This window comes from Mesorhizobium sp. WSM4817 (assembly GCF_055811135.1).
Genome location: NZ_JBVVQQ010000017.1, coordinates 56,595 through 112,710, shown reverse-complemented (window position 1 = coordinate 112,710; position 56,116 = coordinate 56,595). Strand labels below are relative to the sequence as shown.

49 protein-coding genes (2 of these 49 only partly in view) are annotated in these 56,116 nt (G+C 62.5%); 24 read left to right on the top strand and 25 right to left on the bottom strand.

Going from position 1 to position 56,116, the window contains the following annotated elements:
* Positions 1–471, bottom strand: the 5' portion of a protein-coding gene (locus AC0L2K_RS22455) for a DUF4893 domain-containing protein (protein WP_473532355.1). Its footprint begins 102 nt before the window's first position; only the first 471 of its 573 coding nucleotides appear in the window; its start codon is at positions 469–471; its stop codon lies off the left edge, out of view.
* Between the two features lie 241 nt (positions 472–712).
* On the opposite strand from AC0L2K_RS22455, the gene AC0L2K_RS22450 reads away from it, so the two are divergent.
* The gene (locus AC0L2K_RS22450; protein WP_473532354.1) at positions 713–1,519 is read left to right on the top strand and encodes an NAD-dependent epimerase/dehydratase family protein; all 807 of its coding nucleotides are present in this window, start codon (positions 713–715) and stop codon (positions 1,517–1,519) included.
* Positions 1,520–1,526: 7 nt separating this feature from the next.
* On the opposite strand, the gene AC0L2K_RS22445 is transcribed toward AC0L2K_RS22450, so the two are convergent.
* Entirely contained in the window at positions 1,527–2,156 is a 630-nt protein-coding gene (locus tag AC0L2K_RS22445) for a DUF1638 domain-containing protein (protein WP_023798936.1), read from the bottom strand.
* Positions 2,157–2,220: 64 nt separating this feature from the next.
* Between AC0L2K_RS22445 and AC0L2K_RS22440 the strand changes: the two genes are divergently transcribed.
* Positions 2,221–2,361, top strand: coding sequence for an entericidin A/B family lipoprotein (locus AC0L2K_RS22440; RefSeq protein ID WP_023798937.1), 141 nt, complete (start codon positions 2,221–2,223; stop codon positions 2,359–2,361).
* Between the two features lie 283 nt (positions 2,362–2,644).
* Entirely contained in the window at positions 2,645–2,854 is a 210-nt protein-coding gene (locus AC0L2K_RS22435; RefSeq protein ID WP_023798938.1) for a hypothetical protein, read from the top strand.
* Positions 2,855–2,979: 125 nt separating this feature from the next.
* Here AC0L2K_RS22435 and AC0L2K_RS22430 read toward each other — a convergent pair whose 3' ends face one another.
* The gene (locus tag AC0L2K_RS22430; RefSeq protein ID WP_095494578.1) at positions 2,980–3,678 is read right to left on the bottom strand and encodes a corrinoid protein; all 699 of its coding nucleotides are present in this window, start codon (positions 3,676–3,678) and stop codon (positions 2,980–2,982) included.
* A gap of 271 nt (positions 3,679–3,949) precedes the next feature.
* On the opposite strand from AC0L2K_RS22430, the gene AC0L2K_RS22425 reads away from it, so the two are divergent.
* From AC0L2K_RS22425 to AC0L2K_RS22410, 4 genes are all read left to right on the top strand, one after another.
* Positions 3,950–5,524, top strand: a complete 1,575-nt coding sequence (locus tag AC0L2K_RS22425; RefSeq protein WP_023798939.1) for a trimethylamine methyltransferase family protein — start codon at positions 3,950–3,952, stop codon at positions 5,522–5,524.
* 107 nt (positions 5,525–5,631) lie between these two features.
* Positions 5,632–6,303 carry a hypothetical protein gene (locus AC0L2K_RS22420; protein ID WP_473532353.1) on the top strand — a complete coding sequence of 224 codons (672 nt, stop codon included), beginning with the start codon at positions 5,632–5,634 and terminating at the stop codon, positions 6,301–6,303.
* Positions 6,304–6,418: 115 nt separating this feature from the next.
* On the top strand, positions 6,419–6,979 hold the full coding sequence (locus tag AC0L2K_RS22415; RefSeq protein WP_287058539.1) for an RNA polymerase sigma factor: 561 nt from the start codon (positions 6,419–6,421) through the stop codon (positions 6,977–6,979).
* Between the two features lie 2 nt (positions 6,980–6,981).
* A complete protein-coding gene (locus AC0L2K_RS22410; protein ID WP_473532352.1) occupies positions 6,982–9,117 on the top strand; it encodes a YfbK domain-containing protein in 2,136 nt (711 codons plus the stop codon).
* A gap of 108 nt (positions 9,118–9,225) precedes the next feature.
* Here AC0L2K_RS22410 and bmt read toward each other — a convergent pair whose 3' ends face one another.
* Both bmt and AC0L2K_RS22400 read right to left on the bottom strand, forming a co-directional pair.
* Positions 9,226–10,242 carry a betaine--homocysteine S-methyltransferase gene (bmt, locus tag AC0L2K_RS22405; protein WP_473532351.1) on the bottom strand — a complete coding sequence of 339 codons (1,017 nt, stop codon included), beginning with the start codon at positions 10,240–10,242 and terminating at the stop codon, positions 9,226–9,228.
* Between the two features lie 89 nt (positions 10,243–10,331).
* A complete protein-coding gene (locus tag AC0L2K_RS22400) occupies positions 10,332–11,174 on the bottom strand; it encodes a helix-turn-helix domain-containing protein (RefSeq protein ID WP_473532350.1) in 843 nt (280 codons plus the stop codon).
* Between the two features lie 228 nt (positions 11,175–11,402).
* Between AC0L2K_RS22400 and AC0L2K_RS22395 the strand changes: the two genes are divergently transcribed.
* On the top strand, positions 11,403–12,407 hold the full coding sequence (locus tag AC0L2K_RS22395; RefSeq protein ID WP_473532349.1) for a fatty acid desaturase: 1,005 nt from the start codon (positions 11,403–11,405) through the stop codon (positions 12,405–12,407).
* An 85-nt stretch (positions 12,408–12,492) separates the two neighbouring features.
* Positions 12,493–13,293: a phosphate/phosphite/phosphonate ABC transporter substrate-binding protein gene (locus AC0L2K_RS22390; protein ID WP_473532367.1), complete on the top strand. Its 801-nt coding sequence runs from the start codon at positions 12,493–12,495 to the stop codon at positions 13,291–13,293.
* A gap of 4 nt (positions 13,294–13,297) precedes the next feature.
* Here the strand turns inward: AC0L2K_RS22390 and AC0L2K_RS22385 are convergent, their stop codons facing one another.
* From AC0L2K_RS22385 to AC0L2K_RS22375, 3 genes are all read right to left on the bottom strand, one after another.
* The gene (locus tag AC0L2K_RS22385; protein ID WP_473532348.1) at positions 13,298–14,665 is read right to left on the bottom strand and encodes a M24 family metallopeptidase; all 1,368 of its coding nucleotides are present in this window, start codon (positions 14,663–14,665) and stop codon (positions 13,298–13,300) included.
* Between the two features lie 70 nt (positions 14,666–14,735).
* Entirely contained in the window at positions 14,736–17,321 is a 2,586-nt protein-coding gene (locus AC0L2K_RS22380) for a GcvT family protein (RefSeq protein ID WP_473532347.1), read from the bottom strand.
* A 177-nt stretch (positions 17,322–17,498) separates the two neighbouring features.
* Positions 17,499–19,076 carry a trimethylamine methyltransferase family protein gene (locus AC0L2K_RS22375; RefSeq protein ID WP_473532346.1) on the bottom strand — a complete coding sequence of 526 codons (1,578 nt, stop codon included), beginning with the start codon at positions 19,074–19,076 and terminating at the stop codon, positions 17,499–17,501.
* Between the two features lie 228 nt (positions 19,077–19,304).
* Between AC0L2K_RS22375 and AC0L2K_RS22370 the strand changes: the two genes are divergently transcribed.
* Both AC0L2K_RS22370 and AC0L2K_RS22365 read left to right on the top strand, forming a co-directional pair.
* Complete coding sequence (locus AC0L2K_RS22370) at positions 19,305–21,173, top strand: phospholipase D-like domain-containing protein (protein ID WP_473532345.1); 1,869 nt, start codon at positions 19,305–19,307, stop codon at positions 21,171–21,173.
* Positions 21,174–21,297: 124 nt separating this feature from the next.
* Positions 21,298–22,458: an MFS transporter gene (locus tag AC0L2K_RS22365; protein WP_473532344.1), complete on the top strand. Its 1,161-nt coding sequence runs from the start codon at positions 21,298–21,300 to the stop codon at positions 22,456–22,458.
* Here AC0L2K_RS22365 and AC0L2K_RS22360 read toward each other — a convergent pair.
* Complete coding sequence (locus AC0L2K_RS22360; protein ID WP_128166861.1) at positions 22,455–23,012, bottom strand: hypothetical protein; 558 nt, start codon at positions 23,010–23,012, stop codon at positions 22,455–22,457. The two genes, AC0L2K_RS22365 and AC0L2K_RS22360, sit on opposite strands and share 4 nt — an antisense overlap.
* Before the next feature lie 141 nt (positions 23,013–23,153).
* Between AC0L2K_RS22360 and AC0L2K_RS22355 the strand changes: the two genes are divergently transcribed.
* From AC0L2K_RS22355 to AC0L2K_RS22345, 3 genes are read left to right on the top strand one after another with little or no spacing between them, the layout of a single operon-like run.
* The gene (locus tag AC0L2K_RS22355; RefSeq protein WP_473532343.1) at positions 23,154–25,223 is read left to right on the top strand and encodes a prolyl oligopeptidase family serine peptidase; all 2,070 of its coding nucleotides are present in this window, start codon (positions 23,154–23,156) and stop codon (positions 25,221–25,223) included.
* A 31-nt stretch (positions 25,224–25,254) separates the two neighbouring features.
* Entirely contained in the window at positions 25,255–25,377 is a 123-nt protein-coding gene (locus AC0L2K_RS22350) for a capsid protein (protein WP_091599613.1), read from the top strand.
* A gap of 52 nt (positions 25,378–25,429) precedes the next feature.
* Positions 25,430–26,809 carry an aspartate aminotransferase family protein gene (locus tag AC0L2K_RS22345; RefSeq protein ID WP_473532342.1) on the top strand — a complete coding sequence of 460 codons (1,380 nt, stop codon included), beginning with the start codon at positions 25,430–25,432 and terminating at the stop codon, positions 26,807–26,809.
* Between the two features lie 101 nt (positions 26,810–26,910).
* Here AC0L2K_RS22345 and AC0L2K_RS22340 read toward each other — a convergent pair whose 3' ends face one another.
* A complete protein-coding gene (locus tag AC0L2K_RS22340) occupies positions 26,911–28,935 on the bottom strand; it encodes an ABC transporter ATP-binding protein/permease (protein ID WP_473532366.1) in 2,025 nt (674 codons plus the stop codon).
* 347 nt (positions 28,936–29,282) lie between these two features.
* Here AC0L2K_RS22340 and AC0L2K_RS22335 point away from each other — a divergent pair, with 347 nt between their 5' ends.
* Positions 29,283–30,158 carry an SMP-30/gluconolactonase/LRE family protein gene (locus AC0L2K_RS22335; protein ID WP_473532341.1) on the top strand — a complete coding sequence of 292 codons (876 nt, stop codon included), beginning with the start codon at positions 29,283–29,285 and terminating at the stop codon, positions 30,156–30,158.
* Positions 30,159–30,570: 412 nt separating this feature from the next.
* Here AC0L2K_RS22335 and mmsB read toward each other — a convergent pair whose 3' ends face one another.
* Together mmsB and AC0L2K_RS22325 are read right to left on the bottom strand one after the other, a co-directional pair.
* The gene (gene mmsB, locus AC0L2K_RS22330) at positions 30,571–31,455 is read right to left on the bottom strand and encodes a 3-hydroxyisobutyrate dehydrogenase (RefSeq protein ID WP_473532340.1); all 885 of its coding nucleotides are present in this window, start codon (positions 31,453–31,455) and stop codon (positions 30,571–30,573) included.
* A gap of 267 nt (positions 31,456–31,722) precedes the next feature.
* A complete protein-coding gene (locus AC0L2K_RS22325) occupies positions 31,723–32,892 on the bottom strand; it encodes an isobutyryl-CoA dehydrogenase (RefSeq protein ID WP_473532339.1) in 1,170 nt (389 codons plus the stop codon).
* 151 nt (positions 32,893–33,043) lie between these two features.
* Between AC0L2K_RS22325 and AC0L2K_RS22320 the strand changes: the two genes are divergently transcribed.
* Both AC0L2K_RS22320 and AC0L2K_RS22315 read left to right on the top strand, forming a co-directional pair.
* Complete coding sequence (locus AC0L2K_RS22320; protein WP_473532338.1) at positions 33,044–33,658, top strand: dimethylsulfonioproprionate lyase family protein; 615 nt, start codon at positions 33,044–33,046, stop codon at positions 33,656–33,658.
* Positions 33,658–35,130 carry a cobyric acid synthase gene (locus AC0L2K_RS22315; RefSeq protein ID WP_473532337.1) on the top strand — a complete coding sequence of 491 codons (1,473 nt, stop codon included), beginning with the start codon at positions 33,658–33,660 and terminating at the stop codon, positions 35,128–35,130. Before AC0L2K_RS22320 ends, AC0L2K_RS22315 begins: the two co-directional genes overlap by 1 nt.
* Here the strand turns inward: AC0L2K_RS22315 and AC0L2K_RS22310 are convergent.
* The 3 genes from AC0L2K_RS22310 to AC0L2K_RS22300 all read right to left on the bottom strand — a co-directional run bounded on the left by AC0L2K_RS22310 (position 35,127) and on the right by AC0L2K_RS22300 (position 36,737).
* Positions 35,127–35,549 carry a VOC family protein gene (locus AC0L2K_RS22310; protein ID WP_473532336.1) on the bottom strand — a complete coding sequence of 141 codons (423 nt, stop codon included), beginning with the start codon at positions 35,547–35,549 and terminating at the stop codon, positions 35,127–35,129. The genes AC0L2K_RS22315 and AC0L2K_RS22310 overlap by 4 nt on opposite strands.
* Before the next feature lie 84 nt (positions 35,550–35,633).
* Positions 35,634–36,467 (bottom strand): helix-turn-helix domain-containing protein, encoded by an 834-nt coding sequence (locus AC0L2K_RS22305; protein ID WP_128166845.1) that lies wholly within the window; start codon positions 36,465–36,467, stop codon positions 35,634–35,636.
* A 99-nt stretch (positions 36,468–36,566) separates the two neighbouring features.
* Positions 36,567–36,737: a hypothetical protein gene (locus AC0L2K_RS22300; protein WP_023798964.1), complete on the bottom strand. Its 171-nt coding sequence runs from the start codon at positions 36,735–36,737 to the stop codon at positions 36,567–36,569.
* A 414-nt stretch (positions 36,738–37,151) separates the two neighbouring features.
* On the opposite strand from AC0L2K_RS22300, the gene AC0L2K_RS22295 reads away from it, so the two are divergent.
* Positions 37,152–37,583 (top strand): TerB family tellurite resistance protein, encoded by a 432-nt coding sequence (locus AC0L2K_RS22295; RefSeq protein WP_023802995.1) that lies wholly within the window; start codon positions 37,152–37,154, stop codon positions 37,581–37,583.
* A gap of 22 nt (positions 37,584–37,605) precedes the next feature.
* Here the strand turns inward: AC0L2K_RS22295 and AC0L2K_RS22290 are convergent, their stop codons facing one another.
* The 5 genes from AC0L2K_RS22290 to AC0L2K_RS22270 all read right to left on the bottom strand — a co-directional run bounded on the left by AC0L2K_RS22290 (position 37,606) and on the right by AC0L2K_RS22270 (position 44,208).
* A complete protein-coding gene (locus AC0L2K_RS22290) occupies positions 37,606–39,246 on the bottom strand; it encodes an ABC transporter ATP-binding protein (protein ID WP_473532335.1) in 1,641 nt (546 codons plus the stop codon).
* Positions 39,243–40,112 carry an ABC transporter permease gene (locus tag AC0L2K_RS22285; protein ID WP_128166841.1) on the bottom strand — a complete coding sequence of 290 codons (870 nt, stop codon included), beginning with the start codon at positions 40,110–40,112 and terminating at the stop codon, positions 39,243–39,245. Before AC0L2K_RS22285 ends, AC0L2K_RS22290 begins: the two co-directional genes overlap by 4 nt.
* Entirely contained in the window at positions 40,109–41,056 is a 948-nt protein-coding gene (locus AC0L2K_RS22280; protein WP_128176797.1) for an ABC transporter permease, read from the bottom strand. The genes AC0L2K_RS22285 and AC0L2K_RS22280 overlap by 4 nt, the downstream gene beginning before the upstream one ends.
* 262 nt (positions 41,057–41,318) lie before the next feature.
* Positions 41,319–42,797, bottom strand: coding sequence for an ABC transporter substrate-binding protein (locus AC0L2K_RS22275; protein ID WP_473532334.1), 1,479 nt, complete (start codon positions 42,795–42,797; stop codon positions 41,319–41,321).
* A 130-nt stretch (positions 42,798–42,927) separates the two neighbouring features.
* Positions 42,928–44,208 (bottom strand): acetylornithine deacetylase/succinyl-diaminopimelate desuccinylase family protein, encoded by a 1,281-nt coding sequence (locus AC0L2K_RS22270; protein ID WP_473532333.1) that lies wholly within the window; start codon positions 44,206–44,208, stop codon positions 42,928–42,930.
* A gap of 229 nt (positions 44,209–44,437) precedes the next feature.
* On the opposite strand from AC0L2K_RS22270, the gene AC0L2K_RS22265 reads away from it, so the two are divergent.
* Positions 44,438–44,866 carry a L,D-transpeptidase gene (locus AC0L2K_RS22265; RefSeq protein WP_023802989.1) on the top strand — a complete coding sequence of 143 codons (429 nt, stop codon included), beginning with the start codon at positions 44,438–44,440 and terminating at the stop codon, positions 44,864–44,866.
* Here AC0L2K_RS22265 and AC0L2K_RS22260 read toward each other — a convergent pair.
* Together AC0L2K_RS22260 and AC0L2K_RS22255 are read right to left on the bottom strand one after the other, a co-directional pair.
* Complete coding sequence (locus AC0L2K_RS22260; RefSeq protein ID WP_031256579.1) at positions 44,863–45,528, bottom strand: hypothetical protein; 666 nt, start codon at positions 45,526–45,528, stop codon at positions 44,863–44,865. The genes AC0L2K_RS22265 and AC0L2K_RS22260 overlap by 4 nt on opposite strands.
* Positions 45,529–46,932 carry a selenium-binding protein SBP56-related protein gene (locus AC0L2K_RS22255; RefSeq protein ID WP_128176814.1) on the bottom strand — a complete coding sequence of 468 codons (1,404 nt, stop codon included), beginning with the start codon at positions 46,930–46,932 and terminating at the stop codon, positions 45,529–45,531.
* A gap of 246 nt (positions 46,933–47,178) precedes the next feature.
* On the opposite strand from AC0L2K_RS22255, the gene AC0L2K_RS22250 reads away from it, so the two are divergent.
* The 3 genes from AC0L2K_RS22250 to AC0L2K_RS22240 all read left to right on the top strand — a co-directional run bounded on the left by AC0L2K_RS22250 (position 47,179) and on the right by AC0L2K_RS22240 (position 51,375).
* Positions 47,179–48,261: a substrate-binding domain-containing protein gene (locus AC0L2K_RS22250; RefSeq protein ID WP_128182840.1), complete on the top strand. Its 1,083-nt coding sequence runs from the start codon at positions 47,179–47,181 to the stop codon at positions 48,259–48,261.
* Between the two features lie 83 nt (positions 48,262–48,344).
* Entirely contained in the window at positions 48,345–50,600 is a 2,256-nt protein-coding gene (locus AC0L2K_RS22245; protein ID WP_473532332.1) for an ABC transporter permease, read from the top strand.
* Entirely contained in the window at positions 50,593–51,375 is a 783-nt protein-coding gene (locus AC0L2K_RS22240) for an ATP-binding cassette domain-containing protein (RefSeq protein ID WP_473532331.1), read from the top strand. Before AC0L2K_RS22245 ends, AC0L2K_RS22240 begins: the two co-directional genes overlap by 8 nt.
* A gap of 447 nt (positions 51,376–51,822) precedes the next feature.
* Here the strand turns inward: AC0L2K_RS22240 and AC0L2K_RS22235 are convergent, their stop codons facing one another.
* The gene (locus tag AC0L2K_RS22235; RefSeq protein ID WP_473532330.1) at positions 51,823–53,028 is read right to left on the bottom strand and encodes an MFS transporter; all 1,206 of its coding nucleotides are present in this window, start codon (positions 53,026–53,028) and stop codon (positions 51,823–51,825) included.
* 96 nt (positions 53,029–53,124) lie between these two features.
* Here AC0L2K_RS22235 and AC0L2K_RS22230 point away from each other — a divergent pair, with 96 nt between their 5' ends.
* Positions 53,125–54,021, top strand: coding sequence for a LysR family transcriptional regulator (locus AC0L2K_RS22230; protein ID WP_473532329.1), 897 nt, complete (start codon positions 53,125–53,127; stop codon positions 54,019–54,021).
* Positions 54,022–54,202: 181 nt separating this feature from the next.
* On the opposite strand, the gene AC0L2K_RS22225 is transcribed toward AC0L2K_RS22230, so the two are convergent.
* The gene (locus tag AC0L2K_RS22225) at positions 54,203–54,805 is read right to left on the bottom strand and encodes an SDR family NAD(P)-dependent oxidoreductase (RefSeq protein ID WP_287229149.1); all 603 of its coding nucleotides are present in this window, start codon (positions 54,803–54,805) and stop codon (positions 54,203–54,205) included.
* A 120-nt stretch (positions 54,806–54,925) separates the two neighbouring features.
* Between AC0L2K_RS22225 and AC0L2K_RS22220 the strand changes: the two genes are divergently transcribed.
* Positions 54,926–55,549 carry a TetR/AcrR family transcriptional regulator gene (locus AC0L2K_RS22220; protein ID WP_236377152.1) on the top strand — a complete coding sequence of 208 codons (624 nt, stop codon included), beginning with the start codon at positions 54,926–54,928 and terminating at the stop codon, positions 55,547–55,549.
* Positions 55,550–55,678: 129 nt separating this feature from the next.
* On the opposite strand, the gene AC0L2K_RS22215 is transcribed toward AC0L2K_RS22220, so the two are convergent.
* Positions 55,679–56,116: the final stretch of a lipid A biosynthesis lauroyl acyltransferase gene (locus AC0L2K_RS22215; protein WP_473532328.1), read on the bottom strand. 558 nt of this gene lie beyond the right edge of the window; only the last 438 of its 996 coding nucleotides appear in the window; the start codon falls outside the window, past its right edge; the stop codon is at positions 55,679–55,681.

Below are 56,116 nucleotides of genomic sequence, written 5' to 3'. Positions count from 1 at the left end.
GTCGCCTTGCGGCCCGCCGCCATAGGGTTTTGCGGGATCGTTGTTGACAAAGAACGAGCCGAGATAGATCGCGCGCTTTTCGCCGTCGTCGAAGAAACGGCCCTTGGTGCGCTGCGAACCGGTGCGTTTTTCCAGCATCCAGCCCGAACCATCGTCGCTCACTTTGCACTTGAACCAGCCATAGATGACGAGCGGGCTCAGTCCGCCGGCCTTGATGGTGCGGCATTGCCAGTTGCCGGCCAGATCCTTGTCGGAAAACGCGACCAGCGGCTTTGCCAGCAAGGCGTCGAGCTGCTTGACCTCGGCGTCGTCGCCGGCCCTGGCTTCATCAAGGGCTGCCTTGCGCGTCTCGGCATATTTGTCGAGCCGCACCTTGTCGGCGGGCGTGATCAGCTTCTGCACCTCGCCATCGGCGAGCGCGGGCAGGGCGAAGCAGAAAAAGCCTGCGGCAATCAGGAGGCGAGCGATCATCGGTGCGTTTCCCGGTCGACGGCTGGAACAGCCTGTTTTCTCGTTTGGCATACAACTTACCGGTTCGCGGCGGCCTGTCATCCGTGCTTAACAGCGGTCAGCTTAAAACTCGTGGTTTTGCCGATGCGAATCTTGCTTACGGGGTCGTCAGGCTGGCTGGGCAGCGCGCTAGCGCCGCGCCTGCGGTGCCCTTGGCCATGACGTCATCGGGCTGGATCCGGTCCCGTCGGCGCAAACGCAAATGATCGGCTCGGTCGCCGACCGTGATCTGGTGATGCGGACGGTCGGGGAAAACCGCATCGAGGCGATCGTCCACAGCGGCGCGCTGCACAAGCCTGACATCGAACACCAACGCAATGAGGATTTCATCGAGACGAATGTGCGCGGCACCCTGAACCTGCTCGACGCGGCGGTGGTATCAGGCGTTCAGCGCTTCGTCTTCACGTCGACGACCTCGCTGATGATCTCGAAAGCCATACGCGCCGGCCTCACCGGCGGTGCGCGCAAGGCCGCCTGGCTGACGGAAGACATGTCGCCCGAGCCGCGCCACATCTACGGCGTAACCAAGCTCTCGGCCGAACATCTTTGCCGCCTCTATCACATCCAGTCCGGACTGCCGGTGATCGTGCTGCGCACCGCCCGGTTCTTTCCCGAGGCAGACGATATGGCGCATGCGATCGAGCAGTCGGACGCCAACACCAAGGCCAATGAGCTGTTGTTCCGCCGACTGACCGTGGAAGATGCCGCCGAGGCCCATGTCGCGGCGCTGGAGAAGGCTCCACAGCTAGGCTTCGACGTCTTCATCATCTCGGCGCCAACGCCGTTCCGGCCTGATGATTGCGAGGCATTGATCGCTGACGCGCCGCCAGTCGTGGCGCGTTATTTTCCGGAGTTTCCGGCGCTTTATGCGCGAAAAGGCTGGACGATGTTTTCCTCGATCGACCGTATCTACGACGCGTCGCGGGCGCGGGACAGGCTGGGCTTCGTCTGCAAGACGCGCTTTGCCGCTGTGCTTGCCGGGCTTGCAGTGGAAGAAGACCGCGCCTGATCGAACGTCAGCCGTGTGCCGCGGCGCTGGCCAGCTCCGTCGTCAGGTCGCCATAGCCGGTGGAACGGCGCTCATAGGCGAGGCCGAGCATTTTCGCGGCTTTCTCGGCGACCTTGTCGAGTTCCGGATCGTCGGTCTGGGCGATATAGACTAGCTTCTCGTAATTGCCGAAATAGTCCTTGATCAGCTCCGGATGCCTGTCGAGGCCGAGCGGCTTCATGAAGAAGGCATCGAACTGCCGGCACAGGAAATCGGTCATGTAGAACGACATCATGTCGTCGCCGGCGATTTTCGCATAGGCTTCCATGCCCTGGTAGAAGGCAAAGCAATGCGGACCGGCCATGCGCTCGACCCCATGCTTCTCGCAGACGCGGTCGAGCAGGCCGCCGGTGCCGCAATCGGCATAGCCGACGAAAATATTGGTGTAGCCGTCCGCCTTGGCCTTCTCGATTGCCTTGTCCATGGCCGGCGCGATGCGGTCCGGGTAGAAATGGAACTCCGCCGGCAGGCAGGTCAGGTCGAGATGGTCGAGCCCCAGCTGCTCCTTAACGGCCAGAACTTCGCGCGCAATCATCCCGCAGGCGATGACAAGCAGCCTGTCACCTTGATCGGGTTGTAGTTTTCGCGCAATGCTCATGGAACCAGTCTAACCGATTTTCGTTGCTGTCCCACGAACCTATCTGTTGAGGGAGATACCATTCATGAAACCGCTACGCATTGCGCCGATCGCCATCCTCGCTTGCGCCCTGGCTCTTTCGGCCTGCGCCAACACCGTCCGCGGCGTCGGCAGGGATGTCAAATCGACAGCCAACGCGGTTGAGGACACGGTCGAGAATCCCTGATCCGCAATCTCATCAACGCGAATCGCGATCAACATAGTTCAAGCGATGCGCGTTAAGTCATTGTAACATCTGGGAACGACAAAGTCGCGTTGCAAGGCTTGGCTCGGTTTATGGTCCATGCCGAATTCGCCGAAGTGAGGTCGAAGCGGCCGTGGTGTCCGCCTATTGCAATTGTTTCGTCAGGTGGGGGTTCGCTGGGGCAGGCACAAAAAGTTGACTTTTCGAATGCGGGACATGCCGGTAGTCTTTCCCTGTACCTCAACAACGAAGCTAGGAGCATAGAATGAAGACCGCTCTCTTGGTTGTCGCCGCTCTGGGCCTATCGGTATCCGGCGCCGCAGCGGAATGTGTCGGCCACAACAAAACGACGGCTTCCGTAGATCAGCAAACCAAAGCTGCAAGCGTAGATCAGCAAACCACAGTCGCAAGCGTCTCGAATACAACCGCCGACACGCCGATCCTGAAAAAGGAAGAGGCGAAAGAGTCAGAATAGGCGATTCAAGCCGCTACGCGGATCGCTGTTGCTTGTTGAAGTCTTGACCGGCGCTACGCGGCGCCTCGTCTGCAAGAGCATAAGTACGGGCTCCGTACTTATGCTCTTGTGTTCTCCTCGTCAGTTCAGGCCGAAGCGCGGACGTTGTGCTTGCGCTTCATAAAATCCTTGGCGGTCTCGACTGCCACGGCCGCGTCGCGGCAATAGGCGTCGGCGCCGACGGCTTTGCCGAATTCCTCGTTGAGCGGGGCGCCGCCGACCAGCACGACATAGTCGTCGCGGATGCCCTTTTCCTTCATCGTGTCGATGACGACCTTCATGTAGGGCATGGTCGTCGTCAGCAGCGCCGACATGCCGATGATGTCAGGCTGGTGCTGTTCGATGGCGTCGAGATACTTTTCCACCGCATTGTTGATGCCGAGGTCGATGACGTCGAAGCCGGCGCCCTCCATCATCATGCCGACAAGGTTCTTGCCGATGTCGTGGATGTCGCCCTTGACCGTGCCGATCACCATCTTGCCCTGCTTCGGCGCGCCGGTGGCGACAAGCAGCGGACGCAGGATGAACATGCCCGCCTTCATCGCGTTGGCCGACAACAGCACTTCCGGCACGAACAGGATGCCGTCGCGAAAATCCTCGCCGACGATGCGCATGCCTTCGACCAGCGCCTCGGTCAGCACCTTGTAAGGCGCCCAGCCGCGCTCGAGCAGGATGTTGGTGCCTTCCTCGATCTCTTCCTTCAGCCCGTCATAAAGGTCATCGTGCATCTGCTGCACGAGTTCGTCGTCGGAAAGCTCGGAAAGGATGATCTCGTCGTCGGCCATTTTTAATCCAGCTCCTTGCCGCACAGATGCAATTGCGGGGCCTCAAATATCACGTCAATACCTAACCCGCTACAGGCCAGCGTCCATAGCTGATTTGCGACTTCCCGCAAAAGGAAAGCGACTGCAGATCTATTGGAATTCTTGTCGATTTTGCGACAGGCGTTGGCGCTGGCGGGCCGTTTCGAATAGGGTGCATGACTACGATCCGGCCAGAAGCCGCGATATGCGGCAATAATAATTGTGCCAGAACAAAAGCCAGGGAAGAACGATCATGAGTGAGAACGCGCCGGTCGACCAGGAAGCGTCAAACGCGCGGCGCGGACGCGCTGCCAGTGGTGGTGCCGCTGCCCGACGGGCGGCGCGCTCGGGTGGCGGCCCCGGCACCCAGCTCACCTACATCAAGCGCAAGATCAACGTCTATGAGGTGCTGGACGAGGAAGGGCTGACGCTGATCGAGAAGAACACCGACACGGTGCTCGAAGAGATCGGCATCATCTTTCGCGACGACGCCGAGGCGCTGCAGCTGTGGAAAGAGGCCGGCGCCGACGTCAAAGGCGAGCGCGTGCACTTTCCCAAGGGGCTCTGCCGCTCACTTTTGAAGACGGCGCCGTCTGTCTATACCCAGCATGCCCGCAATGCCGAACGTTCGGTGCAGATCGGCGGCAACGCCACGGTCTTCGCACCGGTCTATGGCCCGCCCTTCGTGCGCGACCTCGACGGCGTCAGGCGCTATGCGACGATCGAGGATTTCCGGAATTTCGTGAAGCTCGCCTATATGGCGCCGTCGATCCACCATTCGGGCGGCACGGTGTGCGAGCCGGTCGACGTGCCGGTCAACAAGCGCCATCTCGACATGATCTACAGCCACATCAAATATTCGGACAAGCCGTTCATGGGCTCGGTCACCGCGCCGGAGCGCGCCGAAGACACGGTGGCAATGGCCAAGATCGTGTTCGGCGACGATTTCGTCGAGAACAACACGGTGCTGACCAGCCTGATCAACGCCAATTCGCCGATGGTGTTCGACGAGACCATGCTGGGGGCGCTGAAAGTCTATTCGCGCCACAACCAGGCCTGCATCGTCACGCCGTTCATCCTCGCCGGCGCGATGAGCCCGGTGACCGTCGCCGGCACGCTGACCCAGGTCCTGGCCGAAGTGCTGGCCGGCGCGTCGTTCACGCAGCTGATCCGACCGGGCGCACCGGTGCTGTTCGGCACCTTCGCCTCGTCGATCTCGATGCAGTCGGGCGCGCCGACCTTCGGCACGCCGGAGCCGTCACTGGTTTCCTATGGCGCGGCGCAGCTCGCGCGCCGGCTTGGTCTGCCGTTCCGCACCGGCGGCTCGCTCTGCGCCTCCAAAATCCCGGACGCGCAGGCGGCCTATGAGAGCGCCAACACGCTGAACTCGACGATCCTCGCCGGCACCAATTTCGTGCTGCATTCGGCCGGCTGGCTCGAGGGCGGGCTTGCTTCCTGCTACGAAAAATTCATGATGGACATCGACCAGCTCGGCATGACTCAGAAGTTCTCCGAAGGCGTCGACCTGTCGGAGAACGGCCAGGCGATGGATGCCATCCGCCAGGTCGGCCCGGGCAGCCACTATCTCGGCTGTGACCACACCCAGGCCAATTTCCAGACGGCATTCTACCGTTCCAGCATCGCCGACAACAATTCCTACGAGCAGTGGCTGGCCGAAGGCGAAAAGTCGGCACCACAGCGCGCCAACGAACTCGCTCGCCGCTGGCTGGAAAGCTACGAGGCGCCGCATCTCGATCAGGGCATCGACGATGGGCTGAAGGACTTCATCGCCAGCAAGAAGGCGTCGATGGCCGACGCCTTCACCTGAAAGGAGCCCGAGTCAGGCGGGGCTAAAGTCGCCAACATCATCCACAAGGAAGTCTGGCGGAGCGCCTTTTCCGAGCCGGACAGGAAGGGATGATCCTTGAGCGCAGCATGGTCGAAGATATAGCGGCGGCGCTTTCCGCCCACGGCCTCATCCTGCGCGGCGGCTTCAATTTTGCAGCCGGTGAGGAAACACCCTCCGGTCTCTCCGGCGCTGCCGCCAGATCCGTGTTGCTGGTGGGACAGGCGGGCGCTGCGCCGTGGCCGCATTTCCTGCGCTGGCGGGAAGGCCAATCGCAAACTATTGCCGATCCGATCGATGCATGGTCGCGCGAAGTGATCGGCACGGTGGCGAAGAAATTCGGCGCGCGTGCCGTGTCGCCGTCTGACAAGCCTTATCTGCCGTTCCAGCAATGGGCGATGCAGGCGGAGGGTCTGAGACCGTCACCGCTCGGCATCCTCATGCATCCGCAATACGGGCTGTGGCACGCCTATCGCGGCGCGCTGCTGTTCGAGCACGAGATTGCGTTTGGGGAAACTCGCGAAGTGGTTCACCTTTGCGATGCATGTGTCGACAAACCTTGCCTGAAATCCTGTCCGGTCGACGCGTATTCTGCAGATGGTTTTGTGCACAAAGACTGTCTGGCGCATGTGTGTGGGCACAACGGCGCGCCGTGCCGAACCGGCGGCTGTCTCGACCGCAATGCCTGTCCCTACGGCGCGGCCTATCGCTATCCGCCACAGGTTCAAGCCTTCCACATGGCCGCGTTCGCGGGCCTGTAGCATCGCGGAATGCCGAACGAAACTTGAACACCGTAATTGCGACCCCGACCGCCCTGCAAAAAATCTTTCCATCATCCCAAGGAATCGTCATTAGCCTTCGTCCAACAGGCAAATGATGGCGATGATGCTGGATGAAAGCGAAGCCTCCGACGCCGAGCTGATCGGTCGGGCGCAGGGCGGTGACAGGGGGGCTTTCGGCAAATTGCTCGAAAGGCACTATCACTTCGTCTATCGCGCCGCCTATCGCTGGTGCGGGAAAAAGGCCGACGCCGAGGATATCGCCCAGGAAGTCTGCGTCCGGCTCGGCCGGGCGATCCGCGACTATCATGGCAGCGGCGCCTTCACCACCTGGCTCTACACCATGACGCTGAATGCGGCACGCGACATGATGCGCAAGACCGTCCGCGAGGCGATCAAGACCGAAGCCTACGGGGCCTACGAGCTGATCGCGGGAGAGGCCTCGGCCGAGCCCGAAGATCCAGCCGAGGCGCTTTGGGCGGCGGTGCGGATGCTGCCGGACAAGCAGCGCGACGCGGTGCTGCTCGTCTATGGCGAAGGGCTGAGCCACGCACTCGCTTCCGAGGCGATGGGCATCTCGGAGACGACGGTTTCCTGGCACATCCATGAAGCGAAGAAACGGTTGAAGGCGCTCATGCTTTCAGCCGGGGAAGTGTGATCATGGTCGACGACAACCAACTCAACAGGCTGCGCAACATCGCAGCACCGGCACCCGGTACCGACGCGAAGGCGCGTGCCTTCGAGGCCGCCATGCGGGCTTACGACCTGGGCGAAAAAACTTCACCTGCCGCCCAAGGAACGGCGAAAGGGCTTCGTCTCACAGAGCGAGCACAAAAGCTCTGGAGCGAAATCATGCAAAAGAAACTCTTCGCTACCCCGGCCATTGCCGGGCTCGTCGCCCTGCCGATCGCCGGATACGCCACGATCTATATGCTGCAGGAGCAGCCGTTCTATTCCGGTGGGGACGAGAAGATCGCTGAAACGCTGGCCGATAAACCAGCGGCTAAAGCGCCGGCAAGGCCGCTCACCGTAGCCGAGGCCGACAAGCGGAAGAAAGCCGATGCCGACGCCGAAAACCGCGTCGCAGCCGAGGCGCTTGTCGCGCCGGCATCGCCGCCGAAGCCACAATCGGCTGCCGGCCTGGCGCAGCAGGACGCTCTGGCCCGCAATGTGGCGCCCGAGCCGGCACCTGCGCCGAAAGGTGAGTTCGCAAGGGATGGTGGAGCTGCGACGTCTGGCAGAGTGATGATGTCCATATCTCCTCCGAAAGCCGACGGAGCCACGCAGGCTGGCCGCATGCCAGGCGCCGAATCCAAGCTGATGGTACAGCCGCAGGCCATGCCGGCCGACCAGATGCTGCCGGAGCAAAACCGCGACCGCGTCGAGGATTTCAAGAGCAATCCGGTGCGTGCCGCGCTCGAAGACCCGGTCTCGACCTTTTCGATCGATGTCGACACGGCCTCCTATTCCTTCGTGCGGCGTTCGCTCAGGGAAGGTGTCGTGCCGCAGGCCGACACGGTCCGCGTCGAGGAGATGATCAACTACTTCCCCTATGACTGGAAAGGTCCGGACGTTGCCTCGACGCCGTTCAACTCGACCGTCAGCGTCATGCCGACGCCGTGGAACGAACACACCAGGCTGATGCATGTCGCCATCAAGGGTTTCGACGCCAAGCCGGCCGAGCAGCTCAAGGCCAATCTGGTCTTCCTGATCGACGTGTCGGGCTCGATGAACGAGCAGGACAAGTTGCCGCTCCTGCAGTCCGCCTTCCGGCTTCTGGTCAACAAATTGAAGCCCGACGACACCGTCTCGATCGTCACCTATGCGGGCGATGCCGGCACTGTCCTGGAGCCGACGAAGGTTTCGGAGAAGGACAAGATCCTCAATGCCATCGACACGTTGGCGCCCGGCGGCAGCACGGCCGGCGAGGCGGGTATCAGGCAAGCCTATCGGCTGGCGCAGAAATCCTTTGTCAACGACGGCATCAATCGCGTGATGCTGGCGACGGACGGCGACTTCAATGTCGGCCAAACCGACGATGACGATCTGAAGCGGTTGATCGAAAAGGAGCGCAAGACCGGGGTGTTCCTGTCGGTGTTCGGTTTCGGCCGCGGCAATCTGAACGATCAGATGATGCAGGCCATCGCCCAGAACGGCAACGGCACCGCCGCCTATATCGACACTTTGGCCGAGGCGGAGAAGGTGCTGGTCGAGGATGCGTCCTCGACGCTGTTCACCATCGCCAAGGACGTGAAGATCCAGGTCGAGTTCAACCCGCAAAAAGTCTCGGAATACCGGCTGATCGGCTACGAGACCCGCGCCTTGAACCGCGAGGATTTCAACAACGATCGCATCGACGCCGGCGAGATCGGTTCGGGGCATTCGGTTACCGCGATCTACGAGATCACGCCGAAGGACGGCGGCGGCGAGAAGATCGATCCGCTGCGCTACGGGCAGGCGTCCGTGAACAATGGCGGCGTCGCCAATGCCGACGAATATGCGTTCGTCAAGATCCGCTACAAGCTGCCGAACGAGGATGCCTCGAAGCTGATCACCACGCCGGTGACATCAGCCAACGAAGTGGCTGGTTTCGACCAGGCCAGCATCGACCAGCGCTTCTCCGTTGCCGTCGCAGCTTTTGGCCAGAAGCTGCGCGATGAGGATGCGACCGCGAGGTTCGGCTACGACAAGATCATCGAGATTGCCACTGCCGCCCGGGGAGCTGACCCGTTCGGCTACCGGTCCGAGTTTCTCTCGCTGGTGCGCCTTGCCTCGGCGCTCGGCGGTAAACGGTAATGGTGATGACGGCCGGTTTTCCTCAGATGGGGTCGTTCTGATACGGAAAACCGCCGATGGGCGCTGAGGCAGGCCGGCAGGGAAACCTTGCCGGCCTTTTCAATTGCGTCAGGCGCGGCTGCGCCGGCGCTCGCGGCGGGCTTCGCTGGTCTCGACGGTGTTGACCGTCGCCTGCTTGTTGCGCATCGGGCCGATGCGCTCGACAATTTTTTCGACGGGCGGGCGATCCGACCTTGTGTGCGCATCGAGTGCCTTGCGCATGGCGGCGAGGTGGGCGAACGAGGTGCCGCAACAGCCACCGACGATCTTTGCGCCGGCATCGACGGCCAGCCTGACATAGTCGGCCATCAGCTCGGGCGTGCCGGAATAGTGGATCTCGGCGCCGCGAAATTCCGGAATGCCGCAATTGCCCTTGACGATCACCGTCGCCTCCGGCTTCGCCTCGGTCATGTCGAGCAGTGAGGCGAGGATGTCGGAGGCGCCGACGCCGCAATTGGCGCCGACACCGAGCGGCGCCTGCGACAAGCCATCGGCGACGCCGTGGATGTCCTTCGGCAACAGCCCCATCATGGTGCGGCCGGCGGTATCGAAGGAGCCGGTGTAGGTATAGGGCAGGCCGACGCGGATCGCGGCTTCGGCTGCGGCGCGGATTTCGTCCGGCGCCGACATGGTCTCGATCCAGGCGACTTCGGCGCCGCCGGCCTTCAGGCCCTCGATCTGCTCGGCAAAGGCCTCGACCGCCTCGTCATAAGTCATGGCGCCGAGCGGCACCAGCAACTCGCCGGTCGGGCCGACCGAGCCGGCGACGATGACCTTGCGGCCGGCTTTATCGGCAACGGCGCGGGCGATCTCGGCGGCGCGCTGGTTCAGCGCATGCACTCGGTCTTGCGCATGGTGCAGCTTCAGCCGGTGGCGGGTGCCGCCGAAGGAGTTGGTGAGAATGATGTCGGCGCCGGCATCGACGAAGTTCTGGTGCAGGCTGGTGATGGTGTCCGGCGCCGTCTCGTTCAGCAACTCTGGAGCCTCGCCGGCCTCGAGCCCCATGGCGAACAGATTGGTGCCGGTGGCGCCATCGGCGAGCAGAACGCCCTTTTCGGCAAGCAAAGCGTCAATTGGATTGGTCATTGGAAATTACGCCTTCCCGGATTCTTTTTCGAGATAAGGATATAAAGAAATCTTTATATGGCGTCAATGTTGGTGCAGGAAGCAAGCCGTCAAAATCGCATTTCCGCCAGCCTTTGGGTGAAGCTGGCTGCTTCGTGCGCATTGATATCGGCGGCGCGGATCAGATTGTCGAAATGGCTGGTCAGCGTGCGGACCGGCTGGGTCGCGTTCAGCACCAGATACATGTCGCCGACATAGATGGCGGCGCGATAGGGCCCGAAGATGGTGTAGGGTATCGAATAGCGCATCCGTCCGTCATAGAGAAACAGGCGGAAGGTGGGATAAAGGTCGTCGAGCAGCGTCGCCATGTGAAGAAGCTGCTGGTGGCGGGCGCCCTCAGGGAAACGGTCCCAGACGCCCAGGCCGCGCGCAAAGATCTCCAGCGTGTGGCGCGGCATGCAGACTTCCATGTCGGTTTCCGGCCGCCGGTTGTAGTCGATGCGGTACTGCGTCTCGCCGGCCTGGGCCTCACGGCTCTTGTTGGCGATACCGGCCTCGTAATCGACGAGCGCTTCGGTGCGCAGAAGATCGGGAATGCCGGCCGGCACGTAACGGATTTTCGTGCCCGCGGCCTCGGTATGCCATCTGGCCAGCAGCGTGCGGTCGAAGCCGTCAGGCGCTTCCTCGATCTCCAGGCTCTCGCGGATTTCACCGGTGAGGCCTTCGTCTTGGCTGAGGCCGAGCAGCCAGTCGAGCGACACTTTGAATTCGGCGGCGATGTTGAGCAGCGTTTCGGCGCGGGGAAGGCGTGTCGAGGCGCCGGACAGCAGCTGCGAAAGCGCCGAGCGGTCGATGCCCACCGCAGTCGCGAAAGCGGACTGGTTCAGATCCGATCGTGTCAGGAGTTTTTTCAGGCGCTCCCGAAACACCGTCGACAGGTCGCGTTTGTCCATATCGTCATTCCAGCCATTGGGAGAAAAAAAATTCGCCGAACCCGCCAACGTGGCACTTTGGGCGTAAATGAATCCTCAAGCCTGTTTACAATAGATAACATATGCGGCTGAAAATGCGCAATCGCAACATTTTGTGCGCTTTGTCGCGTTGCAGCATCACGACGCTCCTGACACAATGCTGTCAGGAATCAAAACGGTTCCGGCGACTGGAAGGGCAGTGGTCGATCCATGACAAGCAACAGACGACGCAATGCACCGGCCATCGAATGGCCGACCGTTTTCCTCGCGATTTTCTGCTACGGCACCTGGCTAGCAGCTGGCCTGTTCCTGTGGCCGTCCTATCCGCTGCTGGCGCTCGTCGTTCTGGCCTTGATGGCGGCGCTGCAATCCTCGCTGGCGCACGAAGTCCTGCACGGCCATCCGACCCGCAATGCGCAGCTCAACGAAGCTTTCGTCTTCCTGCCGATTGGTTTCGTCTGGCCTTTCCGGCGGTTCAAGACCATTCATCTGCGCCATCATGCCGACGAACGGCTGACCGATCCGCTTGACGATCCTGAAAGCTACTACAAGGCGCTGTGGCACCATGACGAATTGCCGCCGGCGATGAAGTTCCTGCTGAAGATCAACAACACCATGATCGGCCGGCTCATTCTCGGCCCGTGGCTGTCGTGCACCGGCTTCTTCATCGACGATGCCAGGCAGATGCTTGCCGGCGACAAGGTGATCCGCAAGGCATGGCTGCTGCACGCCATCGGCCTCGCCGTGGTGCTGCCGGTCGTGCAGTTCGGCTTCGGCATCCCGCTATGGCTCTACATCCTGGTGCCGGTGTGGCTGGGCCAGTCGCTGATCTCGATCCGCACCTTCGCCGAGCATCAGTGGTCGGAGCATCCGGAAGGCCGTACGGTGATCGTCGAGCGTTCGCCGCTGTCGTTCCTGTTTCTCAACAACAATCTGCATTTCGTTCATCACAAGAGCCCGACGGTGGCCTGGTACAGGCTGCCGAAGCTGTTTCGCGAGCGCCGTGACGAGTGGCTGCGGATGAACAATGGCTATGCCTATCCGAACTATTTCGCGCTGCTCAAGGCATATGCCTTCAAGGCCAAGGAGCCGATCGTCCACCCGGTGCTGCGGCGCACGCCGGAACCGGGCCGGGCGTTCAAGCCGCGCGTCAGGGCGCGCAGCCTCAATGGGCTTGGCAGCGCGCCGGTGCCGGCCGAGCCGCCGAAAGAATGAATTTTTGGGTATTGCCGGCAGCGATGCCCAGGTGCGCGTCAATGGCCTCGTCAATTTTTCTCAGCGTAACGATCAAAGTCCCGGCATGAGCGATTTCGTTGCCGGCTTGCCGATGTACGACTGGTCTGAAATGCGGAGCGAGGTCGACGCCCAATGGGCGCGGCTGCGTGATGCCTTCCGGCAAAAAGGCATCGACGCGCCGCAGACCATCGCTCGCGTCAATGCCGATCTGCGGCCTGTGGAAGGCGGCATCCGCGACGCCGCCGGAATGGTCATCGCGCCCGATCCGGCGACGCTGCCGCCGGACGAGTTGGATTTTTTCGGCCTCTGGCTGCATCCGGCGCTGCTGCTCGCACAGGCCTGCTGGGGTCCGATGGAACTCGGGCTGGCGACGCATGTTCAACTGATCGGCCAGCCGCGTTACGACGCGTTCGAGGGCGGGCAGGGTGAACTCTATTCGAGCGCGCTGGTGATGCGTGCAGGTGAAGCGCCAACGGTTGCCTCACCGTCCGATGGCAGCCCGCTCATCCCGCTCGATGTCCTGCGTGACAAGCATTTTACCTTCAACAGCCTCGATTCCATGTCGGGCATTATCGCGCCGACGCGTGACCTGGAGGCGCTGGGCGAAAGCCTGGACATCTTCTCCGAGCGCAGCGAAAGCGGTGGCCACCGCGCCTCGATCGTCGCCATTGCCGAGGGCAAGGCCGATGTCGCGGCGATCGACTGCCAGAGCTGGGCCAATGCGCGGCGCTTCGAGCCGGCAGCGGAAGCGGTCACGGTCGTCGGCTGGACAACGCGGCGCAAGGGCCTGCCGTTCATCACTGCCAGAACGACACCGGAAAAGATCGTGGAGGCGCTGCGCGAGGCGGTCGCGGCGACCGCATAAAAAATCAGTCGCCGAGCAGCCGCTCGTCGAGCGGATAGGTCGAAAGCTGCTCGTTGCCGGTTTCGGTGATCAGGATCTGCTCTTCGATCTTGACGCCCTCGCGTCCGCCAAGCCGGCCGATATAGCTCTCGACGCAAAGCACCATGCCCGACACAAGCACGCCGTCGGGCGTGTCTTCGGTCCAGTCGATGGCATGCGGCAGCGTCGGGTATTCGTCGGCCAGGCCGACACCGTGATAGAGCACGCCGTAACGCGTCGGGAAACAATCTCCGGGCGGCACCGCCGAGCGTTCGACAAGATCGCGGAACGATGTGCCCGGCTGCATCAGGCCGATGTTGTGGGCGATCTGATCGGCGGCGATGCGAAACAGCTCGCGTTGCTCGTTGGATGGCTCGGTGTCGCCGCAGAGCCAGGTGCGCGACAGGTCGGCGCAGAAACCGTAAGGGCCGATCAAATCGGTATCGAAAGCGACGAGATCGCCGGCTGCGATCGTTCGCGACGAGCATTCCTGGAACCAGGGATTGGTGCGCGGGCCAGACGTCAACAGCCGGGTTTCGACCCATTCGCCGCCACGCGCGATGTTGCCGCGGTGGAGTTCGGCCCACAATTCGTTTTCGGAAATCCCTGGCCTCAATGCTGCTTCCATCTCGCCCATCGCCGCCTCGCAGGCGGCGATCGACCGGCGCATGGCCAGGATTTCGTCGGGCGATTTGATCAGGCGTGCATTTTCCATCAGCGCTTCGCCATTGGCGATCGAGATGCCGAGGCGGGCGAGCGCTTCGACGCCCTCGGGATTGATGTGATCGACGGCGATGCGGCCGATACCGCCGCCATGCTGCTTGACCAGATCGGCGATCCCGGCGGCCCAGCGGCGGACTTTTTGCTCGGTGAGCTCGCCGCTGTAGAGATACATCCACGACACTGCCGGCCGAACCTCGTCGACGACGCCGGAGTGGTCGGAAAGGTGCTCGCAGGAAAAATAGTCGAACAGCACCACCGGACCTTCGGTGGCAACGAAACAATGTCTTGTCGGATTGTGCGCGACCCAGAGCTGCATATTGGTCGAGTCGGTCGCATAGCGGATGTTGATCGGATCGTAGAGCAAGGCTCCCGCATAGCCGCGGCGCTTCAGCTCGGCGCGGATGCGGTCGAGCCGGTATTGGCGCATGGCGGGCAGGTCGGGAGCAGCAATGCCGGCGGCGTGCCACTCGGCTTCCGCCAGTGCGCCGTAGCCAAGCACATGCTGGTTGAGTTCAGCGGCCTTCTGCCGCGACTTCAGGCGCAACGCATCGATTGAGCCTGCTTCGTCTGGCTCGAACGGCGCGATCCTGCGATGACGACCGAACCGTCGCTCGACGCCCGGATCGCTCATTTTCCTATCCTCCCGATATCAATCGGCCGCGCGGGTCAGGCCCGAGGGCGGGCCTTTGGGTCCAATGCTTTCAGGCCCGCATCTTCTCGCCGCTCGGGTCGAAAGGCGGCTCGACATTGATGCGGGCTGGTCGTCGGCTTCCGAGGATCTCGATCGCGAACAGTCCGGCGCTCTCGTCCGCGGCCAAGGCCGCCGGCACATAGCCTTGCGCCATCGATTCCTGGACGTAATGGGCATAGCCGCCGGAGGTGACCCAGCCGACCACGCGCCAGTCGCCGTCGACGATGCCGCGCACGGCCGAAGCGCCTTCCGCGGCGCTCGAGCCGCGCACTTCCTTGCCGTCCGTATCGAAACGCGCCGCACCATAGCCGTGCGGCTTTTCCACCGTGCCGTAGTCCTTGCCGCCGACCTTGGCCCAGATTGGTTCGTCGCCCATCACGTCGGCGTCTGCGGCATCGACGATGAAGGAGACACGGCGCAGTTTTGGCCCTTCTGCCTGCTCCCTCGCTGCCGCGTCGCGTCCGATGAAGTCGTTCTTCTCCAGCTTGACGAAGCGGTCCATCTCCCCCTCGAACGGCCCGTAGATCGGGCGCAGTTCGCGGAACCAGGTCGGAAAATTCTTTTCCAGGCGCATCGAGAGCAGGGCGCGCATGCCGAAATCGACCAGGCCAAACTCTTCGCCGGCATCCTTGATCGCCTTGTAGACGAGACGCTGGTAGGCCGGCGCCATCCAGATCTCGTAGCCGAGGTCACCGGTATAGGTGATGCGATTGACCATGCAGGGCGCGCCGCCGACCGCCATCTCGCGGAAGTCCATGAAGCGGAAGGCCTTGGTCGAGATGTCGGCGTCAACCAGTTTCTGCAGGAGGTCGCGTGATTTCGGCCCGGCGATCGACAAGCCGACCAGCGTCTGGTCGAAGCGGTGAATGCGGACCTGTGACGCCCCTGGACCATCGTTCGGCAGGTGCTTCTCGAACCAGCGCATATGATACTTCTGCGCCGCCGACGAGCTCCAGATCATGAAGCGCTCTTCGCCCGCCTTGGCGATGGTGAAGTCGCCGATCAGCCTGCCGAACTCGTTTAGCATCGGGGTCAGCACAATGCGGCCGGTCTTCGGCATGCGGTTGGTCATCAGCCGGTTGAGGAAATCTTCCGATCCCGGCCCGGAGACTTCGTATTTGGCGAAATTGGCGATCTCGGTGACGCCGACCTTCTCGCGGGTGGCGCGCACTTCCTCGCCGATCGGCCCGAAATCGTTGGAGCGATGGAAGGAAACGATGTCCTTCGGCTCGGTGCCTTTCGGTGCGAACCAGAGCGGGGTTTCAAGGCCCCAGCTATCGCCCATGACGGCGTTGTTGGCCAGCATCGTGTCGTAAAGCGGAGTCGTCTGGGCCGGGCGTGCCGCCGGCAGCTCCTCGTTGGGAAAGCGGATGGAAAAACGGCGCGAATAGTTTTCGCGCACCTTGGCATTGGTATAGCGCAGCGTCGCCCATTCGCCGAAGCGCGCGACGTCCATGCCCCAGACGTCAAAGCCGGGATCGCCATGGACCATCCAGTTCGACAATGCCAACCCGACGCCGCCGCCTTGCGAGAAACCGGCCATGACGGCGCAGGCGCACCAGAAATTGGTCAGGCCCTGCACCGGGCCGACCAGCGGATTGCCATCCAGCGCGAAGGTGAAGGGACCGTTGATGATCTGCTTGATGCCGGCCTTCTCGATGCCGGGAAAATGCTTGAAGCCGATTTCCAGCGACGGCGCGATGCGGTCGATGTCGGGCTGCAGCAGCTCATGGCCGAAATCCCACGGCGTGTTGACCGGAGACCACGGCTTGCAGGCTTTTTCATAGGTGCCGAGCAGGATGCCGTTGCGTTCCTGGCGGGTGTAGATCTCGCCCTTGAAGTCCATAACGCCGATCATCTCGCGGCCGGTCGACTTGTTGAATTCCTCGACCTCCGGCATCGGCTCGGTCAAAAGGTACATATGCTCCATGGCCAGCAGCGGCAGCTCGACGCCGACCATGCGGCCGATCTCGCGCGCCCACAGGCCGCCGCAGTTGACGACATGCTCGGCCTTGACCGTGCCTTGCTCGGTAACGACGTTCCAGGTGCCGTCGACCTCCTGCGTCAGCTCGACGACGCGGTTGCGCAGCACGATCTCGGCGCCGAGCTTCCTGGCGGCCTTGGCGTAGGCGTGGGTGGTGCCGGAAGGATCGAGATGGCCTTCGACCGGATCCCACATGGCGCCGACGAAATTGGTCTCGTCCATCAGCGGGAACATCGCCTTGGCCTCTGACGGCGTGATCAGCTCGGTGTCCATGCCGAGATAGCGGCCTTTGGCGTGGGCAAGGCGCAGGAAGTCCATGCGCTCGGGCGTGTCGGCCATCATCACGCCGCCGGTCAGGTGCAGCGAGCAGGACTGGCCTGAAAGCTCTTCGATCTCCCTGTAGAGCTGCACCGTATAGGCCTGCAGCTTGGCGACATTGGGATCGCCATTGAGCGTATGGAAGCCGCCCGCCGCATGCCAGGACGAACCGGAGGTGAGCTCCGAACGCTCGATCAGCATGATGTCGGTCCAGCCCGCCTTGGCCAGATGGTAAAGCACCGAGCAGCCGACGACTCCGCCACCGATGACAACCGCTTTTGCATGAGATTTCATGAAGATAGTTCCGTTTTTGAAGAGATTGAATCGAGTGGGCGGGGCGTGAAAGCAAAGCGAGGAAGGGCGCTGGCTGGAATAATCTCACGCCCTTCCTCTACCCCGTCGATCGGGGGAGAGGTGTCGAGCGGAGCTCGACGGAGTGGGAGTCGCCTGTTCATCAATCAATGCAGATGATCAAAAATCAGTCGGCGCGCCGCCTTCGGACCGACGTTTGTCGACGAAGGCGTCGAGCTCCTCGCGGATAGCCGGGTCCATGTAGGGCTCTTCATAGGAGGCCAGCCGCTCCTTCCACACCCGATTGGCTTTTTCGATAGCTGTCGGCGATCCGGCTTCCGCCCAGGTCTCGAAGTTGCGCCAGTCGGAGATGATAGGCGAATAGAATGCGGTCTTGTAGCGGTCCTGGGTATGTTGGGTGCCGAAGAAATGGCCGCCCGGACCGACGGACTGGATGGCGTCGAAGCCGAGGGCCTCCTCGGAGAGGTCGAGCGGGGTCAGGAACTCCGCCACCATCTGCAGCAGATCGATGTCCAGGATGGTCTTCTCGTAGGAGCAGCGCAGGCCGCCTTCCAGCCAGCCGGCCGCATGCATCATCAGATTGCCGCCGCCCTGGATGGCGCCCCACAGCGAGAACACGCTTTCATAGGCGGCCTGTGCGTCGACCGTGTTGGCGGCGCAGGTGTTGGAAGTGCGGTAGGGAATGTTGTAGCGGCGGGCGAGCTGGCCGCCGACCAATTGCGCCTTCATGTATTCCGGCGTGCCGAAGGCCGGCGCGCCGGACTTCATGTCGACGTTGGAGGTGAAGCCGCCATAGCCGACGGGCGCGCCCTTGCGCACCATCTGGGCGAAGGCAATGCCGGACAGTGCCTCGGCATTCTGCTGCACCAGCGCACCGGCGATGGTCACCGGCGCCATGGCGCCCGACAGGGTGAACGGCGTCACGATGACGACCTGGCCCTTGCTCGACATCTGGATGATGCCTTCCATCATCGGCACGTCGAGCTTGAGCGGCGAATTGGTGTTGATGATGGTGAACACCGACGGCTGTTCGAGAAGCTGTTCGGCGCTAATGGCGCGCGCGATCCTGGTGATCTCGATGCCGTCGACATTGCGCTCCTTGCCGAGCGAATAGATGTGGAACACCTTGTCGGTCAGCACGCTCAGATCGCGGATGCATTCGAGGTGCCGGACGGACGGATGGATATCGATCGGCTCGACCGGATAGCCGCCGGTGCAGTTCAGGATGTTGTGCATCTGCGCAAGCTTGAGGAAGTTGCGGTAGTCCTGCTGGTTGCCGGGGCGGCGGCCGCGGTCGATGTCGGAACAATTGGGCGCCGACGCCATCATCGAGATGATCAGGTTGTCGCCGCCGAAGCGGACATTGTGCGCCGGATTGCGGGCATGGATGGTGAATTCCGACGGGCAGTGCGAAACCAGCTCGAGGATCATGTCGCTGTCGAAGCGCACCCGCTCACTGCCTTCGCGGACATCTGCGCCATGCGCCTTCATGATGCGCCTTGCCTCGTCGTGCAGCACGTCGACGCCGATTTCCCTGAGAACGCGCAGCGAGGCGAGGTGGATCGATTCCAGTTCGTCGTCGGAGACCAGCCTGGTCGGCGTCAGCGGGATTTTCAGTTGACGGAAAGGCGGCTGCTCGAATGCCGCCGCTGCGCCGGCGCGCTTGCCCGCGCGGCCGCCGCGACGGGCGCGGTCGTTTGTCAATGCCGGTTCGGCGGGATGAAGGGCGGCGGTCATGCTAGTCCTCGTACGCTGCGATGGTGCGGCGGCATAATGGACCGACCGCCGTCCCGCCATTGCGGAGGCGGCGACCACTAGGACGAGGGAAGCGACATGGACGTTCGCCAGCCGGACGCACCAGGGCGAATCCAGATCTGTGCCCGAACTGTGAAACATGTCACGTTGCGATCACGTCATATTGAGCAAGTACATTGAATACAAACCGTCCTGAGGGAGACTATTTCCGTGTCGGATGTTGTTAGCGTGCGTGCAGCGACCAACAACGAAGTCGCTTTCATTGCCTGGGATATTGACGGAATGATCGACGGCTGTCTCGGCTTCGAGATCGTCCGCATCTATCCCGGCACCGGCGAGGAACGCTGTCTGGCTTCCTGGGTGCCTTTCCGGGGGCAACGCAACAAGGACTGGATTCCGCAGGATACCGGCGTCTGGCCGGTGCAGAAGACATTCTGGCGCGATCTTACGGTGCGGCGGCGCCGCGACAGCGTCGAAATCAGGCCCGATGGCGAATTGGTCGCCTACCGGGTGCGTCCGGTCGGCGACATGCGGCCCGGCCTCGATCCAGTGCCGGTGCGCCCCGAGAAAGCCTATACCGGAGCGGCTCGGCCGCTCGGCTATCTCGGACAAGGCGCCGTCAGCCCGACCATCTTCCTGGGATCGATGTTCGGCAAGGCGCGGCTCGCCTTCACCAACGGCGTGCTCTCGACGCAATGGCTGTCGCGCGCGCTGGAAGACGCCGGCATCAAGGTCGGGCAGCGCGACAAGATCAGGGCCGAGCTTCAGCGTCCCGGCAGCAAGATCCGCGCCTATCTTCATGGCGAGGTTCCGGATGTGCTCACCAGCCTGATGAAACGGGCCAAGGCCGAGGGCGGCACTGTCAGGCTTGCCCTCTACGAGCTTGGCGATGACGAGTTGTGCGACGCGATCATCGACGCCAAGGATGTCGTCGACGTCATTCTTTCGAATTCGGGCAGGGATGAACAAACGAAGGCGTGGGACGCGGGCAACGCGCCCTTCAGAAAGCGGCTGCGCGACGCCGGCGTCGTGCTGACCGATCGTCTGTTCAACAACAATCATATCGGCCACAACAAGTTTGCCGTCTACCGCGACGCCCAGGCCAATCCGCAGGCGGTCATGACCGGCAGCACCAACTGGACGTCGACCGGCATTTGCGGACAGTCCAACAACGCCTTCATCCGCGACGACCCTGCCATGGCCAAAGTGTTCGATGCCTATTGGGAGCGGATGAAGGCCGACGTGTTCCCGCCGCCGGCGAGCGATAGCGCCGCTGGACGTGTGGCGCAGAAGCAAGGCAGGCCGTTTCGCCTGAAGAATCGCACACCGAACCATGTCGATGGGACCACCATCTGGTTCTCGCCAAACGATCCCGACCGCAGCAAAAAGGACATCTCGGTGCGGCCTGTCGACCTCGAAGATGTCTTCGCACGAATCAAGGCGGCGAAGGAGGCGGTGCTCTTTCTCGTGTTCAATCCGTCGCGGCTTGGCAACAATTCGGTCATCGATCAGGCGGTCGCGGCGGCGACGGCGAATCCAAAGCTGATCGTGCAAGGCGCAATCAGCGATCACACCGCCATGCCCAACTATATTGCTCCGACCCGGGATCCAGTCACCAACAAATCGAACAAGGACGGCAAATCGCCATTCGTCTTTCCGGAGAAGGTCTGGGAGGCGCCGAACGTCTCCATCGTCAGGGCGGCCAACCTGACGGGGGCCTCGGTTGCGCGGGATTTCCAGGCGGAAGTGCTGACCGTCGGCCATGCGATCGTGCACGACAAGATCGTGATCATCGATCCGATGGCCGACAATGCGACCGTCATCGCCGGCAGCCACAACCTTGGCTACAAGGCGTCCTATGAAAACGACGAGAACATGGTGATCGTCGAAGGCGACAAGACGTTCGCTGCGGCCTTTGCGGTGCATATGCTCGACGTGTTCGACCACTACAAGTTCCGCGCCTGGCGCAGAACGATTGGAGTAGGACCGTCGGACAATGACGGGCTCTCCATCGACGACAAGTGGCTGAAGCCTTACGCGGAGGGCAGGAAGGGGGCGATTGCCCGGTATTTTCCGTAGTGGCCTGAATGGTGCCGCGGAGTCCTTAACAAGGCATGCTCTGGCTGGCGCAAGCGGTTCCTGCCGCCGGTGCTTCCCGGCACGCCCCCGAAACGCTAATCGTGCAGGTTTCGTGGTGCGAATCATGGACCGGGCGGAACAGAACAGCGACGAGACAATGCAGTGGGCGGCGATCACCGGCGTGATCGCCACCGTTTCGGTGTTCGCCATCGCGCAAGGGCTGAGCTACCCGCTGCTGAGCTTCATCCTGCAGCGCCAGGGCGTCTCGCCGGCCATGATCGGCCTGTCGGCGGCAATGACGCCGGTCGGCTTTATCGTCTCGTCGCCGCTCATCCCGGCGCTGGCGCGCCGGTTTGGGGCAGGGCGCACGGCGCTGACCTGCGCGGCCCTTTCCGCGATCATGCTGGCGCTGATCGGCTGGACGCAAAATGTCTATCTCTGGTTTCCACTGCGCTTCCTGATCGGCGTGGTGACCAATCCGCTCTATGTGCTGAGCGAGATCTGGGTGATCGCGCTGGCGCCTCCGGCGCGCCGCGGTCGCATGATGGGAATCTATTCTACAGTCATTTCGGCAGGTTTTGGGGCCGGCCCGCTGTGCCTGCTTGCGGTCGGCACCGAAGGATGGCCGCCGTTTCTCGTCGGCATCGCCGCATTCGTCTTTTGCGGCGCCTGCCTGGCGCTGGTGCTGGGACGGCTGCCAAAGGTCGATGAAGCCGGGCACCAGGTTTCGGTGATGGGTTTCATGCCGATGGCATGGTTGCTGCTGTCGGCGGTCGTGGTGGCCGCCGGTTTCGAACAGGGGGTGCTGGCACTGCTGCCGGTCTACGGAGCGCATTATGGCATCGCGGAGGCCCGCATGTCGGCGCTGCTGTCGATGATGATCGCCGGCAACATCGCCATGCAGGTGCCGCTCGGCCTGCTGGCGGAACGGCTGACAGCGCGTCTGGTGCGATTTATCTGTGTATCGCTAACGGTGCTCGGGTGTGTGCTGTTGCCGGTTCTCATAGAGACGCCGCTGATCTGGCCGTGCGTGTTCGTCTGGGGCGCGGTTTCCTACGGCATCTACACGATGTCGATCATCGAGCTCGGCGAGCGGTTTACCGGCTCGGCACTGGTCGCCGGCAACGCCGCCTTCTCGCTCATGTGGGGCGTCGGGGGCATCGCCGTGCCGCCGCTGGCGGGCGGCGCCATGGATTCTCTCGGCGCGGACGGCCTGCCGATCACGCTTGGCGCCATTTGTCTGGCGTTGGCGGTCACAACCGTATTGCGGGGGCGAGCGGTCTAATACAATTGCGGGGTGCCTTCATTTCCGTGCCATCTGGAAATCGCCCATAAATCACATTCGGCATGGTGTTCAGAGGGATGCATCCTGCGTAGAAGGTTTCGAATTTCAACAGCACGATCAAAATCGGGTATCAATCCAACATCGGACAGTTCCGTGTTCGCAAACACGTCAGGAAATCCTCCGCAGTTGGTCAAAGCGCTTATGGAGACGTCTTTATCCAATAAGTCGTAGCCCAGGAAGGTAAATCCGTTCCAGTCGAGTGAACGCACGTCAACCGACGGTCTTCGTATCACATTGAGGACATTCAAATCGCCCGGATCCGCCAACTCCGAAAGGAGGAAGTCCAGGTCCACAAAGAAATCGAGCATGTAGTCCTCGTTAACAATATGGGGCCAGTAGCTGTCCTTTACCTGTCCCAGCGCGACCGGCCCGAGCATTCCATCGAGTGAGACGACCTCGCTTAATTGGGTGAGGCCGGACCAGTTGATGTACATGGTCCACGCAGTGCCGCTGAAAGGACCGAACTTCTCTTTCGCAATGTACAGATGTTGCATGGAGTTCCCTCGTGGCCTGCGGGCGGCAGGCGGCCCCACCTTAGGAGGCCAACAGCGCAATGGCTCCTTTTGCGTTCCAAGTTGAATACCGATAGTGGCAAGACGACGTTGCCGAGCCTTGACGAATTTATCGGAGACCACATGACCAGTTCGAACACAAAGACGCGTCCCAATTCGGCGACTGAGGATCCCTTTCTCTGGCTGGAGGACAGAACGGGCAAGGAAACGCTCGACTGGGTTCACCGTCAGAACGAGATCACGGTCGCCGAGTTGCAGGGCGATCCATCATACCAGACCTGCTTCCAAACCGCACTGGACCTGATGACGGCCGAAGACAACATTGCCGTCGGGTTTGCGCTCAACGGCCACGTCTATAATTTCTGGCAGGACAAGACCAACGTGCTCGGCCTCTGGCGGCGCACTCCGGTCGCTTCCTACAAGACCGAGAAGCCGGAATGGGAGACGATCATCGACTTCGACAGTCTGTCAGCCAAAGAGGGTGTGAAATGGGTGTTCAGCGGCGCCAGCCGGCTTTACCCCGATTTCAGCCGCTGCCTGCTCAGCCTGTCGCCGGATGGCGGCGACGCCAGCGAAATGCGCGAATTCGACATCGACAGCAAGTCCTTTGTCGAGGACGGCTTTCGTGCTCCTGCCTCGAAGTCGGGCTTCAACTGGCTGGACAAGGACACGGTCATCGTCTCGGCTGCCTTCGAAGAGGACGAAAAAACCCAGTCCGGTTATCCGCGCGTGGTCAAGCTTTGGCAGCGCGGCACCAGACTGGAGGATGCGACGCCGATTTTCGAGGCGCAGAAGCAGGATCTCGCCGCCGGCGGTTCCCTCGAATTCGACGGCGACAAGCGTCATCTCTTGCTGACCCGGACGCTCGATTTCTTTGCCTCGCACAGTTTTCTTCGTCTGCCCTCCGGTGAAAACAGGCGCATCCCGTTGCCGGACGACGTGACCGACGCGGTGCTGTTCAGGGATCAGTTCGTCTTTGGAGTGCGCAGCCCGTGGACGGCGCCGGACGGCACGCTGTGCAAGCCTGATGGCCTCTATTCGCTGGACTTCGCGCGCTGGATCGAGACCAATGCGCTCGCACCTGTCGAGACCGTGCTCGAGCCGGCGGATCGTGTCTCGATTGCCGGCATTGCCCGCACGCGGGACCGATTGTTCATCAATCTGATGGACAATGTGCGCGGCAAGGTCGTCGCCTGCGATCGCAGCGGCAGCGGCTGGTCGCTGCAGCCGGTGGCGCTGCCCGAAAACGGCAGTGTCGGCATCAGCCACGCCGAGCGTTTCGGCTCCAGCGTGTCCTTCTCCTTCACCGATTTCCTGACGCCGAGCTCGATCATCTGGTCGGACGACAATGCAGCGATGCTGACAACCGTGAAATCGCAGCCGGCGCGTTTCGATGCATCGTCCCTGGTCTCGGAACAGTTCGAGGCACGCTCGAAGGACGGCACCAAAATCCCTTATTTCGTCGTCAGGCGGCGCGACCAGGACGGGCCGGTGCCGACGCTGCTTTACGGCTATGGCGGCTTCGAAGTGCCGCTGCTGCCCGGCTATGCCGGCGTGCGCGGCCGGCTGTGGCTGGAAAAGGGCAATGCCTATGTGCAGGCCAATATCCGCGGCGGTGGCGAGTTCGGTCCGAACTGGCATCAGGCCGCGCTCAAGGCCAATCGCCAGAACGCCTTCGACGATTTCGCCGCGGTCGCGCAAGACCTGGTGGAACGAGGCATCGCCACGCCGGCGACGCTTGGCATCCAGGGCGGCTCGAATGGCGGCTTGCTGACCGGCGTTTCGCTGACCCAGCATCCGGAGCTTTTCGGCGCGGTGATCATCGACGTGCCGCTGCTCGACATGCTGCGCTACACCGAACTGCCGCCCGGCGCATCCTGGATGGCCGAGTATGGCGATCCGGCGAAGCCGGAAGAGGCCGCGTCGCTGGCGGCTTACTCGCCTTATCAGCATGTCGAGCCCGATGCCGCCTATCCGCCGGTGCTGCTGACCACATCGACGGCCGACGACCGCGTCCATCCCGGCCATGCGCGCAAGATGGCGGCGCGGCTGCAGGCTGCCGGCCACGCGAAGACGCTGTTTTTCGAGGAGACCGAGGGCGGCCATGGCGGGCGCGGCGATCGCCGGCCGCAAGCGGCACAGGCGGCGATGAAGTATGTCTTCCTGCAACGGGCGCTGGCCGGAACGGCTTGAACTGATCGCATCAGACCGCCTAAGATGCTGCATGGCTTGGATGAAGGCATCATGCGCGTTTGGGGTGGCGGTGACGCCGTCGCCGCGCACGCTTCGCGCCGAGCTTTTGCGGCTTTGCGCCCGCATCGGCTATTCGCCGCCCGCCTTCCTCTGACGAATCCGCCCCGGCTGCAATTGCCGGATTGGTTCAAGAGGAAAGATCAGACATGACCTATCAGAATTATTCGCTGAAGCAGCTTCAGCAGATCGATGCTGCGCATCACATTCATCCGTTCACCGACCACAAGGAGATGCGCGAGGCCGGCTCACGCATCATCACCCACGCCAACGGGCCGTTCATCTACGATTCCGAAGGCACGGAAATCCTCGACGGCATGGCCGGGCTGTGGTGCGTCAACATCGGTTACGGGCGCGATGAGCTGGCCGACGCCGCTTACGCCCAGATGAAGGAACTGCCCTACTACAATTCCTTCTTCAAATGCTCGACTCCGACACCGGTGCTGCTGGCCAAAAAGCTGGCGGAACTGGCGCCAAAGCACGTCAACCAGGTGTTCTACGGCTCGTCCGGTTCGGAGGCCAACGACACGGCGCTGCGCCTCGTGCGCCACTATTGGGCATTGGAAGGCAAGCCGGAGAGGAACCGCATCATCTCGCGCAAGAGCGCCTATCACGGCTCGACCATCGCCGGCACGTCGCTGGGCGGCATGGAGCCGATGCACAAGCAGCTCAACGGCGCGGTTCCCAACATCGTTCATGTGATGATGCCGTATGCCTATGAGTTGGCTCTGCCCGGCGAAAGCGACCATGATTTCGGCCTGCGCGCGGCCAAGGCCGTCGAGGATGCCATCCTCGAAGCCGGCGCCGACAAGGTCGCCGCCTTCATCGGCGAACCGGTGATGGGAGCAGGCGGCGTGAAGATACCGCCGATGAGCTATTGGCCGGAAGTGCAGCGCATCTGCCGCAAATACGATATCCTGCTGATGCTCGACGAGGTCATCACCGGCTATGGCCGCACCGGCGAGTGGTTCGCAGCTCAGACCTTCGACATCGAGCCCGATACCATCACCACCGCCAAGGCGCTGACCTCCGGTTATCAGCCGCTGTCGGCACTGCTGGTCGGTGACCGCATCACCGCGACGCTGGTCGAGAAGGGCGGCGAGTTCAATCACGGTTATACCTATGCCGGCCACCCCGTGGCCTGCGCCGTGGCGCTGAAGAACCTCGAGATCATCGAGCGGGAGGGTTTGGTCGATCGGGTCAAGAACGACACCGGACCCTATTTCGCCAAGGCGCTGCAGGAGCACGTCGGCGGGCACGATCTGGTCGGCGAGGTGCGCTCGATCGGCCTGATGGGGGCGATCGAGATCGTCAGCGACAAGGCGACCAAGGCGCGCTTCCTGCCGGCCGGGAGCGCGGCCGTGACCGTTCGCGACCACGCAGTTGCCCAAGGCATGATGCTGCGCGCCACCGGCGATACGATGATCCTGTCGCCGCCGCTGATCTGGACGCGCGAGACGATCGACATGGCCTGCGAGCGCATCGCCAAGGCGCTTGATCTGGCGCAGGCGGATTTGCGCAAGCGGTGAGATAAAACGATGGCCGGGCGTCCTGCAACCGGACGGCCGGCGTTTGAATGCCGGATTCTGCCAGCCGGAGGAGCCGCTCACCAAGGCCCGATCGGCGGATTTCACTTTTTTGTCTCGGGCAGCGCCGCTTTGCTCGAGGTCGTGCTGCGCTTCGGTGCGGCGCGCCGGCGCCGCATAAATCGCTCAAGCAAGTTCCGTCTTCTCTTGCGCTGGAGAAGATCGATATCGCTGACAAGCTTTGCGCCGCCCTCGCGCCGCTCCAAGGTGATCTTGCGGCTATGAAAGGCTTCCAGCTCGGCGCGATGCGCCACGCTTATGATGGTGACCTTCGGCAATTCGTGAACGATCATCTCCATCATCTTGTCCTGGCTCTTTTCATCGAGTGCTGACGTTGCTTCATCCAGCACGATGATATCGGGGCTGTGCAGCAGAAGACGCGCGAAGGCGAGCCGCTGCTTTTCGCCACCCGACAGGGTCTGGTCCCATGGCGCGTCGTCCTCGATCTTGTCGTTCAGATAATCGAGCCCGACCTTGTCGAGGGCAGCCTTGATCTCGTCCAGCGTCCAGCGATCGGCGGCGCCTGGATAGGCGACTGCGCGGCGAAGCGTCCCGGTGGGGACATAAGGCCGTTGCGGCAACATGAACAGCCGTCTGTCGGCGTGGATGTTGACGCTGCCGCCGCCCCACGGCCACAGACCTGCGACGGCCCGCACCAGCGTACTCTTACCTGAGCCGGATTCGCCGGCGACGAGCACCCGCTCGCCTGATTCGATCACGACCTTGGTTTCCTTGACCACGGCGGTGCCGTCGTCGAGCGACACGGAGAGATTGTTCAGGCTGAGCATCGCATCGCCTGCAGCTTCGCCGCGCTTTATGCGTCCCAACGTGTTGCTCTGTTCGGCGCGCTCGAGCCCGTCCAGCGACATCATCAGCGAGGCGATGCGCCGTGCACAGGCGTTCCAATTGGCGAGACGGGGGTAGTTGTCGACCAGCCATCCGAACGCGCCCTGCACAATGGCAAAGGCTGAGGCAGCCTGCATGACCTGTCCAAGTGTCATGCCGCCTTCGAGAAACTTTGGAGCGCAAAGCAAAACCGGCACGACAGGCGCAAACAGACTCGCCCCCTGCGATACCAGCGCTGTGCGCATGTGCTGACCTGTAAGGAGCGCCCATTGCCTGAGCACATAGGCGAACGTCTTGTCGATGCCGCTACGCTCTTCCTCCTCGCCGCCGAGCAATGCGATACTCTCGCCGTTTTCCCGCACGCGGGTCAGCGTGTAGCGGAATTCGGCTTCCGCCTGATTTTTTTCCTCGGAGAGGTGGACGAAATGGCGGCCAATGACCGCCATCGAGGTGGATGTGATCGCGGCATAGAGCACCGCGGTGATGACGAGAAAGCCGGGAATGGTCACCGTCGAACCTGCGATCGTCAGAGTCAGGGCCCCGCCGATCGTCCAGAGCACCACGATGAAGGTCGAGGCCGACAGAAACGCGTTGATGACACCGGCGATGAAGTCGACCGGGGATTCGGTGGCAATCCGCAAATCCTCCGTGATGCGGGCTTCAGGGTTCTGGTGGTCGCCGCCGACGAGGTTCAACTGAAAGTAGCGGCCGCTTGCAAGCCACCGCGCGATGACCGCGTTGGTGAGCCAGGAACGCCAGCGGCGCTGCATCGTCATGCGAAGGAAGACCTGTGCAACGACAAGGCTTCCGCTTCCGAGCACGAGCGGCACGAAAACGGCGCTCAGGACATAGACGGTGCGCGCATTGCGTTGCTCAAGGGCATCGAAAATTGCGCGATTCCAGACATTGATCCCATACTGGAAGCCGACATTGATGACGATCAGGAGCAATAACCCGATCGTGTACGGCCAAGCCCGCCTATCGCCGCCGCGGCCCCAGTAACCGCGCGCGCTGATCCAGAAACGCCTCAGCAAGTATCTCTTGCGCGCCTGCTCGGCCTCCTCAGGGGTCAGCTCCGGATCGGGTTCGACGAACTCCAGCGGCGGCGGGGCCGCGCCGACGATCTCAGACGCGGCTTCGACAGTCGATTGCTTCTCCTGGCGCGACTTCTCGGCATCGCGTGATTTGGAGACCGATTTCGGCTTGGATTTAGCCCCGGACATACCGGCGATAACGGCTTGGAAATCAGAAGGTTTCAATGATGTCCGCTCAAGCCGCTTGATCTCCACGTCGGCGCGGATGCGGTCGGCTTCGTTTCCTGGCGTCTTCCTTGATCTGCTGCCGCTTCGCGAGCGTGTCGACAATCTTTCGTCCGCAGTGCGGCTTCCAACGACAGTGGTGTTGGAACTGCCATTCATCTGGGGAATTGTAATGCTGGCTAAGCATAAGCCGCTTGGCACATAGGCTTGTCAGAGCAATCGAAGCGTCAACTGTAAGTTTTGTAAGATCGACAACGCAATTTGTAGTTGCGTTTTACATAAACGCGTCAAAATAACATAGGGAGGCTATCATGATTAGGCTGCAGACAGTTCTATTTTCTATTCTGCTACTAGGAGTGACAGGGTTGCCGGCGACGGCGGAGGAGGTCTGGTCACTTGACGGCTTCAAGGCCCCAGAGAGCGTCCTCTTCGATGCAAAGCGGAACGTCTTCTACGTCTCCAACATTGTCGGCGAGCCCGCCGGCAAGGATGGGGCTGGATACCTTTCGAAAGTTTCGCCTGACGGAAAATTGCAGGCAGCCGAATGGGTGACCGGCTTTAATGCGCCCAAGGGATTGGTGATGAAAGGCGATACGCTTTTCGTCACCGACATCGATCGGCTCATGGCTGTCGACGTCGAGAGCGGTCAGATCACTGGAACGTGGCCTGCAGAAGGCGCTCAATTCCTCAATGATCCCGCTATCGACGAGGCGGGTCGGGTCTTTGCTTCCGACATGCTGGCGAACAGGATTTATGTTCTGGACAATGATGCTCTCTCCGTCTGGCTCGAGAGCGAGGATCTCCTGCATCCGAATGGTCTGCGCGTCGAAGACGGTCGCCTCCTCGTCGCAGGTTGGGGTCGCGACATCCAGCCGGATTTTTCGTCCAAGACACCCGGCCATCTGATCGCGATCGACCTGAAGACGAAGGCCATCTCTGACATCGGGTCCGGCGAGCCTGTTGGAAATCTGGATGGTCTAGAATCAGACGGGGCAGGGAATTGGCTGGTTACGGATTGGGTCGCAGGGGCGCTCTTTCGCATTCATCCGGATGGAAAAGTCGAGCAGCTGATGGACCTCAATCAAGGCAGCGCCGATCTGGAATTCCTGGAAGAAAAGAAGCTGGCAATCATCCCCATGATGATGGACGGCAAGCTGGTCGCAACTCGATTGGATGGAGCAACTTGAGAAGAGGCTCGCATAGCCCTCTTCCCTTGGCCGCACGGGGTCGTGACTTGCACCACCGAGGGCCGCATCTTCGGCCCTTTTCACATCGGTGCCCGCTCTTGTGCGCGGTCCCGTTCCGAAATGCAAAAACCGCGCTCCATCGGGAACGCGGATTTGCCAGATACGCATGGCGCTTCGCTGACTGGACACTTGCGAAACTTACGGGCTCCGGGACGCGAGACCTGATCCGGAGCGCCGGGCGGTTGCGATAGGCCGCCTCGCACTCCGTTCTACAGGGACATCGTTACCGGGTGGTTATCGATAGTTTAAGCAAATCTAAATTTCCGATGTTTCTTGCCGGAAACCGAAAGCCCCTCGAGTTCGAGGCTGAAAGCGCGTCGCGCCTGAAGGGCAGGCTTTTGGGCGACATGCGTTACGCCGGGGTGCCGCGCAGGAAATTTATGATGCCGGAGAAGTCGGCAGCGGCATGCCCCTGGGCGTTGAACAGCGCATAAAGCTGTGCGGCCTCGGCGCCCAGCGGCGTCACCGCACCGGCGCTTTGCGCGGCTTCCTGCGACAGTTTCAGGTCTTTCAGCATCAGTGCCGCGGCAAACCCCGGCCTGTAGCCATCGTTGGCCGGCGATGTCGGCACCGGACCAGGGACCGGGCAGTAGGTGGTCAGCGACCAGCACTGGCCCGACGAGTTCGAGGCGACGTCGAACAGCGCCTGGTGCGACAGGCCGAGCTTTTCCGCCAGAACGAAGGCTTCGGCGACGCCGATCATCGAAATGCCCAAGATCATGTTGTTGCAGATCTTTGCCGCCTGTCCGGCGCCGTCATCGCCGCAATGGACGATGCGGCCGGCCATCGGCTTGAGGATTGGTTCGGCCTTGGCAAAAGCTTCCTTCGAGCCGCCGGCCATGAAGGTCAGCGTGCCGGCGGCGGCGCCGCCGGTGCCGCCGGAAACCGGCGCGTCGATCGACAGCAGCTTGTGTCTGGCGGCAATGGCGTGGGCTTTTCGTGCCGATTCGACGTCGATGGTCGAGGAATCGATGAACAGCGCGCCTTTTTTCGCTTTTGGCACGATGTCTTCATAGACCGACAGAACGTGTTTGCCGGCCGGCAGCATGGTGATGACCACATCGGCCTCCTTCACCGCGGCAACGGCATTGGCCATGACGACGACCCCATGCTCCTTGGCGTTGGCGAGATTTTCCGGGATCAGGTCGAAGCCGTGAACGGCATATCCAGCCTTGACGAGATTGGCTGCCATCGGATTGCCCATATTGCCGAGGCCGATGAAGGCGATGGTGGTCATGATGGCACTCCGTGGTTTGGGTAAGGCAGTTGTAGGCAGGCAGTAGGGCAGTAGGGCAGTAGGGCAGTAGGGCAGTAGGGCAGTAGGGCAGTAGGGCAGTAGGGCAGTAGGGCAGTATATTCGGGCGCTAGTTGCTTATAAGTTGCGAAGCATTTTTCCTATGCCTAGGTCGCATCTGATAAAGCTTGATCATGCGCCAGATATCTCCCCTGCTGCCATACAATAAGGTCCTTGTAAGAATTGATCCTGCCGGTCACTACTACTGCCCTACTGCCGCCCGATCAGCGCGCGTGCGATGATGACGCGCATGATCTCGTTGGTGCCTTCGAGAATCTGGTGAACGCGCAGATCCCGCACCAGCTTCTCGATGCCGTAATCGTGCAGATAGCCATAGCCGCCATGCAGTTGCAGCGCGTCGTTGGCAACGTTGAAGCCGATGTCGGTGACGAACCGCTTGGCCATCGCCGACCATTTTGAGGCATCCGGGGCCTTGCGGTCGAGCTTCGAGGCAGCGGCGTAAAGGAATATCCGTGCAGCCTGCAGCTCGGTCTCCATGTCGGCCAGCTTGAATTGCAGCGCCTGGAACTGGTTGATCTTGACTCCGAAGGCCTTGCGTTCGGCGGTGTAGGACAACGCCTTGTCGAGCGCCGATTGCGCCCCGCCCAGCGAACAGGCGGCGATGTTGAGCCGACCGCCGTCGAGCCCGGCCATGGCGATGCCGAAGCCGGCGCCTTCGTCCGAGAGCAGGTTTTCAACCGGCACCTTGCAGTCCTCGAAGACGACCTGGCGGGTCGACTGCATGTGCCAGCCCATCTTGTGCTCGTTGGCGCCGAAAGACAGGCCGGGCGCATCTTTCGGCACGACGAAGGTCGAAATGCCCTTCGGACCGTCGGCGCCGGTGCGCGCCATGACGATGTAGAGGTCGCTGTCGCCGGCGCCCGAAATGAACTGTTTGACGCCGTTCAGCACATAGTCGCCACCGCTCCTCACCGCGCGCGTCTTCAGCGCCGCGGCATCCGATCCCGAACCCGGCTCGGTCAGGCAATAGCTCGCCAGCCATTCCATCGAGGTCAGCTTCGGCAGGAAGTGCTGGCGCTGCTCGTCGCTGCCGAAGCGGTCGATCATCGAAGCCACCATATTGTGGATCGAGATGAAGGAGGAGAAGGCCGGATCGGCGCGCGAAAGCGCCTCGAAGATCAGCACCGCGTCGAGCCGGCCGAGCGCCGAGCCGCCGACATCGTCACCGACATAGATGCCGCCAAGCCCGAGCGGGCCAGTCTCGCGGATCACGTCCGCCGGAAAATGCTTGTTGCGGTCCCAGTCGAGCGCGTTCGGCGCAACGCGATCGGCAGCGAAGGCCTCGGCCATTTGCTGGATGGCGCGCTGGTCCTCGTTGAGTTCGAACTGGCTGGTGCCCGCATCGACAGCGGCGTCCATGGCGTGCTCCGTAATGTCTTCGGCCTCCTGGCCTTTCGTTTTTGGCTTTGCGCGCGGTTCAATCTAGACCAATGATGCCGCCGCGCAAGCCGACCATCTCCATTCCACCATCTGGGGGCGGCTGTATGAGAATGCGTGTCTGGAGCAGGGCGTGACGACAAATTTCGATGAGCTGCTTGAACGGTTCCACGCCACGCTCGAAACATTCGATGATGCGCTGGTGCGCGATGCGGTGGCCCGGATCGGCTGGGCCATGCCGGCGCGTCCGCTCGAGCCGCGTCCGCTTGCCTGCCTGCGCCAGCTCGACCGCATCGTCGAGCTCGCTCCGGCCAACGCCCAGCCGTTGGCGCGGCTGCTTGCGGAGCGTCGCGGCGAGCTGCGCTGGGGGCAGACCTACAGCGAGGCGGATCTCGGCAAGACATTCATCGACAAGTACGGCTGGCTGGAGGTCTTCGGCATGCGCGGCCATTTCGTCAACGACGAGGCCGCGGCCGGCTTGCTGATCCTCGGACCTGAAATCGTCTATCCCGACCACCATCATGTCGCCGAGGAGATCTACATTCCGCTGACCGGCGGCACCGAATGGCGCATGGACGAAGACGACTTTCGCAAGCGAGAGGCGGGTGAGGTGATCCACCATGCCTCTGATGTCAGCCATGCCATGCGCACCGGCAAGGAGCCTCTGCTGGCGCTCTACATCTGGCGCGGCGGACCACTGGCCGCGAAATCCACGATCACCGGCAGCGTTTCACAGGGCAGGAATTAATGGCGGCCAAGGCGATCATGCTGCAGGGCACAGGCTCCGATGTCGGCAAGACGGTGCTGGTCGCGGGCCTCTGCCGCGTGGCGAAAAAGCGTGGGCTGAAGGTGCGGCCGTTCAAGCCGCAGAACATGTCGAACAACGCCGCCGTCGCCAATATACCGGGCGACAGACGCGGCGGCGAGATCGGCCGCGCCCAATGGCTGCAGGCGATCGCCTGTGGCGTTGCGCCCACCGTCCATATGAACCCGGTGCTGCTCAAGCCGCAGACCGATATCGGCGCCCAAGTGGTGGTGCAGGGTAAGGTGTTCGGCGAGGCGCGGGCGCGCGACTACCAGGCGCTGAAAGCCCGGCTGATGGATGCCGTGCTGGAATCCTGGGCCAAGGTCGCCGAGGGTGCCGACCTCGTCATCGTCGAAGGCGCCGGCTCGCCGGCCGAGATCAATCTCAGGAGCCGCGACATCGCCAATATGGGCTTTGCGACGCGCGCCAACGTGCCGGTGATCCTGGTCGGCGACATCGACCGCGGCGGCGTCATCGCCTCGGTCGCCGGCACCCATCTGATCCTGCCGGAAGACGACCGGCGAATGATCGTCGGCTATCTCATCAACAAGTTCCGCGGCGATGTCTCGCTGTTCGATGACGGCATCAAGGCGATCGAGAGCTTCACCGCCTGGCGCTGTTTTGGCGTCGTGCCGTGGCTGAAGGCGGCGGCGCGGCTGCCCTCGGAAGATTCGGTTGTGCTCGAACGACTGGCGTCCGGCGAGAAGCGCGCGCTGAAGGTGGCCGTGCCGATGCTTTCGCGCATCGCCAATTTCGACGACCTCGACCCGCTCAAGGCCGAGCCGCAGGTCGAGGTCGTCTTCGTGCCGCCCGGCCAGCATTTGCCGGACGACGCTGGGCTGGTGATCATTCCCGGCTCGAAGTCGACGATCGGCGATCTGCTAAGATTCCGCGAGAATGGCTGGGACCGCGACCTTGTCGCCCACCGCAAGCGCGGCGGCCACGTCGTCGGCATCTGCGGCGGCTTCCAGATGCTCGGCCGTGTCGTGCGCGATCCCGACGGCATCGAGGGCAGCGCCACCGAGACCGAGGGGCTCGGCCTGCTCGACGTCGAAACGGTGATGCAACCGGAAAAGACGGTGCGCAATGTCAGCGCGCGCTCGGTCCAGTTCGACCTGCCGCTCGAGGGCTACGAGATCCATCTCGGCCGCACCACCGGTCCAGACACGCTGCGGCCGTCCACCGTCATCAACGGCGCCGATGACGGCGCCGTCTCCGCCGACGGCAAGGTGTCGGGCAGCTATCTGCACGGGCTGTTTTCCGCCGACGCTTTTCGGGCGAAATTCCTGGAAAATCTCGGCGTCAAAGGCGGCGGCATCGATTATCGCGCCGAGGTCGAACGGGCATTGGACGAGGTCGCAGCCGAACTGGAAACCCACCTCGACTGCGACGCTATCTTTGGTCTGGCGCGTTAGCTGGCGGGCTCACCGGCCTTTGGCCAATAGGTGCCGAACGACCAGACATTGCCTTCCGGATCGCGGCAGATGAACTCGCGGCTGCCATAGTCGCGGTCGGTGAGCTCTTCCAGTATTTCGGCGCCGGCCTTCTTGGCTCTGGCATAAGCGGCATCGGCATCGTCGACGGCAACATAGATCGAACTGCCGCCACCGGGGCCCGGTGCGCCGATCATCTGGCCAAACTTGTCGTCGCGTGCGGTGCCCAGCATGATCATCGAGGAGCCGAAAGTCAGTTCGGCGTGTTGGACGATGTCGCCTTCGCCGTAGCGGGCATGAACGGCAAAGCCGAAGGCTTCACCCAGCCAGTCGATCATTTTCGCGGCGTTGCGGTAGCGCAAGGTCGGATAGAGCCTGGGCGGTTCGACTGACATGGTCATGACGATTTCCTTCAATTGGATTGGACGATAATCCAGTCTGGGCGAAGGCTTTTCCCACGTCTTGAAGAAATGTTACCGGCGCCTCTATGCCTGGGCGGCCAGCGCCGTCGGCGTTTCGCCGGCAAGGTCGCGGAATTCTCGTACCAGATGCGCCTGGTCGGCATAGCCGCAATCGGCGGCGATATCAGCCCAATCGGATTTGCCCTGCCTTGACAGGCCGAGCGCCCGGTTGAAGCGGACGATGCGCGACAGCGTCTTGGGGCCGACGCCGATCGCGTTGGAGAATTTTCCCGCGAGATGCTTGCGGCTCCAGCCCAGCCTGTCGGCGAGCGATGCGACGCGAATGCGGCCACCCGAGACGATGATCCGGTCATAGGCCCAGGCGATTTCGGCCTGCATTTCGCGGGCGTCGGTCAGCCGCGCGGCGACGAACGTCTCGACGATGGCAAAACGTGCGCTCCAGCCGTGCGCATTGCCAAGTCTTTCGCGCAGCGCGATGCCTTCGATCCCGAGCACATCGTCGAGGCCGACCATGCGGTCGGTCAGTTCGCTCATCGCAAGGCCGAAGAAGCGACGGGCGCCGAGCGGGGTGAAATTGACCTGGATGCAGCAGGCGCCGCCGCGGGATTCGATCACCACCGGACCGGCATAGAGGCCGGCGGCGAAACTGGCGAAGCGGTCGTTGTCGCCCGGCTCCTTGCCGAGCCCGATGGCGAAGGGTTCGGCAAAGCTGATGACCAGCGGCACGGTCAGCGATGCGTATTCGACGTTGCGGAAACGGCCGGGCATGGTTTCGCGGTAGCCGCAGATGTCGGTGACTGAACCCTGGAGCCTAGGGCCAGGCGCACGCCGAACCATCTCGAACCGGTCGAGGCCAGGACTGTGCTGGTTGCTGCCGTCTTCGCTCTGGGCAGACATGAGCTTTCCTCCGCCCGCGGATGGTAGCAGACCAACCCTCAGAATCAAAAGTGCCCGGCTTGTGGCCGGGCGCTCCGAGTTGCCTGAGAGATCTGAGGCTTAAGCGCCGCGAACCAGGCAGCCGCCGGCAAGCACGACATAAGCGATGAGGACGATCCACACCGCGGCCAGGGGAATGAACGCAAAAACGCCGAGAGCGGCGAGAAGACCGATGATGGCGATAACAAGGGATATGATGAAAATAAGCTGCGTAGGCGCACTGAGATTCATGTGTGGCTCCTCCGACATGATTCGTACAACCGCATCCTATCAGGCGCCCCGTTCACACACCAATCAGCGTGCGCAGCGGCGGCGACCACCAACTGTCGATCTTGGCGCCGCCCCTCATCGCCCTGCCGGGCACTTCTCCCCGTTTAGGAACGGGGAGAAGAGGGCGGTGGCGACCTCGGTGAACATTCTGCAACGCTGGTGATTGGCGAAACCTTCGATGGGAGCGCCCCTCTCCCCGTCACTATACGGGGAGAGGATGCCGGCAGGCAGGTGAGGGGCAGCGCCAATGGCCGGAAAAGGGCGAGGAGCCGAATTCAAAACCTGAAAGCGATTGCCCTGTCGAACCACAGCCGACCATTTGCGCAAGGCCGATTCCGCGCTACCTATTTGCAACGAATCGGAAAGGGGTCTCTGATGGCATTCGCATTGCTGGAGCAGATACGCTCGATCTTCGACGGCGACCCCGGCGTGCGCAAGGTCGCGGACGATCCGGTGCTGTCGGCGGAACTGCTGATGCTGTTTCGCATGATTTTGGCCGACGGCACGGTCAACGAGAGTGAAATGGCCGCCTTCAGGCGCATCTGCCGGGAAGCCTTCGGCATTCCGGAAGCCAGCATCGACAGCGTCATCGAATATCTCAACGAGTTCGGCTACGAGACCAACGGCTCGCAAGCCATCGCGCAGTTCCGTGACCTCGACGTCGAGAGGCGCAGCCTGCTTGCCCGCCATATGGCCGAGATCGCCAAGGCCGATTCGCAACTTGCCGGGACAGAGATGCAGCTCTTGCGCCGCACCCTCGACTTGCTCGACATCAGCCCGGCCGATGTGGTGAAGGCCGAAGAGTAAGCCTCTCCCGACGGTCGGCTGTTCACCCCTGTTCCTGTAACCGCCGGGCAATCGCGCGGTGCAGGTCCGGGGCCGCAGCGACCAGCGCCTTGGCGGCTTCGGACTGCGGATGGTCGAGAACGTCGCTCGTCCTGCCGCGCTCGACGATCTTGCCGGCATGCATGATCATCACCTGGTCGGTAATGGCGCGGGCAACGGTCAGATCGTGGGTGATGAACAGATAGGCAACGCCGAGCTTCTGGTTGAGCTCGGCGAACAGGTCGAGAATCTGGGCGCGGATCGAGACGTCGAGCGCCGAGACCGGCTCGTCGGCGACGACCAGTTTGGGGCGGGTGATGATGGCGCGGGCGATCGACAGGCGCTGGCGCTGGCCGCCTGAAAATTCGTGCGGATATTTGTCCATGTCGCGTGGACCGAGGCCGACCTCGTGCAAGGCCTTTGCCACCATCTCGCGCCGCTCTGCATTCGTCGGCCTTTTCTCCAGGACATTCAGTGGCTCGGCGACCAGTTTTTCCACCTTCTGGCGCGGATCGAAGGAGCCGTATGGGTCCTGGAACACCACCTGCATGTCGCGGCGCGCCGGCTTGAGCTCCGCCTCGCTCTTGTCGGTGATGACTTCGCCGCGAAACCGGATCGTTCCCGATGTCGGCCCGTCCAGCGCCAGGACCATGCGGGCAAGCGTGGACTTGCCGCAACCGGAACGCCCGACCAGCGCCACAGACTGCCCAGGATCGATCGAGAACGAGACATCGTCGACGGCGCGGGTCGGAACCGCGCGCTTCAGCAGCGATTTGCGCCGTCCCGGATAGTCCCGCGTCACGCTTTCTACCTGAAGAAGAGGTTTGGCCTGGAGCATGGGGTTGTCTTGGCCGACCTCGTTTGTCCTGGCACGCGCCGGCACATGCATCGAGGCCTGCGCCAGTTGTCTTGTGTAGGGATGAAGCTGCTCGGACAGGGTGCGCGCCGTGTCGCCGGCCTCCATCACTTCGCCGTGGCGCAGGATGGTGATGCGCTCCGCCATTTCGGTCACCACCGCTAGGTCATGCGAGATCAACAGCAGGCCCATGCGGTTTTCTGCGACCAGGTCGCGCAACAGGTCGAGGATCTGCGCCTGCAGCACGACGTCGAGCGCCGTCGTCGGCTCGTCGGCGATCAGCAGTTTTGGTTTCAGCGCGCAGGCAATGGCGATGACGACACGCTGGCGCTGGCCGCCGGAAAGCTCGTGCGGATAGCGCGACAGCGGAAATTGCGCTGAGGGCAGGCCGACCCGGTCGAGCATTTTTCGGGCGCGGTCCTCGGCGTCGGCGCGGCTTGCCCTGGTGTGCCAGCGTATGCCTTCGGCAACCTGCTCGCCAATCGTCTTGACCGGGTTCAGCGCCGTCATCGGCTCCTGGAAAACCATGCCGATATCATCGCCGCGCAGCGCGCACATCTGGTCTTCGCTGGCCGCGAGGATGTCGATGCCGTCGAAGACGACGCGCCCGCTGGCGCGCGCCGCCCAGGGCAGAAGCCGCATCACCGTCAATGCCGCGATCGACTTGCCCGAGCCGGATTCGCCGACCAGCCCCATCACCTCGCCGGGCGCGACGGCGAGCTCGACATCCCTCAGGATCGGCGTGTCGCCGATCGTCAGCGACAATTTCTCGATTTCGAGCAGGCTCATCGCTGCCGCCGCGATTTTGGGTCGAGGATGTCGGCAATACCGTCGCCGAGCAGGTTCAGTCCAAGCACGGTGACGACGATCGCCATGCCTGGAAAGATCGCCATCCACGGCGCCATCCCCATGCGCGTCTGGGCGTCGAACAGCATCCGCCCCCAGCTCGGCATCGGCGGCTGTGTGCCGAGCCCGACATAGGAAAGCCCGGCTTCAGCCAGGATGCCGAGCGCGAACTGAATGGTGCCTTGTACCAGGAGCAAAGTAACGATGTTGGGCAGCACGTGTTCGATGGTGATCAGTGCTTTGCCTTTTCCGGCGGCACGCGCGGCGAGGATGAATTCGCGCGGCCAGATCGCCAGCGCGCCGGCCCGGGCGACGCGGGCGAAGACCGGGATGTTGAAAATGCCGATGGCGATGATGGCGTTGAGCGCGCCCGGGCCGAAGATGGCGGTGATCATGATCGCCGACAGCAGGGCAGGGAAGGCGAAGACGAGATCGTTCAGCCGCATCACCGCCTCGTCGACGACGCCGCCGCGCGCCGCGGCAAGGGCGCCGAGCGGCACGCCAACGCCCATGCCGATACCGACCGCCACCAGCGCCACGGCGATCGAATTGCGGGCCCCGACCATGATCATGGAAAAAATGTCACGGCCGAAATGATCGGTGCCGAACCAGTGCGCCGGCGAGGGTGCCTGGGTCTTGTCGGCGATGATCAGCCTGGTGACGTCAAAAGGCGTCCAGAAGAACGAGACGATGGCGACCGCCGCCACAAGTGCAGTGATGACGAAGCCGGTGAGGAACGAGCGGTTGGTGAAAGCCTTGACGAGGATGTCGGCAAAATTTTCCTCCGGGATGTCGAAGCGCAGCGTCATTGGCGGCTTCTCAGCCGCGGATCGACGACCGCATAGGAGAGATCGACAAGCAGGTTGACGGCGATGACGGCGGCGACCAGCAGCATGACGACGCTTTCGACGACGATCAGGTCGCGCTGGGTGATCGCCTGGAACACCAGCCGGCCGAGGCCGGGGAGATAAAAGACGTTCTCGATGATGATGGTGCCGGCGAGCAGGAAGGCGAACTGCAGGCCGAGAATGGTCAGCACCGGGATCATTGCGTTGCGCAGCGCGTGCCGCCACAGCACCGCGCGATAGGGCAGACCCTTGGCGCGGGCAGTGCGGATATAGTCCTCGTTCAGCACTTCGATCAGCGCCGAGCGGGTGACGCGGGCGAGGATCGCCGCCTGCGGCAGAGCGAGCGCGATCGCCGGCAGGACCAGCGATTTCAGCGCCGGCCAGACGCCGGCGCTCCATCCCGGAAAGCCGCCGGCCGGCACCAGCCGCAGCCAGACGGCAAACAGGTAGATCAGCATCAGCGCAAACCAGAAGTTCGGCACGGCAACACCAAGCTGGGCGGCGCCCATCGCGATCGTGTCGCCGGCCCGCCCGTGCCGGCCGGCGGAAAACAGCCCGACCGGAATGGCGATGATGGTGGACAGCGCCAGCGCGATCAGGGCCAGCGGCAGCGAGACCACGATGCGCTCGCGGACCAGGTCGATGACCGGCACCGAATAGGTGTAGGAACGACCGAAATCGAGGCTCAGCAAGCCGCCGGCCCAGTGCAGATAGCGCGCGGCAAGCGGCGCGTTGAGGCCCATCTGGTTGCGCAGCAACTCGACCTGGTCGGCGCTGGCGTTCATGCCCAGCATCAGCCGCGCCGGGTCGCCGGGAATGATTTCCAGCACGGCGAAGACCACCATCGAGGCCAGGACCAGCGTGATGAGGGCGATGGCAAGACGCTTGAGGAGATAGGCGGTCATGAGGGGAGGACCGCAGCGCTGCCTGCAAAGATCGGGCGACAGTGCTCTTTCACGTCCCCGTCTGTCCTGCCGGACGCGCCGGTCCGAGCCACGGGCCTCGGCAGGACAGTTGCTACAGACAAAAGATAGCGCTCGACCGGCCAATTGTTAATGCCGGCAGCGCAGAACTGAAGCGATTGCCCTGCGGCTCGGGCCAGGCATCTCGGCAGGACAGAGGGGAGTGCCACCGGCTGCAAGCTTCGCCCCTTTGGCCAGCAGCCCCTCACTCCGTCCACTTCACCTTGGTCAAATCATTGGCCTGGATCGGCGCATTTGCCCAAAAACCCTCGAGCTTGGCGTCCCAGACGCCGACTTTCGGCAGTTCGTAGAGGAAGCCGACCACGGCATCGTCGGCCAGTATCTTCTGCGCCTCGCCGAGCAGCGTCATGCGCTTGGCCTCATCGGAGGTGAGGTTCAGATCGGCGATGATCTTGTCGAAGGTCGGGTTGTCGTAGTTGAAGTAATAATCCTTGCGCGAATAGATATCGATGTCGTTGGGCTCGGTGTGGGAAACGATGGTCAGGTCGTAGTCCTTCTTGGTGAAGACCTGGTCCAGCCACTGCGCCCATTCCACCGGCACGATCTGCAGATCGATTCCGACGTCGCGAAGCTGCGACGCGATGATCTCGCCGCCAAGTCGCGCATAGGGGGGTGGCGGCAGTTTCAGCGTCGCCTTGAAGCCGTTCTCCAGGCCGGCTTCCTTCAGCAGTTCCCTGGCCTTCTCGACATTGTGCGGATAGAGACCGGTGAGGTCGACATAGACCTTGTTGGCGGGCGACATGTGCGAGCCGATCGGCACGCCAAGGCCGGCCGAGGCGCCGTCGATGATCGCCTTGCGGTCGAGCGCAAACGAAATCGCCTGCCTGACCTGCAGCCGGTCGAAAGGCGGCTTCTTGTTGTTCATCGAAAGGATGGTCTCACCCTCGGTCGCGCCGATCACCACCTTGAAGCGCGGGTCGCCCTGGATCTGGGCGACGCTGTCGGGATCGAAGAACGGGAAGGCCTGAACATCGCCGGAAAGCAGCGCCGGAACGGCGGCTGCGGCATCCGTGACGATGCGGAACTCGGCCTTGTCGAGGGACACCGGGGCACCCCAGTAGGCGTCGGACTTGATCAGCGTGATTGACGAGCCCTTGGCCCAGGTCTGGAACTTGAACGGGCCGGTGCCGACAGGCGTTTCCTTGTTGGTGTCGGCTGTCTCCGGCGCGACGATGACCGCGTCGCCCCAGCCCATATTGTAGAGGAACGAACTTTGCGGGTTCTTCAGCGTGATCCTGACCGTCGCCGGATCGACCATTTCGACCGTATCGATGGCGGCGAACAGGCCCTTTTGTGCGTTGACGGAGTTGTCGGCACGGGCGCGATCGAGCGAGAATATGACGTCGTCGGCATTGAAGTCGGTGCCGTCATGGAATTTCACACCGCTATGCAGCTTGAAGGTGTAGACCTTGCCGTCGTCGGAAACGGTCCAGCTTTCGGCGAGAGCCGGCAGCACCTCGCCGTCCGGGCCGATGCGGGTCAGCCCCTCGAACACATTGGCGTAAAGCACCTCGTCGATCGCCGCCGCAGCACCTGCGGTCGGATCGAGATGCGGAGGTTCGAGCGTGATGCCGATGACCAGATCGATCCGCGTGGCAAGCGCCGAAGCGCCGTTGGCCAGCACCAGGGCCGCAGCGGTGAGAATGGTTTTCCACAATATCATCGTGCAACTCCCGATATGTTCAAAAACATGCTCGAAACCCGGTGGATAGAAGCGTGATTTCACCAAGGAGTAAATTGCGTTTCGTGCTTTCCGGCGGCGCCGGCAGGAATGTTTTTCCGCCCATCACCGGCTACCGAGCGCCCGCGCCCCTCAGCAGCACGTTGAGCCCGATCGCCATCACCTTGGCCGATTCGACCATGTCTGATATCCCCACCCATTCGTCGGGCCTGTGGGCGAGGTCGAGAATGCCCGGGCCATAGGCGATGCAGTCGTAGATGTGGCCGATGCGGGCAATGTGCTTCTGGTCGTAGGTGCCGGGCGAGATCACGTAGTCGGGCTCGCGGTCGAATATCTCCATGATGCCCTGCGCCACCGCCTTGACCACCGGCGCATCGCGCTCGGTCATCAGCGGCAGCACCTCCATGAGATCGCGGATCTCGTAGTCGAATTTCTTGCGCTCGCGCTTCAGCCGGTCGAGGATATCGCTCACCTCGCTCTTGACCGTGCCAAGGTCCTCTTCGAGCAGGAAGCGGCGGTCGATGGTCAGCCGGCAGGAATCGGGGACATTGGGCGAGGGCAGGCTGGGCCGGAAATCCTCGGTCTGGCCGCCATGGATCGAGTTGATGTTCATGGTCGAGCGCTTTGCCCCGTCGGGCACGACCGGCATGCGCGTGACCTTGCGGTCGAGCGCCGGGAACAGCTCGTCCTCGAAAGCCCTTAGCACGGCGCCCATATGGCGCACCGCATTGTCGCCGAGGAACGGCATCGAGCCGTGCGCGATCTCGCCCTTGGTCTCGATCTCCGCCCACCAGACGCCGCGATGGCCAAGGCAGATGCGATCCTTGTTCAACGGCTCGGGGATGATGACGTGGTCGACCTTCGGCGTGGAGAAATAGCCGAGCCTGGCCAGATGGGCGACGCCGCCGAAGCCGCCGGACTCCTCGTCGACCGTGCCCGAAATCTCGATGGCGCCGGGAAAGTCGGGGAACACCTCCATGAAGGCTTCGGCGGCGATGATCGAGGAGGCCAGGCCGCCCTTCATGTCGCAGGCGCCGCGGCCATAGACCTTGCCATCCCTGACGATGCCGGCGAAGGGATCGAGGCTCCAGCCGTCGCCGGCTTCGACCACGTCGATATGCGAGTTGAAATGCACGCAGGCGCCGGGCGAGCGGCCATCGAAGCGGGCGACGACGTTGACGCGCGGGTAGCGGTCGGTGTCGCCGGGCGTGCCTTCGGCGCGGATGAATTCGACTTCGAAACCGCGCTTTTTCAGCCGCGATCCGACGTATTCGGCGCATGGCCGATAGGCCTCGCCGGGCGGGTTGATAGTCGGAAAGCGGATCAGGTCCGCGGTCAGCGCGACCAGGTCGTCGACCCGATCATCGACCGCTTTCAGCAGGAGTTCTTTCATTCGACGAATTGAGCAGCCAACGGTGCGTTTTGGCAAGCCTGTTGGCGGGTCGCGCCCTAGTTATGTGGTTACATGTCGCCACGGCAACTATCGCGGGAAATCGTTCAAATTCGCTGCTTTGGATTGGTGAATTCGTCAGAGGTGTGTGGTTACCTCATTCACTTGCGATTAAAGGATGAAGAATAGCGTGAAGGCAGGCAGGCAAGGGCAATCAAAGGGGTTTGATCGCATGAAAAAGACCGTTCTCATGGCAGCGGCACTGGCAACGATGCTGTTCGGTTCTTCGGTCGAGGGCTGGGCAGCCAAGCTGGTTGCAAGGATCGATGTGTCATCGCAGACGATGACTGTAAGATACGGCCGGGCGGTCTACCGATGGCGCGTATCCACGGCGCGCAAAGGCTATATCACGCCGCGCGGCAGCTACCGGCCGCAACGAACGGCACGGATGTGGTATTCGCGCAAATACGACATGTCGCCGATGCCTCATTCGGTGTTCTACCGCGGCGGCTATGCCATCCATGGCACCGGCGCAGTAAAATCTCTCGGGCGCCCAGCGTCGCATGGCTGCGTGCGACTGCACCCGTCCAATGCCGCCGCCTTCTATTCGATGGTGCGGCAAGCCGGCTTCCGCAACACGCGGATCGTGGTGACCAACTAGAGCGCGGAAAACACGCCGATCGCCCCGACCAGAACTAGACTTAGCGCCCAGATCACATCTAGATCAAACCAGCTTTTCGAAAGAAACCTTAATCCCAGCCACCGATAGACGCCGAAGGCCAAAGCGCCGCCCGCAGTGATCATCGCGCCGGTGTGGACCGCTGCCACGCCGATCGAGAGCGCTGCAGTTCGTGCAATGAGGGCGGTCGCGGCACGGTGCCCGGCATCCGTTTCAACGACGCCGCACAGGCCGAGGTAGATCGGCACCAGCATCAGGCCGGCGCCATGCGCGACGGCGACGAGAAAGGACCAGAGCGCCAGTCGCGACGGCGGCACGCGCGCCAGAAATCTAGGATGCCGCCGGTTGAAGAGCAGCCAGACTCCGAGCGCGACGACAATTAGACCTGCGCCAACGCGGATCTCGGTTTGCCAATCAACCAGCATGGTCATCAGCGCGAAGGGCAAGAGGACCACCGTCATGGCGACAAGATGCCCGAACGCCAGCGCCAGAAGTGCGCCCGGCAGCGCATAGGCTCGCCGTTCCATCAGGGCGGCCGAAACAGCAAGCGGCCAGCCCATACCCGGGTTTACGCCATGGTAAATCCCGCTGGCGACCACAGCAAACCAGAGGCCGGCTGTGGTCGAAAGGAGTTCGGGCGACACCTAGGCCGATGGGTAGCAGAAACTGTCGGTAGAGCAGTCGCCGCCTTCAAGTCGGATCTGGTGCGTTCGATAGCCTTTGGGGAACTCGACGAAGAAGTTGGTGTCGAGCGTCAGGCCACCATTGGCGCCAACATCGGCCTTCACCATCGCCCCGCCGCGCTCACCGGGATAGAACTGATCGTCCCAGGTCGAATAGAGCGAATTGGTCCAATAGACACGCTTGCCGTCGCGGCTAATCTCGACCATCTGTGGCCCATAGCCGAAGACCTTGCCACAGGGGTGCTTGGTCTTCTTGACGATCCCACCCAGTTCGACCTTGCCCGCCAGAACCGGCTTCATCGGGTCGCTGACATCGTATTGATGCATTTCACCCGTACCCCAACAAGCCACATAGAGATATTTGTCGTCGAGGCTGAGGTCGATGTCGGTGACCAGCGGGGGCACCGCCGAGAAACCCTTCAAAAGATCCGGCAGATCGTCGGCATTGGCCGGTTGAGGCGGGATGACCGCCGTCTTCTTGGCCTGGAACTTGCCATCCGCGTCGCGCCACCAAGTCCAGATCGAGCCTTCGAGATTGGTGGTATCGACTACAACGCCGCAGAAGCCGTATTGCTGGACTGGATCATGCGCCGGGCGGATTTCAAGCGCCATTTGGTGATTGGCGCCCAGATCGATCGTCTGAATGTTCTTACGCGCACGCAGATCCCAGAAATGCATGCGGTGGCCGTACTTGTTGGACAGTAGATCCTCAGGGACGATGCCGTTTTCGAACTGCGGCGGCAGGGCCCATTCGGAACTGACCATGTAGTCGCGCGGCAGGTTCCACCAGAAATCGTAGTGCTTGTCCTGGGCGCCACGATCTATCTCATAGCGGCCAATGACATCGAAGGTCTGGCAATCCATGATGAAAATGCCCGGAGGACCGTCGGTACCGTCCTTGCCGCCGCCGCCGAGGGTCGAGACATAAATGCCCTCGGGTCCGCAGTGGATCGTATGCGGGCGGGAATAGCCCGTCTTGGCAAAGACTTCTGCGGGTTCGATGATCTTGTGAATCTTGGCGGCTGTCGGCCCGCCCTTCACATCAATTATGTAGATGCGCGACGAACGAATGCCCGGAATGATCAGATAACGACGCTCCAAAAAGGCGTGGCCAGTCAGTGGTGATAGCGCCGAAGAACACGCATTCCAGCCGAAGTGATGAAACTCATCGCCCTTATTTGGCATGATCACGGTGTGGACGATCTTGCCGAAATCCGGCGAATTTGGATCGACATTCACCACAGCCAAACCGTCGGGTTGCGAGAAGTCCGGGCTAAGCATCAACGTGTAGGCCAGAGTTTCCGGCGGCCCTTCCATAGCCAGCCTAGGTGACGGATAGAATGTGGGGTCTGGTCGCAGATTCATCGCGGTATCCTCCCTACGCGTTTGTGAAACATTTTTTGGTGCTCTCCGTGTCGCTCCCTTTTGAAATGCGGCCCAGGTAGGGATCACAATACACCAAGTCTCCTCGTCTGTCTGACACCGCGTCGCGCTAGCACTATTTACGTGGGCAGACTTTGGGCAGAATATACGGGGTGGGAGGGAGCATTCGGAATCCTGAATAAATGCGCCCGAACGGCTTCCGACCGTTGGTTGCAAGGGAGGATAATCATGAAACGTATTTTCTCGCTCGCGGCATGTGCCGCGGCGTTATCGCTCGGCGTATCGAACGCCTACGCACAATCGGGCGGCGTCGACAAGGCGGTCGGCGGCTACAGCTTCGAAGAAGCCGCAAAGGAGGCCCCCGGTACCAAGGACTTCCATTCGGCCGATGGTCACCTCACATTCGCTATCGTGACACACACTGCCGGCAATGGCTTCTTCGATCCGGTCTACGTCGGCGCGACCGTCGCCGGCAACCTGATCGGCGCCAAGGTCCTGCTGCTCGGCTCGGAATCGCCGACTGACGACCCTGCCCGCGAGATCGAAATCCTGAACCAGATCGTGCAGGATCCGACGATCGACGGGCTGATCATGACAACGCCCCAGGTCGGCGCCTACAACGACATCGTCAAGGCCGCCGAGGCGAAGGGCATACCGGTCGCTACGACCAATTCCTTTGACGGCACGATCCTCAACCGCAGCGGCATCGGCCACACCGGCCAGGACGCCTCCGCTGCCGCAATCGCCGGCGAGGCGCTCGTCAAGTGCCTCGCGGACAAGGGTATAGAGAAGGGTTCGATCGTCCTGCCGTCGTCGACCGCAATGGGCAACATCGAGGTGAACAACCGCGTCACTTCGGCTTTCAACGCCATCGTCAAGGGCCTGAAGGATGCCGGCAAGCTTGATGCCTTCAAGGTCGACGCGGGTCCGGAGAACACCGGCATAGACACCAATCCGAATGACCCGGTGAACGGCATCGTGACGCTGTTCGAATCGCGCGGCGATGTCGTAGGCGCGTTCGCCGGCAACAACGTGTTCACGCCGGCGCTTGCCAAGGCCGTCGCTCAGACCGGAATGACCGGCAAGATCTGCGCCTACGGTTTCGACCTCGGCCCGGCCCAGCAGGACGCGATGAAGAGCGGCGATCTGACCGGCGCGCTGGGGCAGCAGCCCTTCTTGCAGGGCTTCTGGCCGGTCATGCAGCTCTATCTGGAGATCGACCGCGGCATCGCGGCGGCCAACCTCGACACACGCGCCCAACTGGTGACGAAGGAGACCGTCGAGGATGTCGGCAAGCGCTTCGAGAACTGAGTCCACTCGGAACGTCTGAAATCATTGCGGGAGAGCGCAGGCTCTCCCGCAATGCGGCAGCAGGAAATCGACCAGAAGAGACCATGGCGCTTACCGCGACCACATCGCTCGGCCGTGCGCCGTCCCAGATTGTCGGCGGCTGGGAGGTGGGGCTCGTTGCCTTGCTTTTGCTGCTCTATCTCGGCGGCGCTCTCGTCAATCCCGCGTTCTTCGGCTCAACAGGAGCGTTTCACTCGCTGCTCCGCGACACCTCGCGGGTTGCCATCATCGCGGTCGGAGTGACCTTCGTCATCGTCAACAAGGACCTCGATCTTTCGGTCGGTTCAACTTACGGCCTAGTCGCCGTCGTCTTTGCCAGGCTGTTCGCGCCGAACTTCCTTGACCTCGGCGTCGTCACGTCGGCGATCCTCTGCCTGCTGCTCGGCACGCTGATCGGGCTGATCAACGGCGTGCTCGTCACCATCCTGAAGGTGCCGGCGTTCATCGCCACGCTGACCGTCCTCTTCATCGGCCGCGGCTTCGTGCTGGCGCTCACTCACGGCCAGGCGATCTACTACCCTGCCAAGGCGACCGGCTATCCGGGTTTTTTTCACCTCGGCGAGACCAACCTCCTCGGCTTCAACAACCAGATCGTGATCTTCCTCGTTGTCGCCGTGATCGGCGCCTATGTGCTTGCCAAGACGCGCTGGGGCTACGAGACCTTCGCCACCGGCGGCAACGAGCAGGCGGCGTCCTATGCCGGCATCCCGACCAACTGGGTGCGCATCCGAGCCTTCCTGATCTCCTCGCTCTGCGCGGCGCTGGCCGGCTTGATGTCAGCTGCGCAGGACAAGGGCGTGACGCCGCTCTACGGCGTCAGCGGTGAGCTGACCGTCATTGCCGCCGTGATCATCGGCGGCGCCTCGATCCTCGGCGGCCGCGGCCGGGTCGCCGGATCCTGCCTTGGCGCCCTGCTGGTGGTGCTGCTCGACAAGGTATTGCGCGAGGGCTGGCCGATCACGCGCACCATCAAGATCGGCGACGAGGAGATCACGGTCAACGCCGTTTTCTCGCTGCCGGTCGGCGCGGTGCCGGTGTTCCTCGGGCTGCTGCTCGTCATCGCGGTGCTCATCGAGCCCTATCTCATCCGCCGCCAGGTGGCAGGGCGCCTCTGGGCCTGGCTCCGCGGCCGGCCGCCGCCACCGGCCTACGAGATCGGCGGCATTGCGATCGAGGGGGTGCAGACCAAGGGCGCGATGGCGACCGACATGGCGCTGTCGGCCACCGGGTTCGGCAAGTTCCTCGCCCGGCGCGACGCGCTCGCCGTCATCCTGACCGCGCTCCTGTGGCTGACCGGCCTCGCGCTCCGGCCGGACTACTGGTGGAACCTATCCAACAGCTTCGCTATCTTGCTCAACTACACCGAGCTTGCGCTGATCACCATCGGGCTCACCTACGTCATCGCCGCCGGCGATATCGACCTCTCCGTCGGGGCGGTGCTTGCCCTCGCCGGCAGCACAGCCGCCTATTTCCTCAAGGTCCTCGGCGCCGACCCCGTGACCGCCGTGGCGATGGGCCTGCTGGCGGGCATGTGCGCCGGCCTCGTCAACGCGATCGTCACCGTCGGCTTGAAGCTGCCGGCCTTCATCGCCACGCTCGGCATGTTCTACATCGCCCGGGGCCTCGCCGCCTGGTTCGTCGCCGGGCAGCAGCTCACCGGCTGGCCCGAGGGCTACAACCTGCTTGGCCGCAAGGTGAATGACATCCTGCTGCACTACCGCATCTCGCTGCCGGACGGGCTGCTGCGCTCGATCGCCGAGGTGGTGAGCGTCCAGACCATCTGGATGCTGTTGGTCGCCCTTATTGCCGGCGTCGTGCTCGCCTACATGCCGTTCGGGCAGAAGGTCTATGCGACCGGCGGCAACATTCGCGCCGCCGCTTATGCCGGGATCAACACCAACCGGGTGCGGTTCCTCGCGCTCATGCTGGCGGCGCTCTGCGCGACAATGGCCGGGATCATCAACGTCGCCTACTTCCGCAGCTTCAACCCGGTAGCCGGCCAGTTCCGCGAGCTCGACGCCATCGCTTCGGTGATCATCGGCGGCGGTTCGATCTTCGGCGGCTACGGCACCGTGATCGGGGCGCTCGCCGGGGCGGCGGTGATCACCCTGATCCGGGCGCTGCTGCAGCTCAACGTCCAAGGCTTTACCATGCCGCAGCACTGGATCAACGTCTTCATCGGTGGCATCCTGATCGTGGCGGTGCTGATCGACATCTGGGTGCGCCAGGCCAACATCTTCGGCCGCCTGCGGGCGCGCCTCGCGCGGCGCACAAGAACGGCGGAAACCACCCATGCGTGACGCGACCAGGCCCGCACCGATCGTAGAAATGCGGGGCATCGAAAAAGCCTTCGGTGCGGTGCAGGCGCTCCGCAACGTCGACCTCGTGCTCTATCCAGGCGAGATCCTGGGCCTCGTCGGCGACAACTCGGCCGGCAAGTCGACGCTGATGAAGATCCTGACCGGCGCCTACCAGCGCGACTCGGGCGGCGAGATCTTCGTCGCCGGGCAGCCGGTGCACTTCAAGAGCCCGCACGAAAGCCGCGACGCCGGCATCGAGATGATCTACCAGGATTTCGCTCTTTGCGGGAATATGGATGTCGGTCAGAATATCTTTCTTGGCCGTTGGCCGCGCAGGGGCCTTTTCGTCAATCGGCGGAAAATGTACGCGGAAGCCGACAGTGTGCTGAAGCGGCTCAAGGTCGACGTGAACTCCGTCTATCAAAAGGTCGAGAGCCTTTCGGGCGGCCGCCAGCAATCGGTGGCTATTGCCCGCGCTATCTCCTTTCAGCCGCGCGTGGTGATACTCGACGAGCCGACCGCCAATCTCTCGGTGATGGCGACCGAGCGGTTGCTCGAAACCATGCTGGAACTGAAAAAGCAGGGCGTTGCCCAGATCATCATCTCCCACCGCCTCGTTGACATCTTCGCTGTGGGCGACCGCGTGATGGTGCTTAAGCGCGGCGAGAACGTGGGCGATCGCTACATCAAAAACACCGACGAGCATGAGGTCCTGGAGATCATCGTCTCCGGCACGCGAGAGCATGCACTTACGGCCGATGAGGCAATGCTTTGACCGAGTCCTGGCGTCGCAGAAATGCGGCTAAAACCACCCGCTCTAAGTCCATCGAGATTGTGGCCCGAGATGGCGAAGGGACCGGTGTTGGCTGCGCTTTCTCGCCGTTGCGCCGCGATCACCACCCGAAGGTCGCAATGATTGCGCTCAACGGGCGCCGAACCATTCGATGAGGATGTCAATCAGCGCACGCACCTTTCTGGGCGCAATCCCGCCAGTGGCCGCACCACATAGATCCCCGCCTCTGGCGAGGGATAATCCGCCATCACTTGTCTCAATGTACCCTCCGCGATCGGCACGTCGGTAAGGAAGTCGGGCAGCGCAGCAATGCCCAGCCCAGCCAAGAATGCGGCGGTTCAGAATAAAAGCGCTCTGTAGTGATCCTTCGCGCCCCCCTCTGTCCGGCAGGACAGAGGGGGGCGCTGTCCGGGCGCTGTCCCTCCGCGATCAAAGGTTCTGCACCGCAGCAGCGCGAGGGCTGGCGGCAGCGGCGAGCAGGGCTGAGCCCGCCAGCAGGGCGGCGGCGAGCAGGAAGGCGCTCCACCAGCCGGCAGTGTCGAACAGCATGCCGCCCGCGGAAGCGCCGCCGGCGATGGCGAACTGGATCAATGCGACCTGCAGCCCGCCTCCAGCTTCAAGATCGTCGGGAATGATCTGAGCCATCCATGTACCCCACGCCGCCGGAATCGGGGTGTTGAACAGCCCCCAAAGAACCAGAAGCGAAGCCGTGGCCCAAAGCACCGGTCCCACTGCGATCAGGAGCAGGGAGAGGAGCGCAAGCGCGCTCGGCAGCCCGATCAGCACGGCAGTGAGGTTTCGCCGGAGAACAAAGCCGGCGATGGAAAGTCCCGCCAGGCCTCCTAGGCCGAGGCCCAGGAGCACCAGCGACAGGACGTTCACGTCGAGGCCGGTGACGCTTTCAAGGAATGGGCGCAGATAGATCGACAGCGAATTCATTCCCATGAATGCGAGTCCAGTTGCGGCCATCCCGATGGTGAATGTCCGATTGCGCAGCAGACGGAACGTGCTGGATACCGAAACGGCCTCCATTGGCGGCATCTTCGGCAGAACGGCCAGTTGCCAGACGAGCGCCGCGACGCCGACCGCGACTGTGACGAAGAAGGTGCCCCGCCACCCGATCAATTCGCCGAGGAAGCTGCCGAGCGGTGCGGCGATGACGATCGCCAATGCGGTTCCGCCCTGCAGCAGGGCGATCGCCTTGGGCAGGTCGGAGCCTGAGGCCAGGCGCGCCAAAATGGCCGTGGAGAGCGACCCCAAGCCGCCGATCGCGATCCCGACCAGGGCCCGTCCGGCCAGAAACACCAGGAAGTTGGGAGCGAGGGCAACAGCCAAACTCGATGCGACCAGCACTGCCGTGTACAGCAGGACGACCGTTCTCCGGTCGAACCTGGCCAGCAGCGCGTTGCCGAACAGGCTGGTGATCACGGCAAAGAGCCCCGACACGGCGATCGCCTGTCCGGCCTGGCCTTCCGAGATGGCCAGGTCCTGCGCAATCGGAGTCAACAGGCTCACCGGCATGAACTCCAGGCCGACGAGGAGAAAGGTCAAAAGCGAGAGGCAGGTGACGGCGGCCCATGGCGTTACCGGCCCTTCAGCCGCCAGCGTGTCATCCAGTGTCAGTTCGATAGCCATTTCGTGCGCTCCTGTCCGTCGACAGACTAGGTAGCCGGGCTGGTCTTGTCAGACTAGCAGCTATAATCTGCATGTCGTAGTGAACGGAGCTCACCAATGCCGCGTGACGAGTTCAGTGAGATGCGAGCCTTCCTTGAGGTCGCTCGGGAGCGCAGTTTTACGCGAGCGGCGACCAAATTGGGTGTTACCCGATCGGCCCTCAGCCATACGATCAGGGCAATGGAGGAACGGCTTGGCGTCCGTCTGCTCTCTCGCACGACCCGCGATGTGGCGCCCACGGCGGCCGGAGAACGCCTCGTCGAAAGCATCGAGCCGCATTTCGAAAGCATTGCCGCCGGGATCAGCGCGATCAGGGCCCTGCGCGGCCAGCCCGCGGGCCAGATCCGTATCGTGTGCCCCGATGATGCCGTCAATCTGGTCTTTCGCCCCAGGCTGCCAGCGTTCCTGCGAGACTACCCGGACATCAACGTGGAGCTCATTGTCGACAACGGCTTCACCAACATCGTCGAGCGTCAGTTCGATGCCGGTGTTCGACTTGGCGAGGCAATCGCCCGCGACATGGTGGCCGTTCGCATTGGTCCCGATGTCGGCTATGCCGTCGTCGGCTCACCCGATTATTTCGCTCGTCGGGCCGCGCCGAAAAGCCCTCAGGACTTGACCGACCACAACTGCATCAACCTGCGGCTTCCCAGCTCAGGCGCGTTATATGCCTGGGAATTCAGGAAGAACGGACGCGAGTTCAGCGTCCGTGTGGACGGCCAGCTGACCCTGAACAATATCGCGCCGGCGCTTGACGCGGCCCTCGACGGCATTGGTTTGGTCTATGCACCGAAGGATCTTGTTCAGCCCTATGTTGTGAGTGGTCGGCTCGAGGAAGTCCTTGCCGACTGGTGCCCGACCTTCCAGGGCTATCATCTCTACTACCCCAGCCGGCGCAATCAAACGCCGGCGTTTGCGGCCTTTGTCGCGGCTTTCCGGTACCAGTCTCAATAGACCTTCTCGACCCGCCCCAAGATCGCAGATCAGGATGCGGGCTCGATCGGCACCGGAGCCAAGGTGCGCCGCCACTCTCCCGGCGCCAGCAATCGGGACGAGACCGCCGCACGGACGGCCCGTCCTGGCTCGGGAACGTGCCCATCGGACCGTTCGCGTCGAGGAGCGCGAGGCGAAGGGCTCACGCGGCCCGTTCGGCCGTAAGGGTGCCCTCGAATTTGTTGAGGTTCGTCGAAGTGAAGCCGGAGCAGGCAGCGTCGGCGCCAGCGTCCTCAAATTCGATGGCGAAGGCGAGCGTCGGCGCATCGAGGGCAGTCTCCGAGGGGCTGTAAACAGGGCCGAACAATGCGCGCTGTGGACTGGACGGGTCGACGCTGGCGATGCGTGCCGCCGGCGCTTCACCAAGCAGCCGCAACATCGCCTGCGTAACGGCGACGACGCCGAACACGTTGGTCTCGAACACTGCGCGTCCCTCGTCGAGGGACGCCGCATGCGAGATGCCCTGCTTTCCCGCATCGGAAGTGCCTGCATTGTTCACCAGGACGTCGAGGCGACCGAACTCGTTACGGATGCGCTTTGCCGCGGCGGCAATCGAGGCCTGTTTCGTGACATCGAGTTGGACGGCGCGGGCATCCGCGCCGATGCTCTTTGCAGCCGTCTCCGCATGCTCGAGCTTGCGCGACCCTACGAGCACGGTGAGGCCGTGCGTCGCCAGATCCCTGGCGATCTGGAGGCCGATTCCCTTGTTGGCCGCAGTGACCAGGGCAATAGGTTTGACCCGCATGGTGATCTCCTCTTTTTGCATTGACGTGTAGGCAACGGCGCCATGCTGTGCTAATTTTCCCAATCGGAACTGCATTCCGTTTTATACGGAACATCGTTCCGTTTATCAAGTGGAAAAATCATGGACGACAAATCGGAGGAGCGGGGTGGTGGCTTGGAGCCCGTAAACTCGACGGATCGGCGCGTGCGTGCGGACGCGCAACGCAACTCCAAGGCGCTGCTCGAAGCAGCAATGGCAGTGTTTGCGGCTTCGGGGGTCGATGCTCCGGTGCGAGAGATCGCCGATAAGGCCGGCGTTGGCGTGGGTACGCTTTATCGGCATTTTCCGCAGCGTTCGGACCTGATCGTGGCGGTCTTCCGTAACGAAGTGGATGCCTGCGCAAATGCTGCATCTGCCATTGCCGCCGAATATGAACCCGGCGAAGCGCTCGCCCGATGGATGCAGCGTTACGTGGACTTTATCGCTGCCAAGCGTGGACTCGCCGCGGCCTTCTCCTCCGGCGATCCGGCATATGAGTCCTTGCCGCTGTATTTTCTTGAGAAACTTCGGCCCGCGCTGCAGACCTTGCTGGATGCCGCGACCGAAGCGGGCGACGTTCGCTCGGACGTTGATGCGAAAGAACTATTGTTCGCGATTGCCAGGCTCTGCTCACCAGACCGCTATGGCGGAGGCCCCGACCAGGCACGACGGATGGTTGGCTTGCTGGTGGATGGGCTTCGCTATGGCGCCCCTTCGGTTGGCTGATTGGACTTGCCAGGACAGGCCACCGAGTGATCGGTGACTAAACAAAAACCCGCCTCGGCAACCGGGCGGGGTCGGTGGCGCAATTAGAACATTGCCAACAATAGCATAATTGCTGTCACTTACTTCTACTCAGGCGGCTTCGCCGCGGTTCCTCGCCCGCTTGTGCTTCCCGCGCGGGCCGCTGATTTCCCATCTTTTGTGGAACCACATCCATTGGCCGGGATCCTCGCGCACCCAGCGCTCGACCACGTCGTTGAGCAGCTGGGTGGTGCCATGGACGTCGACACTGCCGCCGGCGGTGCGCGGCAAGATCAGTTTGTCCTCGATCTCGAGCCGGAAGCGGTTGCCCGGCAGGCGCACGCAGCGCGCCGGATAGACATCGCAGTCATAGTGTCGCGCCAGGGTGCCCAGAACCCGGTTGCTCTCGCATGGGCGGCCGAAAAAAGTCGTTTCGAGCCCGCTCGAGAATTTCTGGTCGACGAGCACGCCGATATTGCCGCCTTTCTCCAGGATGGCCGCCAGCGCGAACGAAGCGCCGGTCGCGGAGGGCAGGAGCGAGCCCATGGT

Excerpts from the sequence above, each read along its gene's own strand:
- mmsB (WP_473532340.1), bottom strand. The coding sequence starts at position 31,455 with ATGACCACCATCGCCTTCATCGGCCTCGGCAATATGGGCAATCCGATG.
- AC0L2K_RS22415 (WP_287058539.1), top strand. The coding sequence starts at position 6,419 with ATGGCGATGATGCTGGATGAAAGCGAAGCCTCCGACGCCGAGCTGATC.
- AC0L2K_RS22225 (WP_287229149.1), bottom strand. The coding sequence starts at position 54,805 with ATGCGGGTCAAACCTATTGCCCTGGTCACTGCGGCCAACAAGGGAATC.
- bmt (WP_473532351.1), bottom strand. The coding sequence starts at position 10,242 with ATGACCAATCCAATTGACGCTTTGCTTGCCGAAAAGGGCGTTCTGCTC.
- AC0L2K_RS22275 (WP_473532334.1), bottom strand. The coding sequence starts at position 42,797 with ATGATATTGTGGAAAACCATTCTCACCGCTGCGGCCCTGGTGCTGGCC.
- AC0L2K_RS22250 (WP_128182840.1), top strand. The coding sequence starts at position 47,179 with ATGAAACGTATTTTCTCGCTCGCGGCATGTGCCGCGGCGTTATCGCTC.
- AC0L2K_RS22395 (WP_473532349.1), top strand. The coding sequence starts at position 11,403 with ATGACAAGCAACAGACGACGCAATGCACCGGCCATCGAATGGCCGACC.
- AC0L2K_RS22235 (WP_473532330.1), bottom strand. The coding sequence starts at position 53,028 with ATGGCTATCGAACTGACACTGGATGACACGCTGGCGGCTGAAGGGCCG.
- AC0L2K_RS22365 (WP_473532344.1), top strand. The coding sequence starts at position 21,298 with ATGGACCGGGCGGAACAGAACAGCGACGAGACAATGCAGTGGGCGGCG.
- AC0L2K_RS22425 (WP_023798939.1), top strand. The coding sequence starts at position 3,950 with ATGAGTGAGAACGCGCCGGTCGACCAGGAAGCGTCAAACGCGCGGCGC.
- AC0L2K_RS22300 (WP_023798964.1), bottom strand. The coding sequence starts at position 36,737 with ATGAATCTCAGTGCGCCTACGCAGCTTATTTTCATCATATCCCTTGTT.
- AC0L2K_RS22440 (WP_023798937.1), top strand. The coding sequence starts at position 2,221 with ATGAAACCGCTACGCATTGCGCCGATCGCCATCCTCGCTTGCGCCCTG.
- AC0L2K_RS22290 (WP_473532335.1), bottom strand. The coding sequence starts at position 39,246 with ATGAGCCTGCTCGAAATCGAGAAATTGTCGCTGACGATCGGCGACACG.
- AC0L2K_RS22385 (WP_473532348.1), bottom strand. The coding sequence starts at position 14,665 with ATGAGCGATCCGGGCGTCGAGCGACGGTTCGGTCGTCATCGCAGGATC.
- AC0L2K_RS22245 (WP_473532332.1), top strand. The coding sequence starts at position 48,345 with ATGGCGCTTACCGCGACCACATCGCTCGGCCGTGCGCCGTCCCAGATT.
- AC0L2K_RS22410 (WP_473532352.1), top strand. The coding sequence starts at position 6,982 with ATGGTCGACGACAACCAACTCAACAGGCTGCGCAACATCGCAGCACCG.
- AC0L2K_RS22380 (WP_473532347.1), bottom strand. The coding sequence starts at position 17,321 with ATGAAATCTCATGCAAAAGCGGTTGTCATCGGTGGCGGAGTCGTCGGC.
- AC0L2K_RS22305 (WP_128166845.1), bottom strand. The coding sequence starts at position 36,467 with ATGTCTGCCCAGAGCGAAGACGGCAGCAACCAGCACAGTCCTGGCCTC.
- AC0L2K_RS22445 (WP_023798936.1), bottom strand. The coding sequence starts at position 2,156 with ATGAGCATTGCGCGAAAACTACAACCCGATCAAGGTGACAGGCTGCTT.
- AC0L2K_RS22295 (WP_023802995.1), top strand. The coding sequence starts at position 37,152 with ATGGCATTCGCATTGCTGGAGCAGATACGCTCGATCTTCGACGGCGAC.
- AC0L2K_RS22335 (WP_473532341.1), top strand. The coding sequence starts at position 29,283 with ATGATTAGGCTGCAGACAGTTCTATTTTCTATTCTGCTACTAGGAGTG.
- AC0L2K_RS22255 (WP_128176814.1), bottom strand. The coding sequence starts at position 46,932 with ATGAATCTGCGACCAGACCCCACATTCTATCCGTCACCTAGGCTGGCT.
- AC0L2K_RS22390 (WP_473532367.1), top strand. The coding sequence starts at position 12,493 with ATGAGCGATTTCGTTGCCGGCTTGCCGATGTACGACTGGTCTGAAATG.
- AC0L2K_RS22240 (WP_473532331.1), top strand. The coding sequence starts at position 50,593 with ATGCGTGACGCGACCAGGCCCGCACCGATCGTAGAAATGCGGGGCATC.
- AC0L2K_RS22450 (WP_473532354.1), top strand. The coding sequence starts at position 713 with ATGATCGGCTCGGTCGCCGACCGTGATCTGGTGATGCGGACGGTCGGG.
- AC0L2K_RS22345 (WP_473532342.1), top strand. The coding sequence starts at position 25,430 with ATGACCTATCAGAATTATTCGCTGAAGCAGCTTCAGCAGATCGATGCT.
- AC0L2K_RS22435 (WP_023798938.1), top strand. The coding sequence starts at position 2,645 with ATGAAGACCGCTCTCTTGGTTGTCGCCGCTCTGGGCCTATCGGTATCC.
- AC0L2K_RS22350 (WP_091599613.1), top strand. The coding sequence starts at position 25,255 with ATGGCTTGGATGAAGGCATCATGCGCGTTTGGGGTGGCGGTGACGCCG.
- AC0L2K_RS22285 (WP_128166841.1), bottom strand. The coding sequence starts at position 40,112 with ATGACGCTGCGCTTCGACATCCCGGAGGAAAATTTTGCCGACATCCTC.
- AC0L2K_RS22315 (WP_473532337.1), top strand. The coding sequence starts at position 33,658 with ATGGCGGCCAAGGCGATCATGCTGCAGGGCACAGGCTCCGATGTCGGC.
- AC0L2K_RS22310 (WP_473532336.1), bottom strand. The coding sequence starts at position 35,549 with ATGACCATGTCAGTCGAACCGCCCAGGCTCTATCCGACCTTGCGCTAC.
- AC0L2K_RS22270 (WP_473532333.1), bottom strand. The coding sequence starts at position 44,208 with ATGAAAGAACTCCTGCTGAAAGCGGTCGATGATCGGGTCGACGACCTG.
- AC0L2K_RS22230 (WP_473532329.1), top strand. The coding sequence starts at position 53,125 with ATGCCGCGTGACGAGTTCAGTGAGATGCGAGCCTTCCTTGAGGTCGCT.
- AC0L2K_RS22340 (WP_473532366.1), bottom strand. The coding sequence starts at position 28,935 with ATGTCCGGGGCTAAATCCAAGCCGAAATCGGTCTCCAAATCACGCGAT.
- AC0L2K_RS22375 (WP_473532346.1), bottom strand. The coding sequence starts at position 19,076 with ATGACCGCCGCCCTTCATCCCGCCGAACCGGCATTGACAAACGACCGC.
- AC0L2K_RS22430 (WP_095494578.1), bottom strand. The coding sequence starts at position 3,678 with ATGGCCGACGACGAGATCATCCTTTCCGAGCTTTCCGACGACGAACTC.
- AC0L2K_RS22400 (WP_473532350.1), bottom strand. The coding sequence starts at position 11,174 with ATGGACAAACGCGACCTGTCGACGGTGTTTCGGGAGCGCCTGAAAAAA.
- AC0L2K_RS22355 (WP_473532343.1), top strand. The coding sequence starts at position 23,154 with ATGACCAGTTCGAACACAAAGACGCGTCCCAATTCGGCGACTGAGGAT.
- AC0L2K_RS22280 (WP_128176797.1), bottom strand. The coding sequence starts at position 41,056 with ATGACCGCCTATCTCCTCAAGCGTCTTGCCATCGCCCTCATCACGCTG.
- AC0L2K_RS22325 (WP_473532339.1), bottom strand. The coding sequence starts at position 32,892 with ATGGACGCCGCTGTCGATGCGGGCACCAGCCAGTTCGAACTCAACGAG.
- AC0L2K_RS22265 (WP_023802989.1), top strand. The coding sequence starts at position 44,438 with ATGAAAAAGACCGTTCTCATGGCAGCGGCACTGGCAACGATGCTGTTC.
- AC0L2K_RS22420 (WP_473532353.1), top strand. The coding sequence starts at position 5,632 with ATGGTCGAAGATATAGCGGCGGCGCTTTCCGCCCACGGCCTCATCCTG.
- AC0L2K_RS22360 (WP_128166861.1), bottom strand. The coding sequence starts at position 23,012 with ATGCAACATCTGTACATTGCGAAAGAGAAGTTCGGTCCTTTCAGCGGC.
- AC0L2K_RS22220 (WP_236377152.1), top strand. The coding sequence starts at position 54,926 with ATGGACGACAAATCGGAGGAGCGGGGTGGTGGCTTGGAGCCCGTAAAC.